The organism is Bradyrhizobium sp. S3.3.6 (genome assembly GCF_040546905.1).
In the GTDB taxonomy this organism is placed as follows: domain Bacteria; phylum Pseudomonadota; class Alphaproteobacteria; order Rhizobiales; family Xanthobacteraceae; genus Bradyrhizobium; species Bradyrhizobium cytisi.
This window is the reverse complement of record NZ_JBEPOT010000020.1, coordinates 1-57671: the sequence shown is the minus strand read 5'-3', so window position 1 is coordinate 57671 and position 57671 is coordinate 1. Positions and strand designations below refer to the sequence as shown.

At 64.3% G+C, this 57671-nt stretch carries 46 protein-coding genes (1 of these 46 running past the window's edge); 17 read left to right on the top strand and 29 right to left on the bottom strand.

From position 1 onward, the window contains the following. The 4 genes from ABID59_RS35875 to ABID59_RS35860 form a co-directional block, all read right to left on the bottom strand. Positions 1 to 1416, bottom strand: the 5' portion of a protein-coding gene (locus ABID59_RS35875; protein WP_354086479.1) for a S9 family peptidase. It extends 690 nt beyond the left edge of the window; only the first 1416 of its 2106 coding nucleotides appear in the window; its start codon is at positions 1414 to 1416; its stop codon lies beyond the left edge, outside the window. A gap of 242 nt (positions 1417 to 1658) precedes the next feature. Then, positions 1659 to 2846 carry a pyridoxal-phosphate-dependent aminotransferase family protein gene (locus ABID59_RS35870; RefSeq protein WP_354086478.1) on the bottom strand — a complete coding sequence of 396 codons (1188 nt, stop codon included), beginning with the start codon at positions 2844 to 2846 and terminating at the stop codon, positions 1659 to 1661. A 106-nt stretch (positions 2847 to 2952) separates the two neighbouring features. Beyond that, positions 2953 to 3678 carry a thermonuclease family protein gene (locus ABID59_RS35865; protein ID WP_354036279.1) on the bottom strand — a complete coding sequence of 242 codons (726 nt, stop codon included), beginning with the start codon at positions 3676 to 3678 and terminating at the stop codon, positions 2953 to 2955. Between the two features lie 274 nt (positions 3679 to 3952). Beyond that, entirely contained in the window at positions 3953 to 5680 is a 1728-nt protein-coding gene (locus ABID59_RS35860) for a hypothetical protein (protein ID WP_354086477.1), read from the bottom strand. A gap of 410 nt (positions 5681 to 6090) precedes the next feature. Between ABID59_RS35860 and ABID59_RS35855 the strand changes: the two genes are divergently transcribed. Continuing rightward, on the top strand, positions 6091 to 6942 hold the full coding sequence (locus tag ABID59_RS35855; RefSeq protein WP_148755890.1) for a caspase family protein: 852 nt from the start codon (positions 6091 to 6093) through the stop codon (positions 6940 to 6942). Positions 6943 to 7100: 158 nt separating this feature from the next. Here the strand turns inward: ABID59_RS35855 and ABID59_RS35850 are convergent, their stop codons facing one another. The 3 genes from ABID59_RS35850 to ABID59_RS35840 form a co-directional block, all read right to left on the bottom strand. Further along, positions 7101 to 7991, bottom strand: coding sequence for an efflux RND transporter periplasmic adaptor subunit (locus ABID59_RS35850; RefSeq protein ID WP_354086476.1), 891 nt, complete (start codon positions 7989 to 7991; stop codon positions 7101 to 7103). 311 nt (positions 7992 to 8302) lie between these two features. Beyond that, positions 8303 to 9430, bottom strand: coding sequence for a lactonase family protein (locus tag ABID59_RS35845; protein ID WP_354086475.1), 1128 nt, complete (start codon positions 9428 to 9430; stop codon positions 8303 to 8305). Positions 9431 to 9600: 170 nt separating this feature from the next. Beyond that, a complete protein-coding gene (locus ABID59_RS35840; protein WP_187435412.1) occupies positions 9601 to 9771 on the bottom strand; it encodes a hypothetical protein in 171 nt (56 codons plus the stop codon). 244 nt (positions 9772 to 10015) lie between these two features. Here ABID59_RS35840 and ABID59_RS35835 point away from each other — a divergent pair, with 244 nt between their 5' ends. Beyond that, the gene (locus ABID59_RS35835; protein ID WP_283812804.1) at positions 10016 to 10138 is read left to right on the top strand and encodes a hypothetical protein; all 123 of its coding nucleotides are present in this window, start codon (positions 10016 to 10018) and stop codon (positions 10136 to 10138) included. Between the two features lie 155 nt (positions 10139 to 10293). Then, entirely contained in the window at positions 10294 to 12393 is a 2100-nt protein-coding gene (locus ABID59_RS35830; RefSeq protein WP_354086474.1) for a methyl-accepting chemotaxis protein, read from the top strand. 148 nt (positions 12394 to 12541) lie between these two features. On the opposite strand, the gene ABID59_RS35825 is transcribed toward ABID59_RS35830, so the two are convergent. The 5 genes from ABID59_RS35825 to ABID59_RS35805 all read right to left on the bottom strand — a co-directional run bounded on the left by ABID59_RS35825 (position 12542) and on the right by ABID59_RS35805 (position 18683). Beyond that, a complete protein-coding gene (locus ABID59_RS35825) occupies positions 12542 to 14239 on the bottom strand; it encodes a GMC family oxidoreductase (protein WP_354086473.1) in 1698 nt (565 codons plus the stop codon). 98 nt (positions 14240 to 14337) lie between these two features. Continuing rightward, on the bottom strand, positions 14338 to 14598 hold the full coding sequence (locus ABID59_RS35820) for a hypothetical protein (RefSeq protein WP_187435411.1): 261 nt from the start codon (positions 14596 to 14598) through the stop codon (positions 14338 to 14340). A gap of 48 nt (positions 14599 to 14646) precedes the next feature. Beyond that, positions 14647 to 15000: a hypothetical protein gene (locus ABID59_RS35815; protein WP_502916853.1), complete on the bottom strand. Its 354-nt coding sequence runs from the start codon at positions 14998 to 15000 to the stop codon at positions 14647 to 14649. A gap of 199 nt (positions 15001 to 15199) precedes the next feature. Beyond that, complete coding sequence (locus tag ABID59_RS35810; protein ID WP_354086471.1) at positions 15200 to 17863, bottom strand: bifunctional diguanylate cyclase/phosphodiesterase; 2664 nt, start codon at positions 17861 to 17863, stop codon at positions 15200 to 15202. A 241-nt stretch (positions 17864 to 18104) separates the two neighbouring features. Beyond that, positions 18105 to 18683, bottom strand: coding sequence for a hypothetical protein (locus tag ABID59_RS35805; RefSeq protein ID WP_502916852.1), 579 nt, complete (start codon positions 18681 to 18683; stop codon positions 18105 to 18107). A 163-nt stretch (positions 18684 to 18846) separates the two neighbouring features. Between ABID59_RS35805 and ABID59_RS35800 the strand changes: the two genes are divergently transcribed. From ABID59_RS35800 to ABID59_RS35785, 4 genes are all read left to right on the top strand, one after another. Then, positions 18847 to 19869: a LysM peptidoglycan-binding domain-containing protein gene (locus ABID59_RS35800; RefSeq protein WP_354086470.1), complete on the top strand. Its 1023-nt coding sequence runs from the start codon at positions 18847 to 18849 to the stop codon at positions 19867 to 19869. 215 nt (positions 19870 to 20084) lie between these two features. Beyond that, positions 20085 to 21440, top strand: coding sequence for a Spy/CpxP family protein refolding chaperone (locus ABID59_RS35795; RefSeq protein ID WP_354086469.1), 1356 nt, complete (start codon positions 20085 to 20087; stop codon positions 21438 to 21440). Between the two features lie 317 nt (positions 21441 to 21757). Beyond that, entirely contained in the window at positions 21758 to 22795 is a 1038-nt protein-coding gene (locus tag ABID59_RS35790; RefSeq protein ID WP_354086468.1) for a cytochrome-c peroxidase, read from the top strand. A gap of 423 nt (positions 22796 to 23218) precedes the next feature. After that, positions 23219 to 24280 (top strand): hypothetical protein, encoded by a 1062-nt coding sequence (locus ABID59_RS35785; RefSeq protein ID WP_354086467.1) that lies wholly within the window; start codon positions 23219 to 23221, stop codon positions 24278 to 24280. Between the two features lie 5 nt (positions 24281 to 24285). Here the strand turns inward: ABID59_RS35785 and ABID59_RS35780 are convergent, their stop codons facing one another. Beyond that, a complete protein-coding gene (locus tag ABID59_RS35780) occupies positions 24286 to 24642 on the bottom strand; it encodes a methylamine utilization protein (RefSeq protein ID WP_148755876.1) in 357 nt (118 codons plus the stop codon). Between the two features lie 209 nt (positions 24643 to 24851). Here ABID59_RS35780 and ABID59_RS35775 point away from each other — a divergent pair, with 209 nt between their 5' ends. Continuing rightward, positions 24852 to 27773: an EAL domain-containing protein gene (locus tag ABID59_RS35775; RefSeq protein WP_354086466.1), complete on the top strand. Its 2922-nt coding sequence runs from the start codon at positions 24852 to 24854 to the stop codon at positions 27771 to 27773. A gap of 302 nt (positions 27774 to 28075) precedes the next feature. On the opposite strand, the gene ABID59_RS35770 is transcribed toward ABID59_RS35775, so the two are convergent. The 3 genes from ABID59_RS35770 to ABID59_RS35760 form a co-directional block, all read right to left on the bottom strand. Beyond that, entirely contained in the window at positions 28076 to 28384 is a 309-nt protein-coding gene (locus ABID59_RS35770) for a HigA family addiction module antitoxin (RefSeq protein ID WP_354086465.1), read from the bottom strand. A 404-nt stretch (positions 28385 to 28788) separates the two neighbouring features. Further along, on the bottom strand, positions 28789 to 31236 hold the full coding sequence (locus tag ABID59_RS35765) for an adenylate/guanylate cyclase domain-containing protein (protein ID WP_354086464.1): 2448 nt from the start codon (positions 31234 to 31236) through the stop codon (positions 28789 to 28791). Positions 31237 to 31368: 132 nt separating this feature from the next. Then, positions 31369 to 33414, bottom strand: coding sequence for an AsmA family protein (locus tag ABID59_RS35760; protein ID WP_354086463.1), 2046 nt, complete (start codon positions 33412 to 33414; stop codon positions 31369 to 31371). 223 nt (positions 33415 to 33637) lie between these two features. Between ABID59_RS35760 and ABID59_RS35755 the strand changes: the two genes are divergently transcribed. After that, the gene (locus ABID59_RS35755; RefSeq protein WP_148755872.1) at positions 33638 to 34312 is read left to right on the top strand and encodes a Crp/Fnr family transcriptional regulator; all 675 of its coding nucleotides are present in this window, start codon (positions 33638 to 33640) and stop codon (positions 34310 to 34312) included. A 9-nt stretch (positions 34313 to 34321) separates the two neighbouring features. Here the strand turns inward: ABID59_RS35755 and ABID59_RS35750 are convergent, their stop codons facing one another. The 6 genes from ABID59_RS35750 to ABID59_RS35725 form a co-directional block, all read right to left on the bottom strand. Continuing rightward, entirely contained in the window at positions 34322 to 34558 is a 237-nt protein-coding gene (locus ABID59_RS35750) for a DUF4926 domain-containing protein (RefSeq protein ID WP_354036298.1), read from the bottom strand. Positions 34559 to 34611: 53 nt separating this feature from the next. Then, positions 34612 to 34896, bottom strand: a complete 285-nt coding sequence (locus ABID59_RS35745; protein WP_354036260.1) for a DUF6883 domain-containing protein — start codon at positions 34894 to 34896, stop codon at positions 34612 to 34614. Between the two features lie 28 nt (positions 34897 to 34924). Then, a complete protein-coding gene (locus ABID59_RS35740) occupies positions 34925 to 38089 on the bottom strand; it encodes an efflux RND transporter permease subunit (RefSeq protein ID WP_148755870.1) in 3165 nt (1054 codons plus the stop codon). Next, positions 38089 to 39018 (bottom strand): efflux RND transporter periplasmic adaptor subunit, encoded by a 930-nt coding sequence (locus tag ABID59_RS35735; RefSeq protein WP_354036258.1) that lies wholly within the window; start codon positions 39016 to 39018, stop codon positions 38089 to 38091. The genes ABID59_RS35740 and ABID59_RS35735 overlap by 1 nt, the downstream gene beginning before the upstream one ends. Positions 39019 to 39161: 143 nt before the next feature. Beyond that, on the bottom strand, positions 39162 to 39833 hold the full coding sequence (locus tag ABID59_RS35730; RefSeq protein ID WP_187435409.1) for an OmpA family protein: 672 nt from the start codon (positions 39831 to 39833) through the stop codon (positions 39162 to 39164). A gap of 144 nt (positions 39834 to 39977) precedes the next feature. Beyond that, entirely contained in the window at positions 39978 to 41501 is a 1524-nt protein-coding gene (locus ABID59_RS35725; protein WP_354086461.1) for a caspase family protein, read from the bottom strand. Between the two features lie 363 nt (positions 41502 to 41864). On the opposite strand from ABID59_RS35725, the gene ABID59_RS35720 reads away from it, so the two are divergent. After that, positions 41865 to 42671 carry an N-acyl homoserine lactonase family protein gene (locus ABID59_RS35720; protein WP_354086460.1) on the top strand — a complete coding sequence of 269 codons (807 nt, stop codon included), beginning with the start codon at positions 41865 to 41867 and terminating at the stop codon, positions 42669 to 42671. Here ABID59_RS35720 and ABID59_RS35715 read toward each other — a convergent pair whose 3' ends face one another. Then, positions 42672 to 43226, bottom strand: coding sequence for a MarR family winged helix-turn-helix transcriptional regulator (locus ABID59_RS35715; RefSeq protein ID WP_354086459.1), 555 nt, complete (start codon positions 43224 to 43226; stop codon positions 42672 to 42674). A gap of 110 nt (positions 43227 to 43336) precedes the next feature. Here ABID59_RS35715 and ABID59_RS35710 point away from each other — a divergent pair, with 110 nt between their 5' ends. The 5 genes from ABID59_RS35710 to fahA all read left to right on the top strand — a co-directional run bounded on the left by ABID59_RS35710 (position 43337) and on the right by fahA (position 48909). Beyond that, positions 43337 to 44953, top strand: a complete 1617-nt coding sequence (locus tag ABID59_RS35710; RefSeq protein WP_354086458.1) for an FAD-dependent oxidoreductase — start codon at positions 43337 to 43339, stop codon at positions 44951 to 44953. A 7-nt stretch (positions 44954 to 44960) separates the two neighbouring features. After that, complete coding sequence (locus tag ABID59_RS35705) at positions 44961 to 45185, top strand: DUF2783 domain-containing protein (protein ID WP_008137646.1); 225 nt, start codon at positions 44961 to 44963, stop codon at positions 45183 to 45185. A gap of 22 nt (positions 45186 to 45207) precedes the next feature. After that, positions 45208 to 46164 carry an MBL fold metallo-hydrolase gene (locus ABID59_RS35700; RefSeq protein WP_148755862.1) on the top strand — a complete coding sequence of 319 codons (957 nt, stop codon included), beginning with the start codon at positions 45208 to 45210 and terminating at the stop codon, positions 46162 to 46164. A gap of 2 nt (positions 46165 to 46166) precedes the next feature. After that, complete coding sequence (gene hmgA / locus ABID59_RS35695; RefSeq protein WP_187435408.1) at positions 46167 to 47513, top strand: homogentisate 1,2-dioxygenase; 1347 nt, start codon at positions 46167 to 46169, stop codon at positions 47511 to 47513. Positions 47514 to 47637: 124 nt separating this feature from the next. Then, positions 47638 to 48909 carry a fumarylacetoacetase gene (fahA, locus tag ABID59_RS35690; protein WP_354086489.1) on the top strand — a complete coding sequence of 424 codons (1272 nt, stop codon included), beginning with the start codon at positions 47638 to 47640 and terminating at the stop codon, positions 48907 to 48909. Between the two features lie 149 nt (positions 48910 to 49058). On the opposite strand, the gene ABID59_RS35685 is transcribed toward fahA, so the two are convergent. Next, a complete protein-coding gene (locus ABID59_RS35685; RefSeq protein WP_027563549.1) occupies positions 49059 to 49370 on the bottom strand; it encodes a DUF1272 domain-containing protein in 312 nt (103 codons plus the stop codon). Between the two features lie 74 nt (positions 49371 to 49444). Further along, entirely contained in the window at positions 49445 to 49924 is a 480-nt protein-coding gene (locus ABID59_RS35680; protein WP_354086457.1) for an Lrp/AsnC family transcriptional regulator, read from the bottom strand. A 121-nt stretch (positions 49925 to 50045) separates the two neighbouring features. Between ABID59_RS35680 and hppD the strand changes: the two genes are divergently transcribed. Continuing rightward, the gene (hppD, locus tag ABID59_RS35675; RefSeq protein ID WP_354086456.1) at positions 50046 to 51164 is read left to right on the top strand and encodes a 4-hydroxyphenylpyruvate dioxygenase; all 1119 of its coding nucleotides are present in this window, start codon (positions 50046 to 50048) and stop codon (positions 51162 to 51164) included. 130 nt (positions 51165 to 51294) lie between these two features. Here the strand turns inward: hppD and ABID59_RS35670 are convergent, their stop codons facing one another. From ABID59_RS35670 to ABID59_RS35655, 4 genes are all read right to left on the bottom strand, one after another. Next, positions 51295 to 52407, bottom strand: a complete 1113-nt coding sequence (locus ABID59_RS35670) for a CaiB/BaiF CoA transferase family protein (RefSeq protein WP_354086455.1) — start codon at positions 52405 to 52407, stop codon at positions 51295 to 51297. A gap of 196 nt (positions 52408 to 52603) precedes the next feature. Beyond that, positions 52604 to 53404, bottom strand: coding sequence for an FAD binding domain-containing protein (locus ABID59_RS35665; RefSeq protein WP_148755855.1), 801 nt, complete (start codon positions 53402 to 53404; stop codon positions 52604 to 52606). A 15-nt stretch (positions 53405 to 53419) separates the two neighbouring features. Then, entirely contained in the window at positions 53420 to 55762 is a 2343-nt protein-coding gene (locus ABID59_RS35660) for a xanthine dehydrogenase family protein molybdopterin-binding subunit (RefSeq protein WP_354086454.1), read from the bottom strand. Between the two features lie 84 nt (positions 55763 to 55846). Further along, a complete protein-coding gene (locus tag ABID59_RS35655) occupies positions 55847 to 56332 on the bottom strand; it encodes a (2Fe-2S)-binding protein (RefSeq protein ID WP_354036244.1) in 486 nt (161 codons plus the stop codon). Positions 56333 to 56571: 239 nt separating this feature from the next. Here ABID59_RS35655 and ABID59_RS35650 point away from each other — a divergent pair. Further along, the coding region (locus tag ABID59_RS35650) for a HAMP domain-containing protein (protein WP_354086453.1) at positions 56572 to 57671 on the top strand (1100 nt) is incomplete at its 3' end.

Here is a 57671-nt window from a genome sequence, read left to right as displayed (position 1 = left end):
GTAGGAGCCGTAGCCATAGAGCAGCAGCGGCGCCGCGCCGTCGAGCTTGAGCCCGCGGCGATAGAGGATCGAGACCGGCACCTCGGCGCCGTCCTGCGCCTTTGCCATGATGCGGGTGGTGACGTAGTCGCTCGCAACGTGCCCGGACGGAATTTCCTGGCGCTTGCGCAAGGTGCGCGTGCGCTTGGCCATGTCGTAGTCGTAGACCTCCGACGGCGTCGTCATCGACGAATAGGCAAAACGCAAATTTGTCGTGTCGAATTCGTAGGAGCCCATCGTGTCGAGCGAATAGGCGGCCTCGTCGAACGCGATGGCGTGCTCCTCCGTCGTCTTGAGGTCGCGGATCACGATCGCGGGCAGCGCGTTGGCGCGCTCCAGCCGCACCAGATGGCCGGCATAGAGATCGAGATCGATGATGTAGATGCCGGGACGATAGGGGATCAGGTCGCGCCAGTTGTTCCGCTCGGGCGAGGCGAGCGGTGCCGTGACGATCTTGAAGTCGATGGCGTCGTCGGCATTGGTGAGGATGAAGAGCTCGTCGCCGCGATCGGCGAGCGAATATTGCACGCCGTCTTGGCGCGCTGCGACAAGGCGCGGCGGCGCTTCCGGATGGGTGAGATCGATCAGCCGCTGCTCGCTCGTCTCGTGGTCGCCACCGGCGATCACGCAGAAGCGGCCGCTGGTGCTCTCATGCAGATGGGTGAACCAGCCGGAATCCTGTTCCTCATAGACCAGCGTGTCGTCCGCCTGCCTGGTGCCGAGCCTGTGCCGCCACACCTGCATCGGGCGGTGATTGTCGTCGAGCTTCACATAGAAGAAGGACTTCGCGTCCTTGCTCCAGACGACGCCGCCGTCGGTCTCCTCGATGACGTCGTCGAGGTCCTTGGCCGTAGCCCAGTCGCGGACGCGGATCGTAAAATATTCCGAGCCTTTGGTGTCGGCGCTCCAGGCCTGCAGCTTGTGATCGTCCGAGTGGCGGCTGCCGCCGAACTTGAAGTATTTGTGGTCTTTTGCCAGCGCATCGCCGTCGAGCACGATATCGCCCTCGCCGCCCTCGCGCGGCATGCGGCCGAACAGCTCGTGCTGGCCGCCCTCGCGGAATTTGCGGAAATACGCGAACGGTCCGTCCGGCGACGGCACGCTGGAATCGTCTTCCTTGATGCGGGCGCGCATCTCGCGCACCAGCGTCTTTTGCAAGCTCGCGGTGTGGCCGAGCAGGCTCTCGGTGTAGCCGTTCTCTTCATCCAGATATTTGCGGATGTCGGGATCGAGCACCTTGGGCTCGCGCAGCACCTCCTGCCATTTCGCGTCCTTCAGCCAGGCATAGTCGTCGGTCACGGTGATGCCGTGGTGGGTGAAGGAATGCGGCCGGCGCGGAGCAACCGGAGCTGTGCTGATTTTGCTGGTTTTGGGCAAATCGATCCTCGATATAGGGGCGTGTCTGGCCTCTATATCAGATCGAATGTGGGGGATTTAAAGAAGGCCGCTTGCACCGGCGGTCGGCTCCCTCGCCCCGCTTGCGGGGAGAGGGTGGGGTGAGGGGGAGTCTCCGCGAGGGAGGTGAGAGTTGAGTTCGCGGAGAGTCCCCCTCACCCGGAATGCGCGCGGAAGCGCGCCCATTCCGGCCTCTCCCCGCACGCGGGGAGAGGCGAAGAAGCCTACGCTGCCACCTGCTCGCCGAGATACGCCACCGCCGCCTCGAGCCCGCCTTTGCCGTGCGGGATCTTCAGCGCGTTGAGGCCGACCTCGATGACCCCGAGCGTGCCGAGCAGCATCGGCGCGTTAACATGGCCCATATGGGCGATGCGGAAAGCTTGTCCCGAGAGATCGCCGATGCCGGTGCCGAGCACGACGCCGCACTTCTCCTTGCAATAGCGCTGCAGCACCGCGGGATCGTGGCCGGTGGTCATGGTCACCGTGGTCACGGTGTTGGAGCGCTCATGCGGTTCGGCGACGTTGAAGCCGAGCACCTGGCCCTCAGTCCATGCGCCGACCGCCCGCCGCGCGGCTTCGCCGAGCAGGGCGTGGCGGCGGAACGCGTTCTCCAGGCCTTCCTCGTGAATAAGGTCGATCGCCTGGCGCAGCGCGAACAACAGATGCACCGGCGCGGTGCCGGCATATTTGCGATAGTTCTCGGTGCCCTCGCGCTCGCTCCAGCTCCAATAGGGCGTTGCCATGTTCGCCTTCTTGTGGGCTTCCAGCGCACGCGCGTTCGCGGAGACGAAGCCGAGGCCGGGCGGCGTCATCAGGCCCTTCTGCGAGCCGGACATCGCGACGTCGACGCCCCATTTGTCCATCTCGAACGGCATGCAGCCGAGCGAGGCGACGGTGTCGACCATGTACAGCGCGGGATGGCCGGCCGCCTTGATCGCCTTGCCGATCGCCTCGATGTCGTTCTGCACGCCTGAGGCCGTATCGATCTGGACGACGACGACGGCCTTGATCTTGTGCTCGGTGTCGCGGCGCAGCCGCTCCTCGACCTCGTGTGGCCGCACCGCACGGCGCCAGTCGCCCTTGAGCACCTCGACCTCGGCGCCCATCAGCGCGGCCGCATTGCCCCAGCCGATCGCAAACCGTCCGCTCTCCAGCACCAGCACCTTGTCGCCGCGCGACAGCACGTTGCTGAGCGCGGCTTCCCAGGCGCCGTGGCCGTTGGCGATGTAGATGTAGGACTTGCCCTTGGTCGCGAACAGATTCGAGATGTCGCGGAGCAGGCTTTCAGTCAGGTCGAGCATCTCCCTGGAGTAGATGTCGATCGCCGGACGATGCATCGCCTGCAGCACCGCGTCAGGCATCGTGGTGGGCCCGGGGATGGCCAGAAATTCCCGGCCCGCGCGAACGGTCATTGCTATCTTCCTTGTGTCGTGAAGACTGTCTGGTGGGTCGCTGATTCACTCTTCTACGCGGCGGCGCAGCCTGAGAAAAGCACGTAAAATGCAGGTCTGAGGTGGGTTATCGCTTCGTCTCGCGGCAGCCGGCGGCCTCGGCCTCCTCGACCGAGCAGAACCAGCGTGTGCCCTTGCTGATCTTCATCTTGATCTGGGTGTACCAGCGGCTGTTCGGGGTGTGATAGATGCACTCGCCGGCGGTGTTGACGTTGCCCTTGATGGTGCAGTCCGGCGAGGGCGCGACCGGCCCCGAGGCCGAGGCGAGCAGCACCGCATGGGCGCCTTCGGGCGGCTTGGTGGCGCCCAAAATCGTCGTCTTCTTGTTGCGCACGCGCCAGTCCCAGGGGGCGATGAAGGCGCCCTGCCACATCCCGGCTTTTGCCTCACGTGCGGCAGCCTCGTCCGCGTCGTAATCGTGGGAGACGCGGGCGTAGGACAGGGCCCAGCCGCTGCGCACCAGCCATTTCTGGATGTCCTCGCCGCCGACCTCGCAGCGCGCCACGGTGCGGCCGCGCCGGTCGATCGAGCGGGCATGGCAGACCCAGCTCTTGCCCTCGGTGTATTTGGCGAGCTCGTCGCGCGCTGCCGCGCCGCAAGTCCAGCGCTCGGATTTGTTGTTGAGGCAAAGCTGGTCGGCCGACGGCGCGTCGATGCCGCCAAGCCGGATCCGCGTGCTGCCGATCAGGACGGAATCGCCATCACGGACCTTGGCGGTGCCGGTGACGTCAGCCGCCTGCGCCAGCGACGGCACAGCGAGCAGAGACAGCGCAATCAGGACTTTTCGCAACATGTCGGTCCGAAGGTTCGGGAAAATCTCGATAAGCCCCGCAATTGTGGTCGGCTTTGGGCCGCCCGGCCAGCACATGCCTAACGGAGAGGCTTTCAACTTCCCGTCATTGAACGAATGGCGCTCGTGTCCCGGACGCGGTGCGACGTGCAACGCCGCTCCGCTGAGCCGGGACCCAGAAAATCGCGGGGGAGCGTACCGGTGGCATGGGCCCCGGCTCTGCAGCGCACCGCCGAAGAGGCGCTGCGCTGCGTCCGGGGCACGGATGGAGTGCGTGTTACCCCCGCGCCATCGCCCGCCTCGCCACCGCCAGGCCCATCAACACAAACGCCGACGTCACCTCGGGGCCGCCGACCAAAATCCGCGTCGGGGTCTTCATCTTGTTCCATTCATAGGCGCGGAACGGGCCGCGGCGGCCGCCTTCGCCGATGGCATTGACGATCACGTTCAGAGCCGGCGCGAACGCGCGCGGGTCGGCGCCGAGATGGCCGAGCGCGATCAGCGCCAGTGCCGCGTCGAACACGTTCATCTCGGCCGCCATCAGCTCGCCCTTGACGTAGGAAAGCACGCGATGGCGGATGAAATCGAAATCGCCGTCGGGATCGATCGCAGCCTGGGCTGCCAGCGGCAGCGCCAGGAAGGCCGCATAGCAGCGGCCGAAATAGGCGCTGTAGAGCTCCGGCAGATAATAGATGTGCGAGCGTGGATTGGCGAAGGCACCGCTCGCCGCCAGCCGCTTCTGGAAGCCGATGATGCGATGCACGGTCGCGAGCCGCGCCGGTGTCTCCAGAATCCTCCAGCGCGCCAGGTTGCGAAAGCTCACCTCGAGAATGTCGAGATTGAGCGTCGGATCGAGATCGTTGCCGTAAGGACGCTCGCCCTTGAGGTTGTCGATCCAGGTCGCAACGCCGCCTTCGTAGTCGATATTGTCGTTGAGCGGCACCGTCACGCGCGGCTCGTTGACACCGGCATGCACCTGATAGCCCGCGTAGAAATCCAGCAGCGGCTGGTCGATGATCGGATCGGTGCAGCCGGCCTGCGTCGCCGCCGAAATCGAGCACGCCGTGGTGTCGCAATCCGGCACATAGACGCCGAAGCCAAGGTCCTGCTTGATCTGGGCGAAATAGCGCGAAAAGCGCGGATGCGGCGCCGGTGCCAGCGCCGTGATGACGTTGAAGCGCTGGCCGCCGCTGCCCTCGACCTGCTCGCGGCTGATGTTGACGCAGAAATCGACCATGTCGGCGATGGCGCGCTCGGCTGCAGTCTTGTCGGCCGGCGAGGCGAGCCCCGTTTCGACATAGCCGAGCAGCGCCTCGATGAAGAACGCATCGTAATAGGCCGAGCGGTGGCGGATCTGCACCGGCTCCCACATCGGCTCGGCGATTCCTCGCCAGGGTGGATTGACCACGGCGCGCGCGGGCGAGCGCGCGATGAAGACGCGGGCGAGGTTGAACAGCAGCGATGAATTCTTGTAGCCACGCGCGTTCAGCCCGCTGAGCGCCATGATCAGCTCGCGGCCGCGAAAATCGGGATCGCCGATCAGGTTGAAGGCGGCATAGGTCGGCAGGAAACCGTTGTTGCGGTACGAGCCGAGCAGATGCTGCGCGCAGTCGCGGATCACGCCGTCGATCTGCGATTGTGCCGGCATCGCGCCGACGAAATTGACCGGCGGCGGTTTTGGATGGTCGAGCGCGATGGTGTCGACGAGATCGGCGATGGGCTGGCCGACCGCCGCCCAGTCGGGTTCGGCATCGTCGCGGGCGCGGGCCAAAGCCTCGCGCAGCCGGGTCAGCTTGGCCTCGTCACGCAGATCGCTCAGGCCGGCGCGGCGCAGCAGCACCCGCAGCGCCGGGTTGCCGAGCGCGGTCTTGTAAAATTTCGCCAGATGCGGATCGCCGCTGGCTTGGCCCGACAAGACGGGATCGCAGACGTCATAAAGGGAGGGGCCGTCTTTCCGCGCCGTCAGCACCCGGCACGCGGCACCTGCAAAATAATGAAAGCTCATGAAATACCTGGTCGCGGGGGACTTTCACGGGAGCCAGATCGATGACCCGTCCCCCACAAGTCTTTGAAAAGCTACCCGGATTCGCGGGAAATACAAATGTGACTGACGTCACGGAAAAGCCCGGCACGGGAGCTGCATAATCAATCCCCGGAAGGCTACGGGGAGCCAAAAATGGAGAAACCTTGGTTGGGTAATTAACCAATATATTCAATGGCTTATATCAAATTTTGGGCGATCTATTGCCGGGGCAGTGATATCCGGTTAAGGGTTTGTTTGGTGCGGCGCCGCAAATTGCGCGCAATTCGGGGGCACTCCCCCGGCCAATCCCTCAAACCTAAAGACGCTATCGCGCTACTCAATCCGTGTGCGCGCGCATGGACGGTCTTTGGCACTGACAGGAATGAACCGAGATGAATGTAAGGCAGCTCGACATTTCCCGACGCACGATTGCGGTGGCCGCGGCCCTTATCGGCACGGTGTCGCTGGCGATCGGCGCTCATGCTGCGCTGAACATGCGTTCGCTCGATGCCGCCAAGGCCGTCTCGACCGACCAGGTCACGGGCTCGCTGGGCCAGACCTCGCGTCTCGCGCTCGTCATCGGCAATGGTCATTATCCCGACGCGACCGCGCCGCTGACGCAGTCGATCAACGACGCGCGCGCGCTGTCCTCGTCGCTGCGCAAGAACGGTTTTGACGTCGACATGGTGGAGGACGCGAGCAAGGACGACATGGTCCGCGCCGTCAACCGCCTCAAGTCCCGCATCAGGCACGACACCGTCGTCATGCTGTTCTTCGGCGGCTACGGCGTGCAGGCCGGCCGCGAGAGCTACATGCTGCCGGTCGATGCCGTGATCTGGAAGGAGAGCGACGTCCGCCGCCAGGGCGTCTCGATCGAGGGCGTGCTCAACATGATGAAGGAGCAGGGCGCCAAGGCCAAGCTCGTCGTCGTCGATGCGTCCCGCCGCAATCCCTATGAGCGCCGCTTCCGCTCCTATTCGCATGGCCTCGCGCCGATCGGCACGCCCGACAATGCGCTGATCCTCTCCTCGGCCTCGCCCGGCAAGGTCGTCGACGACGGCAAGGGCGAGCACAGCACGCTGGTCAGCGAGCTCCTCAACAATCTCAATGCGCAAGGTAGCAGCGCCGAAAGCGTCTTCAACAAGACCCGCGTCGCCATCTCCCGCGCCTCCGAAGGCGACCAGGTCCCGACGGTCTCGTCCTCGCTGCTCGAGGACGTGCAGTTCAACGAAGCCGGCGGCTAGTTTCTAGCGGCGAACGTAGCTTCGCAGGGTGGGCAAAGGCGCAAAGCGCCGTGCGCAAATCTGCCTCTCCATCGTCCTTGCGAGCGCAGCGAAGCAATCCAGAATCTCTCCGCGGATTGCTTCGTCGCAAGAGCTCCTCGCAATGACGACCGTGGCTGCTACTTCGCCGCGTCCGCGCTCGCCATCACCGGGCGCACGGGATCGCCTTCGCGCAGCAGCGCGCCGGCGCGGGCGACGACGATATCGCCTTCGGTGAGGCCGTCGCGGACCTCGATATTGCCGCCCGACATCAAGCCGGTCTCGACGCGCTTGGTCTCGACGCGATTGCGGCGGATCACCTGCACCACGGTGCCGGCGGATGAATATTGCACCGACGTCAGCGGCACCGCGACGTTGCAGCTCTGCCCGGTCTTGATCAGCGCGCGACCGCTCGCATTGAGCAGCAGCCGCTTCTGCGAGGAGATGCCGATATAGACCATGCCTTGCTGGATGTTCGGCTCGACGGTCGGTCCGATGCGGCGCACCTTGCCCTCGATATCGCCGGCGCCGGCAATGCGCACGGTCGTTGGCTGATTGACCGCGAGCTTCCTGACATCGTTGGTCGCAACCAGGCCGACGAGATCATATTCGCTGCGCGCCACGATGGTGAACAGCGCCTCGCCCTTCGCCGAGGCGGGATTGCCGATCTGCGCGGTCGAGGTGGCGATGACGCCGGCGACCGGGGCGGTGACCTGCAGCGTGCCGCCTTCGGGCAGCGCCAGCCGTGCCAGCACCTGGCCGGCCGTCGTGGTCTCGCCGGCTTCGGCCAGCACCTCGGTCACCTTGAGCCCGGGACGCTCGGGCCGCACCGAGGTCTCCTCGCGCGCGATGATCGAGCCGGTGGCCTCGACGATGTCGGAGAAGCAGGACTTTGCCGCCTTCAGCACCGTGACCGCCGGCCCCTTGGGCGCGTCGTCATCGGCAGCGAGCACGGGCTGGGCGGAGACCAGCGCCAGTCCGGCGAGGGCAGCGAAGGTCCGGGAAAAGGAACGCGCAGGCAATGAACGCATCGGTCATTCCGGTTGGCCGCAAGGCTTTATCGATAGGGCCTCGATCGATAGCAGAAGCGGCAGCGGCGGGCCATGGGTTGACCGGATGAGAAATGCCGCAGCGCAGGCGGCAGGAAGCCGCCCGTTGATTTAGTCGCTGCGAAAGCAAAGAGGTTCGCCGGTGGTCGCGCATCCCGGACTCGTCATGGCCGGGCTTGTCCCGGCCATCCACGTCTTGGCCACGTGGAACGAAGAACGTGGATGCCCGGGACAAGCCCGGGCATGACGGCCTCTTGTAGAAGCTACCGTAGGAGAGGAGGGGCAGCGCCACCTCACTTCAGCGTCAAAAACTCCACCCAGTTCGGCTTCTTGCCGGTGGCGTAGGATTTCAGCTTGCTGAGTGCGCCGCTGGTCTGGTCGATGGCGTAGACCGTCATACCGTCGGACAGTTCGCCGACCGCGGCGAGGTAGCGGCCGGTCGGATCGATGTTGAAGCCGCGCGGCTGCTTCTCGGTCGGCACGCTGCCGATCGCGGTCAGCTTGCCGCTGGTGGCATCGACCTTGTAGGCGGTGAGCGTGTTGGTGGTGCGCTCGGAAGCGTAGAGGAAGCGGCCGTCGGGGGTGATGTGGATGTCGGCGGCCCAGGGTTTTCCGTTGAAGCCCTCGGGGAGCGCCGTCGTGCGCTGGATCTCGCTCCACGCGCCGCTCCTGGCTTCATAGCTGTATGCTGCAACGTCGCCGTTCAGCTCGTGGATGAGATAGACGAACTTGCCGTTGGGATGAAACACGAAGTGCCGCGGCCCGGATTTCTCCGGCGTCTTGATCGCCGGCGGATCGCTCGGCGTCAGCGTGCCCGCGGCGGCATCGAACGCAAAGCTCAACACCTGATCGGAGCCGAGATTGGTCGCGAACACAAAACGGTTGTCGGGCGAGGGCAGCAAGGCGTGTGCGTTCAGCCCGGTCGGGATCACCTGCTTCGGCTCGCCGACGACGCCGTTGGCTTGAAGCGGATTTAGCGCGACCTTGTTGCCGCCATAGGAGGCGCTGAACAGCACCTTGCCGCCGCGGTCGGTGGCAATGTTGGCCATGCTGTCGGCGAGCGGCCCGTTGCCGATATGGCTGAGCTGGCCGGTCTTGGGATCGATCGCAAAGCTCTCCGCGAGGAAGGGCTGCGAGCGGACGCCGGCGATCAGCACGCGGTGGTCGGGCGTGATCGCGAGCGGGGTCGAGGATCCCGGTTTTTCGACGCCGGTGAAGGCGGCCGTCTGCACCGGCGTCATCTCGCCGTTCTCGGCGATCTTGAACACGCTGATGTCGTTGCTGTCGGCATTGCCGACATAGGCGAAGGTTTCGGCCATGCCGGCACGGACTCCGGAAACGAGGGCAAGAGCGCTGACAAGAGCGGTGAAGAGCGTGGTGGCGATCGCCGCGCGGGATGCGGGGCGTGTCGGTTTGATCATGGGCCGTCCTCCTAAGCCGGTATGGCTTGTCGTTTTGCGGCAGAGGATAGCGGCTGGGGTTCCGTTGCACCAAATTCCAATTGGGATTGATCGATGCCGAAATGGTATCGGTTGCAAGGCGCTTTCGAGAGACAAGGCGTTTTCGAGCGAAGTGGGATGCTGGTTCGTGTCTACCGCACCGACGCCGTCAGGTCGCGTGAGGGCAGATGCGGGCCGGCCGGATGGTCGGGTGGCCCGAGCACGGTCCACACGGCAACGGCCACCAGGGCCGAGGTCAGGATGGTCCAGGCGACGAGTTGCTTGCGCATCAGGCCAAATCCGTCCGTCGAAGGTTCGGCCATCGTGCACTGCAAACGGCGACGACCCTATGAACTCGTTCACAGGGGCCTTCGGTATGGCGATGTCGTGGCAAAGCGCCACACCGGTTAAACCGATCGCAAGGTCTCGCTGACAAACTCAGGAGAGGTTGCGCTTCGCCTGCTCAAGTCGCAGGCATCCCCGCCGCATGATCGCGTGGGAACGGCGGCCGCGCCCCGCCGTTACCCCGGTCTCGCCGGTGGAGGACACTGAAACGGAGGCTGGCACGTGTTTTGGATTTATTGGGACACCGCCTGGTCGCTTATCATCAGCGGCATCATGTTCACCACCATCGTCACGCATCCGGACGCCGAGCTCGTCGAAGTGCACGCCGCAAAGCGACGAATGTGAGCTTTTACGGGACCTGAGGTCGCCGCCTCCAACAGGGGCAAATTGAGCCTGGCTCGCGCCTGGCCAGCGGGGTGGGCGCATCTGGTGAACCAAATCTTAGGAGCAGGCCGGTATTTTTCTGCATCTTTTTCAGATTCAGAGACCCGGCGCTCCCCATGGCATTGTTCGGCAATCCCTCCATTCGTTCGGTTCTCGGCGCCATCATCGGCGTCCTCGGCCTATTCCTGGTCGGGCAGCTCTCGACCGGGCTGCTTGGCGCCATCGCGCGCAACAGCGCGGCGCAGAAGGTCGAGCGCTTCGCCAGCACCGACCAGCAGCTGTTCGCGACCCTGCTCGGCTTCCGGCTCGAGCGCGGAACGTTCCTGTCGGGTCTGGTCGCGGACGCCCCGGCCAATGCCAATGCCGATGACCGCATCGCCACCAACCGGGGATTGTCGGAAACGGCCTACAAGAACGTGCTCGAGCGTCTCGCGGGGGTGAGCGATTCTCGCCTGGCCGCGGCCACGAGCAAGCTGGTCGCGATCCATGATGCGCTCGTGCCGTTGCGAACCAAGGCGGAAGGCGCCATCCATCAGCCGAAGGCCACGCGTGACGACAGGGTCGGCGACGAGTTCCGCAAAACAGCGCAAGATTATCTCGATGCCATTCTGGCGCTGACGGCCGAGCTCGAGAACGCGCTCAAGCTCACCGATCCCGTGGTCGATCATCTCCTGGGAATCAAGCAGTCGGCCTGGTCGGCGCGTGCAAACGGTGGCTCCGTCGCAATCCGTCTTGAAGCTGCGGCTGCGGCCGGCAAGCCCTGGAGTGCCGCCGACATGGTCGGCGCTGCCGAGGATACCGGCCGCTCCAAGCAGGCCTGGAGCCAGGTGCTGGAAGTCGCCGCGCGCCCTGACGCGCCGGCAAGCCTCACCGACGTGATCGCGCGCTCGAAGCAGGGCGAGGCTGCCGCCATGACCGAGCGCCAGCAGGGCTTCATCAAGGCGCTGAGCAACAACCAGACCATCGACATCAAGGTCGAGGATCTGTCCAAGCTCAATACCGCGATTCTCAACTATAGCGTCGAGGCCGGCCAGGCCGCGCTTGCCGAAATGGTCGCCCGCGCCCGTCAACAGATGACATCGGCGACATGGAGCCTCGCGCTCAATAGCGGGATGATGCTGGTTGCGCTCGCCATTACGGCTTTCGGCTTCATCCTGGTGAACCGCCGCGTCAGCGCGCCAATCCGCACGCTGACGCAGGCGATGCGCTCGCTTGCCGAGCGTGACTATGCGATCGCGCTCGCGGGCATCGAGCGCGGCGACGAGATCGGAGAAATGTCGCGTGCGGTGTCGGTGTTCAGGGAGAACATGATCGCCGGCGATCGCCTCGCCCAGGAGCAATCGACGGAGCAGGGCCGGAAAGAGCGGCGCCAGCTTGCGGTCGACGGCCTGATCGAGCAGTTCGAGAAGACCGTCACGGAATCGCTGCACACGCTGGCCTCTGCCTCCGGCGAGCTCAACGCCACCGCGCAGTCGATGTCGTCGACCGCCGAGCAGGGCTCGTCCCAGGCGGCCTCGGTCGCGAGCCTGTCGGGCGATGCCTCCTCCAACGTTCAGACGGTCGCGGCTGCGACGGAAGAACTGTCGGCCTCGATCAGCGAGATCAGCCGTCAGGTCGCGGAATCCTCCAGCATTGCCGGTGCCGCCGCCAGCGAAGCCGATCGCACCAATACCGAGGTGCAGGCGCTGGCCGATGCCGCCCAGCGCATCGGCGACGTCGTCGCGCTGATCACCGGCATTGCCGAGCAGACCAACCTGCTTGCGCTCAACGCCACCATCGAGGCGGCGCGCGCGGGCGACGCCGGCCGTGGCTTTGCGGTGGTCGCATCCGAGGTGAAGAACCTCGCCACGCAGACCGCGAAGGCGACCGAGGAGATCACGGGTCAGGTCGCCGCGATCCAGGGCGCGACCAAGTCGTCGGTGACCGCGATCCAGTCGATCGGCACCACCATCCAGCGCGTCAACGAGATCGCGGCTGCGATCGCGGCCGCCGTCGAGGAGCAGGGCGCCGCAACGCGCGAGATCGCCCGCAATGTGCAGCAGGCCTCGCAGGGCACCAACGAGGTCTCGCGCCACATCTCCGGCGTGTCGCAAGCCGCCGGGCAGACCGGTGCCGCCGCAGGCGAAGTGCTGGATTCGGCCAAGATGCTGGCGCGCCTGTCGGACGATCTCAAGCGCGACGTCGACCGCTTCGTCGGCGATCTCCGGGCGGCGTAAAGTCTACGCTCCGGTTTCGTGCCCCGGACGCTGCGCAGCACGAAGTGATGCGCTGCAGAGCCGGGGCCCATGCCGAGGCATTCTGGGTCCGGTTCAGCAACGCACCGTTGCACGGCGCGCTGCATCCGGGACACGAGAGCCCAGCCCATCACTGCATCATCGCGGCTGCGATCTTCTCCGCCGACATCAGCACCGGAAAATTGGTGTTGGCGCACGGCACCACCGGGAAGATCGAGGCGTCGACAACGCGCAGGCCCTGGATGCCTTTGACCCGGCCTTGGGCATCGACCACTGCCATGGGATCGTCGGCCCGTCCCATGCGGCACGAGCAGGAGGCGTGCCAGACGCCGATGGTGGCCTTGCGCACGAAGGCTTCGAGCGTCTCGTCGTCGTTGATCACGTCATCGAAGGTAAAGCCTTCGACCACGAAATTGTCGATCAGATAGTGGCGCAGCGCCGCGGGTCCATCCATCAGGGTCGCGGCGATCCCGGTCAAAATCCTGTTCCTGGTGTTGACCACTCCGATCTTGCGGACCTTGTCGGTATAGGCGGCCGGAAACGGCTTGTCGGTTACCGCCTTCACGGCGTCGCTCATTTGAATGGCCGCCATCTTGCGGAAGCCACTCATCAGGCGCTCGAGGTCGCGCCGGTCGGACAGCAGATTGAACTCGACGATCGGCTCGGCGGCGGAATCGCGCGAGGCAAGCTTGACCTGTCCAGTCTCGGAATAGGTCTTGTTGACGAAGGTCAGCGCCGAGCCGATCTGCGCGCCGACCGCGTGCCAGGCCGACTTGCTGAGCAGGACCACGAACATGTCGCCCTTCGGCACGCCCGGCAGCCCCGACGAATAACGCAGGCCGAGCTGCATGTGACGCCTGGTATGCTCGTTCATGCGGGCGCCGCGGCGGACGAAGGAAGACAGCGAGATCGAGGGATGATCCATCAGGCGCTGGCCGACGCCTGCGAGCCCCATCAGGACCGGAATGCCCATATCCTTGAGGTGACCCACCGGGCCGATGCCGGCGCGCAACAGATGCGCCGGCGAATGGATCGCGCCGCTGGAGAGAATGATCTCGCGTCCTCGGAATTCCTGCTCGCGTCCGTCGACGACAGCCTTCACGCCGACGCATTGCGTGCCTTCAAACAGCAGCTCGTTCACCTGCGTGTTGGTGGAGATCGTCAGGTTCGTACGCTTGCGGGTGTCGCGATCGAGATAGCCCATTGCGGCCGAGACGCGTTGCTCGGCCTGGTTGGAATGCGTCACCGGGAAATAGCCGTCGACGAACTCGCCGTTCTGGTCGGGCAGATATTGATGGCCGGCCTGCTCGAAGGCGTCGGCGAATGCCTGCGAATGCCGGGTCCAGTGCTCGCGCGGAATTCGGCGCACGGGAATTCGGCCGTCCTTGCCGTGATACGGTCCATCGAAATCGAGGTCGCGCTCGACCTTCTTGAAGAACGGCAGCACGTCGGCCCATGTCCAGCCCGAGGCCCCCCGCGCGTCCCATTCGTCGTAATCGGTCGGTGCGCCGCGATTGGCCATCTGACCGTTGATCGAGGAGCCGCCGCCGAGCACACGCGCCTGCTCGTATTTGCGCAAGGGCGGGCGCGCTTCGTTCGGATTGTTGTGGCTGACGACCTGGGTCGTGACCTTCAATTCCGTCCAGTGGAAGCGCGGATCGAAATAGGCGGTGCCGGGATAGCTGTCCCTGATTTCGGCCGGCTCGCTGCCGGGAGGCGTGTCCTGTCCGACTTCGCACAGCAGGACCTTGTTGGCGCTCCTGGCGGAGAGCCGGTGGGCCAGCACGGACCCCGCCGAGCCGCCGCCCACGATAATGTAGTCGTACACGATTGGCGTTTCCTCTTGTTCTTGTCCCAAGAGGGTAGCGTGGATTTATCGCGAGGTCACGCCTGCGCCGGTCGGTCTGTGAGCGACGTCGGTGCGGTCTATTGCAGAACCTTCGGCATCACGACGACGACATCGACCTGTCGCTTCAGCACACGCGATGCGACAGTGGCGATATAGATCGAATAGCCGTCCTCGATGTCGGACGCGATCTCCTCGTCTTTGGCGAAGGCGTAGAGCATCGTGCCGTCGAGCTTGTCGAAACGGATGCCTGCAAACAGGCGATCGAACGTCTCGGCGCCGACGGCGCCCGCCGTCAGTGCCTGTATAGCCTGGTCCTGGACGAGTGTGAGCTTCATCATGCCGATGAGATATGAAACGGTTGCGCGAATGCAAGGTGGCTTGCGGCCTCACGTCATGCTTCCCGGCATGAAGCAGCGGATCAAGGCGCGACCGTTGACGTAGTAGGGCCAGACGATGGTGCGGCCGATGCGGTTCGGCTCGGTGATCACGGTGTCGTCAGGCACCTGGATCCACTCACCCTGGATCCTGACCCGGTAATGTCCGTTGCTCGTGTCCCAATCGACGTCGTCGAGCGCCGTGCCATCGGCGTCCGCGCAGCAGGGCCCGCCGCCCCTGCTGTGCAAGCTCTCGAACCAGCCCTTGAGCGGAGAGTTCGCGTAGCGCCCGTCATCGCGCGCGTCCGCGGGCGCGCCGATCAGGGCGATCGCCGCAGCAAGAAGAACCATTCGCAAAACCAACATTGCCATGTCGCCTCGCTCGATCTGCGCACCTGCGCAAAGCGCGAGACGCAAGCGTCCGCGATGCGCGCGATGCGATTGGCCGACCGCCCGCCGGCCGGGGCTTCCGGCCGTCTCAGCAAGGCCATAACCGCGAGCCGGCGCGTTTGATCCTATTTTCGGGGAGGCCGCGGACAGATCAATGCAGGCGAAGCAGCCGAGGTCAGGCCGCGGCCGCCTGCTTCGACAGCAATTGCTTCAGCTTCGCCGCCGGCACCGCCGGGCTGAACAGCCAGCCCTGCATCTGGCTGCAGCCGAGCTGCCGCAGCACCTCGCGCTGGGCTTCGGTCTCGACGCCTTCCGCGGTCGTCGCCATGTGGCGCGCGGCGGCCATTTGCACCACGGCCTGCACGATCGGCGCGGAATCCTCGGGCTCGCCGATGTCGCTGATGAAGCTGCGATCGATCTTGATCTTGTCGAACGGGAAGCGGTGCAGATAGCTCAGCGACGAATAGCCGGTGCCGAAATCGTCGAGCGCGATGCGCACCCCGAGCTCGCGGAGCTGCTGGAGGACCGTGAGCGCTTCCTCGTCGTCGCGGATCAGCACGGTTTCGGTGATCTCGAGCTCGAGGCGCCCCGGCGCAAGGCCTGACTCGGCGAGCGCTGCGGCAACCTTCAGCGCCAGCGTCCTGGATCGGAATTGCACCGGCGAGACGTTGACAGCGATGTGGATGTCGCCGGGCCAGGATGCAGCCTCGTTGCAGGCCTGGCTCAAGACCCATTCGCCGATCTCGCTGATCAGGCCGGTGTCTTCCGCGACCGGAATGAAGTCGGCGGGCGAGACCATGCCGCGCTCGGGATGGCGCCAGCGCAGCAGCGCCTCGCAGCCGGTGACGACATTGGCGGAGAGATCGACCAGCGGCTGGTAGTGCACCTCGAACTCGCCGCGCCCGAGCGCCTGGCGCAGATCGAGCTCGAGCTGGCGGCGCAGCCTGGCCTTGGCGTCGTATTCGGGCACGAAGATGCGGAAGGTGCCGCGGCCTTCGCTTTTCGCTGCATACATTGCGAGATCGGCGCGCTTGAGCAAATCGTCGAGATTGTCGCCGTGGTCGGGGGCGATCGCGACGCCGATGCTGGCATCGGTCGCGATCTCCTGGCCCTTGCAATCCACCGGCATGCGCAGCGACGCCAGGATCTGTTCGGCGAGCGCGGTCAGCCCGGCCTGGTCGCAGCTCCCGGCCCTGATGATAGCGAACTCGTCGCCGCCGAGGCGTGCCACGAGATCGTTGCCGCTGGCGCAGGCGCGCAGGCGGTTGGCGACCTGGCGCAGCAATTCGTCGCCGACCTCGTGGCCGAGCGAATCGTTGACGCCCTTGAACTCGTCGACGTCGATATAGAGGATTGCAAACGGCTTGCCTTGGGCAAGCTCCGCCACCCGCCGTTCCAGATGGCCACGCATCAGCACGCGGTTGGGCAGGTCGGTCAGCGCGTCGTAATGCGCCATATGGGCGATGCGCTCGTCGGCGCGGATGCGCTCGGTGACGTCGTCATGCGTGGCGAGCCAGCCGCCGGCCGCACCCGGCTGGTTCTTGATCTCGATCAGGCGGCCGTCGGAGGTCTCGACGATGGTGCTCTGGATGCGTCCGACGCTGTTCAGGATCTCGTCGCAATAGGAATCGACGTCGCCGTCGAACGAGCCGCTGTCGGCGCGATGCTGGATCACGTCGCGGAAATGGGCGCTGGGCTTCACCAATGCGGTCGAGAGCCGATACATCTCGATGTAGCGGCGGTTGCAGACGATGAGCCGCTCGTCCTGGTCGAACATGAGCAGGCCCTGCGTCATCGTGTTCATCGCGGTGTCGAGCCGCTGCTTCTCCAGCGAGACGCGCCTCGTCACCTGGCGGAAGATCAGGAACAGCGTGAGCACGAGCAGGCCGATCGACAACACGGCGACAGTGACGAAGAACTTGGTTTGCGTGTGCCAGGTGGCGAGCGTCGCATCCAGCGATTTGGTGGCGACCACGACCAGCGGCTCGCCGGTCAGCATGCGCGAGGCGACGATCCGGTCCTTGCCGTCGATCGGGCTGGCGAGCTCCGTGGTGACGAAGCTGCGCTCGAACACGGCCATCTGCTCCGGCGAGCCGGTGCGGTAGTTCTGCCCGATCATGGCGTCGACATGCGGAACGCGCGCCAGCAGCTGGCCGTTCTGGTGGTGCATCGCGATCGAGGATTCCTCGCCGAGGCCGGTCGAGGCGAAGAAGGATTCAAGCTGCTCCGGCGCAATCGCCCGCGATACCAGGCCGAAGAATTCACCGTGGGGGCCCGACACCCGCCGCGCGAACACGATCGCCGGGCCCTTGCCGAGCCGGCCGGGCACGACCTCGATCTCTTCCTGCGAAGCCGGATCGTTCTTGAGCCGGTTGAAATAGCGGCGATCGGACACCGAGATGTCGGCGACCGGCCAGCGCTTCGACGAGTTGATCAGCACGCCGTTGGCATCGAACACATTGGCGCCGGCGACGTCGGACCAGCCGCTGGCCTTGGTGCGCAGCACCTCGTGCACGGCGAGCGTCGCCATCTCGCTGCGGAACATGTCGGCGGATTCGATGCCATGGCTCTCGAGTTCCGCGATGATGCTCTTCTGCAGCACCGCAAAGTCCTCGAACTCGCGGTCGAAATGGCGGGCGAGCAGACGGACGGAGCTTTCCAGGCTGTCGCGGCCGCCCTCGATGGCGTTCTGCCGGAACCGGTCGACGGTGAGCCCAGTGCCGATGGCCATCGCCGCCATCAGCACGAAGCCGCCGACGATCAGCCACGTCAGCGGCGCGCCTCGCCATTGGCGAAGCAGCGCGCGCAGTCGCGCGGTCCATCGAATTGATGCGCCCATCCAGCCCTCCCGTGGGATGCAGGATGCCGCAAAACCTCCAAGACCCCGTTACCAGCGAAGGTTAGTGAGACGTGAATCGGAGCGGAATCAGGGGGTTGGTTCCGTTCGCGCAAGGGACCATAACGCCCTCACCGCTTGATCTCCCAGTGCAGCGCTTCCGCATTGCCTTTGGCGAACATCGCCGGCACGTCGAACTTGCCGGTCTTGAGGTCATAGCGGCATTTCCAGTCGGCCAGTCCCTTCACGGCGACGTCTTCGGATGCTTGTCCATCTCGCCCGACAGCGAGATCAGGAGGTAGCGGTTGTTGGACCAGTCGACGCCGAGCCAGCGATAGGCATCCTCGGTGCCTTTCACGAGATTGGCCGAGATGTGGTAGTCGAGCTTCATGTTCCCGGTGTCGGGCCGGCTGTGAAAATAGTTCCAGGCCAGATCGCTGAGCGATGTCTTGGTGGCGCCGACGAAGGCGCCGTTCTCGACATGGTAGAGAAACAGATCCTGCTCGCCCGAGCCGGTCTTCTGCATCCGCACCAGCCATTGCGAGTCGCTGCTGAAGCGGAAGCCGGCGCCATAGCCCTGCTCGGGCTTCAGCTCGGTCATCTGCTCGCCGCGCCGCGCCCAGACCTGCCATTTGACGTCGAAATCCCCGCCGTCCTTCATGTACTGCTCGATCCCTGTGGCGCCGTCGGGCGAGGTGAAGGCGAGATCGGCATTGTCTGTGAGGACGAACCCCGGCGGCGGGCCGGAGGCGGCGAGCGCGGACGCGGCGGCGAGCGTCAGGGCAAGCGCCAGGAATGATGCGAAGCGGCAAAATCCGTTCACGGGAAAAATCCTCAAAAAATATGCCGCAGTGCGGCTTCGCCCATTTGACGCCGACGGGGCTACCTCGGTTCATCCCATTGACCGTCTTGCTGCCGCAGCCAAATCGGCGCACTTTGCCGGAGCCGATTTGCGACCCAAGATTTCGATTAAGGTTTGAGGACTGATGATCACCGCATCCAAGGCCTTCATTGCATTCTGTCTGCTCGCGGTGGCCGGCACCGTCTTGGTGATCGGCCCGACCGAGCTGCGCCGTCTGCTGCCGGGCGGGGCGGGCACCGAGCTCGCGGTCGTCGCCAAGCCTGAGGTCAAGCCTGAGGCCAAGATTGAGCCGAAGACTGAGCCGAAGACTGAGCTGAACTCCGAACAACCGAAACTCGCCGCGGTTGCACCGCCCGCGCCGTCCGCCTCGCCGGCACCGCCCGGCACCGCGAAGGCGGGGGCGCTGGCCGAGACCGAGAAGCAGGTCGCGGCGCTGGCCGATATCGCGCCGGCCAAGCCGCAGCCACCAGTTGCGGATGCCGGTCCCCGTTTCGACGTCGCGCGCGTCGACGATCAAGGCGAGGCCGCGGTGATCGCGGGCCGGGCCGCGCCGGGTTCGAAGGTCGAGCTGATGCGTGACGGCCAGCCGCTCGACAGCGTGGTGGCCGATGCGTCGGGCCAGTTCGTGATGACCCCGCCAAAGCTTCCCGCCGGCAGCTACGAGCTGACGCTGCGCGCCAGGGCGCCCGACGGCTCCGTCATGCAGTCCAGCCGCACCATGCCGGTGACGATCGCCGAAGCCGCGCCGCCGCCCGCGCGCGTCGCAGCGGCAGCGAAGCCGGCTGAAAACGACAAATCGGACATCGTCGCGTCCCTGCCGGCGCCGCGCCTGGCCTCGGCTTTGGACCGGTCCGCGGCTCGGCCGCGCATGATGGGCACGCCCAAGCCAAAGGCGATGGCGAGGATGCCGGCGGCCGGTACCACGGTCGCGTCCGCCTCGCCCGCGGACGTCCTCAACACTGCAACGGCGGAAGCCGGCGGCAGCCGGGTGGTCTCCCGCGGCGACAGCCTCTGGGCGCTGAGCCGTCTCGCTTACGGCGACGGCGCGCGCTACGCGGTGATCTTCAACGCCAACCGCGCAAAGATCCACAATCCCAATCTGATCTACCCCGGCCAGACCGTCGTGGTTCCGCAAAGGGCGCAGTGAGGCGGCTTCTCCTTCTCCCTCGCCCCGTTCTTACGGGGAGAGGGCGGGATGAGGGGCTCTCTCCACGGGCGGAATCGTCGAGAGACCTGTACCCCCTCACCCGGATGACATCTGCGATGTCATCTTACCTCTCCCCGCAAGCGGGGCGAGGTAAGACGACCGCGACGCTTTGCCCGTCTCGCCGCGGAACATTTGGTTCCCCGGCGAGTTTCTCGATGCGACGCGATCTGGGCTTGGCGCTGGAGGAGGGCCAAGAAGTGATCATTTCGGTGGTCGGCTTGGTGGTCAGGTCGAGATTCCGCCTGCGTTTGGCGCTGGCCGGCGCGGTCCTCGCGATTCTGACAGTGCTGTTGCCAAATCAAGCCCAGGCGCAGTTCGCACTCCGCGGCGGGCCGCTCGGTATCGCGCGCTTCGCCGTCGGCCACGTCATCGGCCTGTCGCGGCTGCGCCACGCCCGCATGGCGGTGCGCGGCAGCCGCTATCGCTCCGCTGCGCTGAGGTCGCAGGATCCGCGCCAGATTCCAAACGGAGCCGAGCGCGGTCAGCCCGCCAATCCCTACATCATGCGCGCGGCGCTCACGGCGCAGGCCGCGCTGTCGGGCTGGCACGGCGGCCGCCGTCCGCAGGGCTGGTGGCGCCATCCCGACGGCAGCTACGGCTGGGTCGGTCCCGTGTTCTGGCCGTTCGCGCATGACGATCTCACCAATGCGGTAATCTTCGGCGATGCCACCAGCCTGTCGCTCTATGGCTATGGCGATATCTATGCCGCGATCTTCGCGCCCTATGCGGCTCCGGAGCTCGCCGCCTACACCGCGCCGCAAGGACGTCGTGCGCGACGAGTGCCGCCGGTGGAGGCGGTCTGCGACGCCAGCGACACTGGCGGCTTGCCCGTCGACCGTATCGCAGCCGCGGTGCAGCCGAACGAGATGCAGCGCACCGCGCTCGACGATCTCGGCGCCGCCTGGGCCTCCGCGCGCGACACCATCCGCGCCTCGTGCCCGGCGCAGGCGCCGATGACCGCGCCGGAGCGTCTCGGCGTGATGCAGGCCCGGCTTGATGCCATGATCAAGGCCACGGACGCGCTCGCGGCGCCGCTCGCCAAATTCGTCGATCTCCTCGATGACAGCCAGAAAGCAAAGCTCGAGAAGCTCACCAACGAACGCCGCGCGGCGGTTGCATCCGCCCAGCACAAGGACGCGCAAGCCGCCGCAGCCTGCGATCCGAACAACGATCCCCGCTACGAAGTGCAGGCGCAGCGTCAATACGAGCAGCTCGTGCAGCAGCAATGGCCCGCCGCCGACATCGCATCCACGCTGAAGCTCGACGACACCGGACGCGCCCGCCTCGACGTGCTCCAGGACACCACGCTGCGCACCATGGAGACGCTTAGTCTCTGTCCGACAAAGGCTGCATCAACACCACAGGCCCGCCTCGCCGCCGTGAAGACGCGGCTCGAGAGGATGCAGCAGGCGGTGGGCGGCGTCGGCGATGCGCTCGATGATTTCGAGTTCGACCTGAGCGACGAGCAGAAGGCCGCGTTTGAGGCGATCGGGCCGAAGCGGGGGATGTGAGTGTTGCGAGACGTCCGTCTGCGCGGCATCATCCAACACCTACGCGAAACAGATCCTCATCCTTGCGGAGCCCGCAATAAGCGGGCCGCATGCGGCGCCAACTAACAGCCTCCCGACCTAACTGCGTCCTGGGTGCGCCATTGCCTATTGGCAGTCGCGCGGACTGACCGGACCATGATCATATTACCTGTTGAGCGCCTATGCGGTCATCGTCTTCGATCCACTGTCGGCGCGTTCGTTCGGATCTGCCGTCATCCATTAAAGCTTCGTTGACTAACACTTCATATACAGATCCGGTATTTCCGTCCGAGGAGCCGATGAAGGTCTGGGTCAGCCTGGCTTTACTTGCGGCGCTTTTGCCGCTGGGCCAGCGTTTTGCCTTGATGTCCGCCGAGAAACCAGGCGAGGCTACGGAGATCCGTGCCAGCTACCGTCGGCCCGCAACCATTCTTTTTCCGGATGACAATCCCTACTCCGCGGCGAAAGCGGGTCTTGGGCAGATGTTGTTCTTCGACCCACTGCTATCGAGATCCCGTACCGTTTCCTGTGCGACTTGCCACAACCCGTCACTTTCGTGGGGTGATGGCCTCGCGCATGCGATCGGGGAGGACCCGAGGGGTCTGCCGTTGCGTTCGCCCACTCTGATCGATGTGGCGTTCAGTGAACCGTTGGGCTGGGACGGGAAATTCAGGGATATCGAGGCCGTGACGTTTGGTCCGATCACTGGCCGGGCGAATATGAATCTGACGGAATCGGAGCTGATCGAGCGTCTCTCCACCGCACCGGCCTATGGTGATGCATTCGCAAACGCGTTCGGAGATCGTGCAATCACGCGGCCCAGGATCGAAGCCGCCCTGGCGACCTTTGAACGCACCATTGTCGCTGGCGAGTCGCCGTTCGATAGGTGGATCACGGGCGATGACGCCGCGATCAGCGCGCCGGCGAAACGCGGCTTCGAGATTTTCAACGGCAAAGCACGATGCTCAAACTGCCACAGCGGGCCGTCTTTTACAGATGGATCGTTCCAGGATATCGGCACTGCAACAGGTGATAATATTGGGCGCGGCCGACTGTTTCCGACATCGCAAAAGCTGCGATACGCGTTCAAGACGCCGACCTTGCGCGATGTCACGCGCCGCGCGCCCTACATGCACGATGGCTCTGTGGCAACGCTCGAACAGGTGATCGAGCTCTATAACAAGGGTGGGATCGATCGACCTAGCCGATCGCCTTCGATCCGGCCACTGTTCCTTACGGCGGACGAAAAGAGCGATCTGATCGCCTTTCTTCAAACCCTTACCGCCTCGTCCCCGGCAGTGCCTTTCCCCGAGGTGCCCGGACAACGAGCTCCCTGATCGGGCCGGCCGAGAAGGCACTCAATGAAGGTGCGGCAATGCCGACCCCAACAGGCCAAAACCGAAGATAAGAAGGGCGCCTGTCCAGGCCTCCGGGGTTTCGGCTCGCACTGCGTACCGCTTTGCGCCGCGGGCCAGGACCGAGCCCACCGCCACACCTGCCGCACTTAACGCTCCGAACATGGACTGCTCCAATCATCCGCTTGTCCGCCGTTTAGTACGCCCCCTGGGTTGAAGGCCCGTCCTCAAGATCCGTAAAGTTTGAAGGGATTTGCGGTGGGTTGGCCGTTCAAATAAGCCCCGGTGCCGCCCCCATTAACCACCAAACAACCAGCGGATGCGACAGGCGCCACAAACCTTAAAATTTATGCTAGGGTGAATAGATCGTTAAGGATGTGCGTTTAAGACGGGCGGTTTTTTGAAATGTTCAGGTCTCTGGGACGAGATGCCGTTTCGGCCTCCCGAGCAATCTACCTGTTTGCCACGTCAATCGCCGGATTCTGCGTCTGGATCCTGGGGACGGAAGAGGCAGCCGCCCATGTCAAATGGTTTTGCGCCTACGACGCTGCCGGCCAGCCGCGCGGCCTTGAGAACGTTCTGTGCCAGGATTTTGAGCTCCTCCTGGGCGTTGCCTTGCTCTGGTTCTTTTCCGGCTGTGTGGTGGAGCGGACATCTTTGGGTGAGCTGATGGCCCGCTCGCTGAACCGCTTCACGGAGACGCTGGAGCTGCATACCGAGCTCATGATGCGCGCAGTCTGCGGGTTTTTCTTCGTCTCGCTCTGGGCGGTCGGAGGTATCATCCTGACCCCCGAACTGAAAACGACGTCCGCGCTGGTCGGGCCTTTGCAACTTGCCATCGCCGCCGGCCTGCTGTCGCGTCGCACGATGCCGCTATCTGCGGCCGGGATCGCGGTGTTGTTCGCGCTCGCGGTACGGGACTACGGCACCTTTCATTTGGCCGATTATCCGATCTTTCTCGGGTTTGCGGCCTACCTCGCCCTCACCGGGCTGCAAAAGGACCTCTTCGGCGTTTCGCCGCTCGACGTGGTGCGCTATGCGACCGCCGTCACGTTGATGTGGGCGTCGATCGAGAAGTGGGCCTATCCGGAATGGAGTTTTCCGCTCCTGATCGAGCATCCCGGCATCACGCTTGGGTTCGAAAGCGAGTTCTACATGCGGGCCGCGGGAATGGTCGAGTTCACCCTCGCTTTTGCCTTGGCTTGGACACCGCTAGTCCGGCGCATTGCGGCGGCCATGTTGCTCGGCATGTTTATCAGCGCATGCTTCGAATTCGGCAAGCTTGATGTCATCGGGCACTCGGCGATCATCGTCGTCCTGGTCGCGATCGTTTGCGATACCCGGCAGGCCGCGTCAGACTATCGCTCGCCGTGGCTCGCCCCGGCGGGATTATGCGCGGCGCTGACGGTCACGCTGTTCGCCTATTATGTTGGCCACGCCGCGGCCTTCAACACGACGATTCTCTAGGGTCTTTACTTGGTGACGTGCACGCCAAGCTTCATCTTGGGATGAATGCCGCACAGCACGGTGTAGTCACCAGGCACGGAAAAAACGACGTCGAACTGGCTGCCCGGCTGCTGATCCCCGGTATCGAAATCAAAGCTGTCCGCGCTCAAATAGGCGTGGTGGAGGAGCTCGCCGTCGTCGTTAACGAACCGTAAAGTCTCGCCGCGCTTGATGATGATCTCTCTCGGCCTAAACTCCCGATCCTTTTGCGAGATCGTGTAAGGGGCCGCGCCCAAAGCGGCTCCCGCGAAGAGACCCCCTACAATTGCGGCCGTGATCTGAAAACCGAGCCCGCCTGCGCGCAAAGGCAAAAACCTCGCCATTATTTCAACCCCGCTGAAACTTCAACTTTACCAAGAATCCGTCCGGGCTCGAATCTTTCGAGCCGCGTGAGTACCCCCATACTTATCACAGGTTGATCTTAACGATTTCCGCATCCCTTGCAGTCATTGCTAGGGAAATTTTAGGCGGAGCCGCTGCTGCCTCCGCGCGATATGTTTGCGATTAGGTGTTTACAGCGAAAGACACTGTGATGGGTCCTTTCGTCGGCAGCGTTGCGCGTCAACCGAACGCGGTTATCGAGACCTTTCGGTCGATAATCGCTCGGGTGTCGCGGCTTGTCGCGCGCGGTTCGATTCGAACCGGAATCTTGATCTTCTGTCTTGCAATGAGCGCGATTGCGGCAGCTTTGGGAGGGTATGCCACACTCGGTATCCGGCACGCCGGTGACTTGGTTGCGAAAACCTTCGACGAGTCATTGATGTCGATCAACTACGCGCGGGCGGCTGGCGCCGATTTCGCCGGAATGCGCGTGGCATCTGCACAACGGCTGCTCACAAAAGACCTAGCGGTCCAGGCGCGGCTCGATGCCGAAATCGAGGAGCTGGCCAAGTCGCTTTCGGAAGACGTCACCATCGCGGCCGAGCGGTCACAGTCCGCGCGCGCCGCACAAGCAGCCGCCAAGGTCCAGGAGGCGGCAAATGCCTGGATCGCGCTTCGTCGAGGTCAATTTCAGGAAGCGAGCGGTCATGAGGTCAATGGTGTTGATCAGTATTCGAGCACTGTGAATCAGCAGATCGAATTGCTGGTGAACTATACTGCCGGCGATGGCTTTCTATTTCGTCAGCGAGCGCTTGCTGCGATCAAGCGGGATATACAACTCAACGTCGCAGGACTGACCGTCGCCCTTCTTCTGTCCGGTCTTTTTTCCTGGCTGTTGGCACGGCGGATCATTGGTCCCGTCGCCATCGCATCCAAAGCGGCCCAGAGCATCGCCGATGGCGATTTGAACACGGGCATTCCGGAAGGCAGCGGCGACGAGTTGGGTACGCTGTTAACCGCCATGGGCCGAATGCGGGACAATATCAGGGCGATGGTCGAGCGGGAGGTGGCGCAGCGGCGTTCGGCGCAGGCGCGGCTTTCCGATGCGCTCGAGCACTCCCGCGAGGGCGTCGTCCTCCTCGACCAAAGCGGCCAGATCGCGTTGGCCAATTCCAGAGCGAGCGAGTTCATTCGCTGCTCTCCGCAGCTGGTCCATCCGTTGCGGACGGCCCGTGCGCCCGGCACCCGGCGCTCAACGGAACTGATGCTGCAAGAGGACGCTAACGAGGTCGAAGGGGTGGAGAGCGAGGCCCAACTCCCGGATGGAAGATGGCTGCGGGTCAGCCGCAGCCCGACCCAGGAGGGCGGCGTCATCCTCGTCTTCAGCGACATTACCGGTTTGAGACAGCAGAAAGCCGAGCTGCACGCGACCAATCTGAGATTGGATGCGGCGCTCTCGCACATGTCGCAAGGCCTCTGTCTCTATGACGGAGAAGGACGGCTGCAGGTCGTCAACCGGCGCTTCTGCGAGATCTTCGATATTTCGCCGGAGCTCGTGCTTCCAGGGATGACATTCGAGGATGTCCTCCGCCTGAGTGTTGCCGCCGGCAATCATGGCAGCCAGACGGTGGCTGACCTTCGCGGGGAAAGCGAGGAGTTGTTGGCGCGCGGGAAACACGGCTCCTACCTTCAGCAGCTCAGCGGCAACCGCGTTGTCTCGATCGCCTATCGCTCCACATCCGACGGCGGCTGGCTCATCAGCTGTGAAGATGTGACCGAACAACAAAGGGCGCAATCTCAGATCGCGTTCATGGCGCGGCATGACGCTCTGACGGGATTGCCAAACCGGTCCTTGTTCGCCGAGCGGATCGAACAAGCTGTTGCAGAGGCGGGCCGAGGTGCGGGGTTTGCCGTGTTCTGTATTGATTTGGATAATTTCAAACAGGTCAATGACACCTTGGGACATCCGGTGGGTGATGCGCTGCTTTGCGCGGTTGCGGCCCGATTAAGTGCGTGCGTCCGAGAGGGTGATACGGTTGCGCGGCTGGGGGGCGACGAGTTTGCGCTCATCCAATCTGAAGTCCGAAACGCTGACGATGCTGCGCACCTCGCCCGGTGTGTCGTCGAGCATGTCGGAGCGCCTTATGAGCTGAACGGACATCGGGTCATCGTCGGCTGCAGCGCCGGAATTTCCCTGGCACCGGGTGACGGCACGACGCGCGAGAAACTGCTGAAAAATGCGGACATGGCGTTGTACCGGTCCAAAATGGACGGCAGGGGAACATGGCGGTTTTTCGAGCCGGCAATGGACACGAGTCTTCAAACCCGAAGAGCGCTCGAAATCGACCTGCGCGAAGCCATGGACAAGGACGAATTCGATTTGTTCTATCAGCCCATCTATGATTTGCGCATGGACCGGATCAGCGGCTTTGAGGCATTGTTGCGCTGGCGACATCCGGAGAGGGGAATGGTGCCGCCGGACCAGTTCATCCCTGTCGCCGAAGAGATTGGCCTCATTACTCCGCTTGGGGAATGGGTGCTCAATCGTGCCTGCGCCCAGGCGGCGAGTTGGCCGAACGAGCTCAAGATTGCGGTCAATGTTTCGGCCACTCAGTTTCGTGACCCACGGCTCGCGGCCGTCATCGCGAAAGCACTCGATACTTCGGCGCTGGCGCCACATCGACTTGAGCTCGAAATCACTGAATCGGTTCTCCTTGGCAACAGCGCCGAAACCATTGCGACGCTGCATGAGCTGAAGGCGCGTGGGCTGCGCATCGCTTTGGATGATTTTGGTACCGGCTACTCTTCGCTCAGCTATCTGCGCAGTTTCCCCTTTGACAAACTCAAGATCGACCAATCGTTCGTCCGCGACGTGACGGCCACAAAGGGATCGAAATTGATTGTCCGGGCGATCACCAGCCTCGGGAAGAGCCTCGGCATGACGACGACGGCGGAGGGCGTTGAGACAATTGAGCAGTTGAACCAGATGAAGGCCGAAGGATGCAACGAGGCGCAGGGATACTTGTTCAGCCGTCCGGTCCCGGCGACAGAACTCGCATCGACGATCCTAAGCTTGAGAAACGGCCTCAAGAGTCTCAAGAGAAGTGACTGGGCCAATCTGAGAGCCAGTTAAGGTTCATCTCGCTTGCTCAGTGAAATCGACGTGCTCGGTCTTGGTGGGGCGACACAGGTGCGCTGTTGCGCCATCCTGAGCATTCTGTTCGGGTGCCGAGCGATGGCTCGACCCACAGCTTTCCTGTCGATTAGCGGGCGTCTCGAAGGATGGCAGCAAGGAAGCTGCCAGCCGCATCACAATACAATACGCTGGCCCGCCTCCCCCTGTCCTGCACAGTTCCGGTCATCCCACCAAAGCCGCGCTTCGCTTCCCCCTCCGCATCTGCTAATGCAACCTCCGGCCCGTGCGCGGGTGCGGCGTCACGCCGCCGACGTCAGCGGTCGCGCCCGTTCGATCCGCTTGCGGTCGCGGGCCGAATGCATCGCCTCCCACAAATCGGTTCGCCGCTGCACGTTCAGCCAGAAGTCCGGGCTATTGCCGAACACGCGGGCGAGAATCAGTGCCGTGGCCGCGGTGACGTTGCGACGGTCGTTGCAGAGTTCGTTGACGTGCTTGCGCTGTACGCCCATGGCGTCGGCCAGCGCGCCCTGCGTTAGGCCCATCGGCTTCATGAATTCCTCGGTGAGGATCTCGCCGACCGAGGCCGGCTTGCGCTTCGTCATCAGCATGGGTCACCTGCAACGTCGCGTCATCGATCAACTGGATCATGCGAAACAGCCGTGCCTTCAGGTCGGGGCCGGAGCATCTGTTCGACGAGGCCAAGGTCGTCCGTCTCGTCAGCACGATTCGCGAGATCAACGACAGCGCAGTTGCTTGAGGGGGACGGCCGTGACTCGACGGGCAAGCAGATCAGAGCTTGGTGATGTCACGCGCAAACGCCCGATGATGCCATCATGCCGGTGTTTTGCCCGACGTGTCAAAGAGAATTTCGCCAAATCCGCAAATTGCGTGAAATTCGCCATGCGGCTCAGAGCCATGGCTACTGTGCATGGGGTTGTTCTCGACTTTTTGCGTTCGCGCGGAGCCAACTTGTAAGGACCTCTTACAAGTTCAGCAGGCGGTCAGCGCGAATTCATCCTCTCCGCCGCGCGGCCGACGCATCCACCACCGTCGCCTCCTCTTCACGCCAGGACAAAATCTCCATCGCCAGCACCGGGTGGTTAAAACCCTTGAGCTGGAGATCGTCGAGCGCGCGGGCTTCGACGGATTGTTCGACCATGCCGTAGACGCGGCGGCTCACCACGATCTGGTTGGCGAGGGCCTCGCCGCAGAGGCGGGAGGCGAGGTTGGTGACGCTGCCGATCGCGGCATATTCCAGCCGCTGCTCGAAGCCGACCTGGCCGAGCGTGGCGTAGCCGAGCGCGATGCCGATGCCGAAGCCGAGGCTGTGGCCGCGGTTGCGCCAGCGCTCGGTCAGCGGACCGATGGTGTCGCGCATCTCCACCGCCATCTTCACGGCGCGTGTGGTGTGGTCCTCGAACTGGATCGGCGCGTTGAACAGGATCATCACGCCGTCGCCGGCATATTTGTCGAGCGTGCCCTCGTATTTGAAGATCAGCTTGCCGAGTGCGGCGTGATATTCGCGCAGCACGTTCATCGCCTCTTCCGGCTCGGTCGCTTCCGTGAACGCGGTGAAGCCGCGCAGGTCGCAGAACACCACGGTCACCTCGCGGCGCTGGCTGGTGAGCAGCCCCTCGGGGCTGTCCGAGGAGGCGATCAGCTGCGCCACCTGCGGCGCCAGGAAGCGCTCGAGCTTGCGGATGCGCTCGATCTCACCGAGCTGGGTCGCGACGCGTTCTTCGAGCGACTTGTTCCAGTTCTTGAGCTTCTCGGTCTGCTCGCGCAGCTTGTCGGCCTGGGCGCGCACGGTCTCGTGCGCCGTCTCCAGCGCGTGGCTCTTGTGGTCGACCTCGGTGAACAGGCGCGCATTGCGCATCGCCAGCACCGCCTGGTTGGCGAAGGTGCGCATCAAGCCAGTGAGGCTGCCTTCGAACGCGCCGCTGCCGCGGCGCAGCACCACGAGCGAGCCGAGCGTGCCCTGCTGGTCGATCAGAGGCACCACGAGCACCGAATGGAAGCCGGCATTGACCGCGACGTCGCGCAACGGCTGCTGGGCCGCGTGATCGAGATCGGCAATCGCGATCGGCTCGCCGCGCGCGGCGGCCTCGCTCAAGATGTTCTCGCCTTCCTCGATCGTGACGTGGTCGCCTTCGGCCGATTTGTCGATGCCGTCGGCCTCGACCAGGTTGAAGCGATGCTGTTCGGCATCATAGCCGTAGATCAGCACCGCATCGGCATGGCTGATCTCGAGCGCGCGGGCGGCGATGGTCGGCAGCACGGCGTTGAGGTCGAGCGAGGATGCGACGGCGCGTCCGACCTCCTCCAGCACCTTCAGCTCGTTGATCGACTGCGCGAGGTCGCGGGTGCGCTCTTCGACTTTTGTTTCGAGGTCGGTGTAGGTCTCCTGGAGCTGGCCGGCCATGCGGTTGAACTGGCCGGCGAGCTCTTCCAGCTCGTCGGAGGTGTGGACGTCGATGCGGTGGCTGAAATCGCCCTCGCCGAGCTTGTGTGCGCCGTCGCGCAGCGCCGTGATCGGAATGATCATGCGGCGCGCCAGCAGCGTGCCGGCGAGGATCGCGACCAGCAGGCCCATGCCGATCAGCAGCGCGATGCGGACGAGCTGGTCGCGGATCGGCGTCAGCGCCTGCGCGGTCGGCTGCTCGAACAGCACGCTCCAGCCGAGCTTCGGCACGGTGCTCGCCGCTGATAACACCGAATGGCCGTTGAAGTCGGTGCCCGACGTGTCGGGCGCGCGGCCGGGCGCGATCGCAGCCGCGACCTGCGGCAGCTTCGATAGATCCTTGCCGACATCAGGCCCCTTCGACGAGGCCGCCAGCACGCGGCCGCGGGCGTCGACCACATAGGCGAACGCGGCCTTGCCGACCTGGGCGTCGGTGAGGTAATCGGCGAGGAAGCCGAGATCGATCTCGGCCACCGTGACGCCGGCATTGAAGCCGGAATGCGCCACCGAGATCGACATCGTCGGCTTCTGATCGACGAAGTTGGGGGCCGAGTAGCTCACCCCGCGCGCCACCGCATCGGTGAAGCGCATGTCGCGGACGAGGTCCGCATTGCCGTTTGTCGTGGTCGACTGGCGCGAGACGCGCAGCACCTCGCGGCCGTCGCCGTTGAGCTGGAACAGCTGGGAGATGACGGCGACCTGCTGCAGCAGCTGGGCGTAGTCGGCGCGGCGCTTCTCCAGAGTGTCCCGGCTCGCCGTCGTCACCCAGCTGATCTGGCGCTCGAGCTCGGACACCGATTGCTCGATGCGCCTTGCGGCGGCCTGGGCCTTGTCCTCGAGCCCGTCGGTCAGCGAGGTCTTGATGGCGCGATAGGAGATCCAGGTCTCCATCGCGCCGTTGACGGCGAGCACGAACACGACGAGGCCGACGAGGGAGACGACATATTTGATGAACAGGCCCTCGCGCAGAAACCAGGTCTTGTTGTTCGCTCCCGCCATCCGGATCCTCTCGCGCCGCGACCGACGCCGGCGCTATGGGCCGTACGGCCCCCACGGCCCTTCTACCACAATTTGGGCTTTGGGACCGGCAAGGGGGCGGTCAAGGGGCGGTCAAGGGCGGGTGTGGCGCAATCACCGATTAAACAGCTGCCGCATCACGTCGTTCATCGGCTGGCTGTCCTGCTGCGCCTCAGGCGGATCCTGGGTCGGAGGGGCTGGCGAAGCCTGGGGTGCCGGTGTGGCCGGTGTGCCGGGCAGGCTGCGGCTTCGGCCGGTACCGTTGCCGGCGCCGCTCGAGAGCCCCTGCTGGATCAGATTGCCGATCGCCTCGCCGAGCTGGCCGCCGAGCAGATTGTTCTGCCCCTGTCCTTGTTCTTGCTGTTGCGTTGGCGGGTTGGCATTGCCGGCCGTATTGCCGCCACCCGGCGCAGCGGCGCCGCCGAGGCCAAAACTGTTCAGGATGTTGCCGAGCCCGGCGCCATCGGGTCCGAACAGGCCCTTGCCCATCTCGCGCAGCTTCGCGTAAGCGGCATCCGGATTGTCGAGCACGCCCGCCATGTCAGGATAGATCCGCGGCTGCGACCACGCGCCGGTGATCATCACGGGAATGCCGAAGCCGATGGGATCGGAGGCGCGGCCCTGGCCTTCGGTCGTCATCACCAGTTTCGGCTCGACGCGAAAGCCCATCATCTTGGTGTCGAGCGCAATGGTGCCGGTGCCGGTGACGCGCACCAGTGGCCCGATCAGGTTGAGGTCGGTCGTCACCGCCTGGCCCTTGTCGATGCGGAACGAGGCAGAGAGCTGCGACAGGTCGGTGCTCTGTGCCTCACTGTCCTGCCAGCCCGAGAGCGTGCCCGACGTCAGCGAACGGATCATCTGCGCGACATTGATGCCGCGGATGGCGCCGTCCTGGAAACTGACGAAGGCCGTGCCCTGCATGTTCGCCATCAGCGCGCGCTGGCTGGTGCCGGCGCTGCGCAAAGCGAGCTTGGCTTGCATCTTGCCGTCGATCCGGTCGAACTCGGCGAGGCCCTGCAGCAGCGGCAGCGCGCGCACGCCGACGAGGTCGGAATGCATCGCAAAACTCGGCGCGCCGCTGGTCGCATCGAGGATTACCTCGCCCGAAACCTGGCCGCCATAGGCGCCGAGATTGGCGGTGCCGAGCTTCAAGATGCCGCCGGCGAGCTTTGCATCGAGCGCCAGGGGCGCAAGATGGGCGTCGCCGATGACGGCTTCGTTGGCCGAGATCCTGATCTGCGCGTCGACATAGTTGAGCCCGGACACGTCGATCGGCGCATCGCTCCAGGGCTGCCCGGCCGCGCCATCAGGCGATTTCGACAGCGGGATCGCCAGCCGCTGGAAGTCGAGATCGACCTTCACCAGCGGCTTGCTGGCGATGTCGACCGAGGCCCAGCCGTTGAAGGCGCCATCGCCGAACGTGCCGTTGACGCCGTTGAACATCACGATCGCGCCGTTGAGCCGCAGCTCGGCATGGCCGGCGAGCTGGGACTTCAGCACGTCAGGCATATCGATGGCGAAATCCACCGGCATGGTCTGCCGCTCGATCGGCGGTGCCGGTGTGGTGGCCTTGATGTCGAACTTGGTCGGGTGCTCGCCGACGCGCGCGGTGCCGGCGACGTTGACCTTGCGGTCGCGGCCCATGACGGCTTCGGCATTGATCGCGCTGATACGGCCGTCGACCCGATCGCGCGCGCGAGAGAATGCGACTTCGCCGTCGACGATCCTGACACGGTCGATGCTCGCGCCGTCCATGTCGAGCGCAAGCGGCTTTTGCGACGCATCGGCGTTCGGCAGGCGCTCGCGCAGCAGCGGCTGGTACAGCACCGGATGGGTGACGACGATCTCGCTGATGTCACGGCGACCCGACCACACGCTTGTGAGCGACATGTCGGCCTGCACGCTGTCGATCGTCACGCGCGTGATGCCGCTGCGGTCCTTGGGGTCCTGGAGCGTGAGGTCGTTCAGCGTGATGTTCAGCGTCGGCCACAGGCTGATCCTGGTGGTGCCGTCGATCGACAGGCGATAGCCGCTCGCGTGCTCGACGCGCGAGGCAATCGTCGCGGTCAGGAAGCCCGAGGGGATCCCGATCACCAGCAGGAGTGCGATCACGATGACGATTGCGGCCAACGCTGCGCCGGCGAATTTCACTACTCTCATGTCGACTTTCCAACGACGGACGAGTGGCGCCGAAACCGGCAGTTTGCCCGCCCTTTCCGCCTGAGTTTATCCCGGGACGGGAAGCCGCTCCAAGCGGCTAAAAATAATCGGGAGGTGCTGCAAAGTTATGTGACTTATGACACACTTGCCCAACGCGGTTTTACGCGATTCTGACGCCGATGCTTCCAAGCGATTTGCCAAAGAAATTCACAAGGACGTTGAAATGAGCAAGCAGGCCGAATTTGCGGTCATTCTGAAAATGAATGCCATGTTCGCCGATCTCGGGACGGACGAACTCCAGCGGTTGTCCCATCTCTGCCACACTCAGCATCTGGCGAATGGCGAGGTGCTGTTCCAGAAGGGCGACCCCGGTGACGCGCTGTTCGGGGTGCGCCGCGGCCAGGTCCGCATCGAGACCGGCGCCTCCGACGGCAGCCGGCTGACGCTGAATTTCATGGGCCCGGGCGACCTGTTCGGCGAGGTCGCGGTGCTCGACGGCCAGAGCCGCACCGCGGACGCGGCCGCCGGCGAGGTGAGCGAATTGTTCGTGCTGCGGCGCGAAGACTTCCTCGCCTTCCTCGAGCGCGAGCCGAAGGTCGCGATCAAGATCATCGCGCTGTTGTGCCAGCGCATCCGCTGGCAGAGCGAGCGAATGGAGGAATCCATGTTGCAGCCGCTGCCGGTGCGGCTGGCGCGGCGGCTCTGCGCGCTCGCCGCGGATTTCGGTTCCGAGGTGCACATCTCGCAGGAGCAGCTCGGCGTCTTCGTCGGCGCCGCCCGCGAGAGCGTCAACCGCCAGCTTCAGGCTTGGCGCAAGGAAGCGATCCTGGACCTCCAGCGCGGCCGCATCCTGCTGCGGAACATGACCAAGCTGACGGCGATCGCGCGGAACGAGTAGGGAGCGCAGCTAGGCTGCTTCCGGCACATAATGTAAAGTTAGAAGCTCTGATCGCTGGCAAGGAGCGACCGCGTATGGTCGTCCATCATCGCCGCTGAATTCGACGAGCACCGTCTCGTTGTCGAGCTCTTCGACGATTGTGCCGACGTTTCCTCGCGCCAACCGGTTCTCCGGGAGGTTAGTCAGCAATGCAACGACGTCCAGCACCGTCGGCGTTCGATTTTTCCTACCGCTTACTGCGGTCATCATAGCACCCAACAGGTGACGAATGTCGGCCGGTCGTCACCGGCCCGTATGATCTAAGCCGTTCTTACCACAGCCTGCTTCCGATGTCGCCTGAGTAGCACGTCCATGCGCCAGTGACTGCCCCAACGATCTGTCGCAATCTGGGACGCATCGCCCGAAAGTGCAGCATCAAGCAGCGCATCGCGAAGCCAGGGTGCATCTTCCTGTTGGAGACCGAGCGCGTCGCTGAAAACCCTCGCTTTATGTCGGCCGCGCGGATGCAAGGGATTTAGGCAGTAACCGTCGATCTTCCGAATGTCGATAGTAGCGTTCTTGCCATTCGGAATGCGCAACGTCATGGCAACTTCATCTCGCTCCCGTTCAATCTCACTCCGCCGCAGGATGCACGACGCCCTTCGGTGCCGATGCCGCCTCTCCGGGCGCCGCGCCGGAGGGCGGGACCGCATGATGATCGACGGTCTCCGCGTCCTCGCTGTGCACGATCAGCCGCTTGCCGAAGCGCCAGATCAGGGCGCCGAGATCGTCCATCACCATGAACATCGCGGGCACGAACACCAGCGACAGGATGGTGGAGAAGATCAGGCCGCCGATCACCGCGAGCGCCATCGGTGAGCGGAACTCGCCGCCGGCGCCGACCGCGAGCGCGCTCGGCATCATGCCGGCGGCCATCGCGATCGTGGTCATCACGATCGGGCGGGCGCGCTTCATGCCGGCGTCGATCATCGCCTCGTCGCGCGGCTTGCCGTCGCGGATCGCCTCGATCGCGAACTCCACCAGCATGATCGCGTTCTTGGTGACGATGCCCATCAGCATCAGGATGCCGATCCACACCGGCGTGGTGAGCTGCTTGCCGGTGACGAGCAGTGCCGCAATCGCGCCGCCGATCGAGAGCGGTAGCGAGAACAGGATGGTGATCGGCTGCAGGAAGGTGCCGAACAGCAGCACCAGCACCGCATAGACCATCATCAGGCCGGCCGTGATCGCGGTGGCAAAGCCGTCGGACAGCTCGTTGAGGCTTTCGGCGTCGCCGGAGGGTGAGACCTTCACGCCCTTCGGGAGGCTCTTCATGACAGGCAGGTCGTAGATCTTCTTGGTGGCATCGCCGAGCGCCGCTGAGCCGACGAGGTCGGCGGCGACGGTGGCCTGTCGCTCGCGGTCGTAGCGGTTGATGCTGGTCGGACCCTGGTCGAGCTTGACGTCGGCGATGACCGAGAGCGGAACGCCACCCTTCTCGCCGTGCTCGCCGAGCGGCACGCGCAGCTGCTCCAATGTCTTGAGATTGCCGCGCGCGGCGTCCTCGAGCTGCACCCGGATCGGGACCAGGCGGTCGCCGACGTCGAACTTGGCAAGCGCCGGGCCGACGTCGCCAATGGTCGCGACACGGATGGTCTGCGACAGGCTTTCGGTCGAGACGCCGAGCCGTGCGGCGAGATCGGCGCGCGGCTCGATACGCAGTTCGGGACGCTCCAGCGAGGTCTCCGAGATCACGTTGGCGATGGTCGGAATCCGCTTCATTTGCGTCGCGAGCTCGCTGGCGACGTTGTTGACGATGTTGGCATCGACGCCGGTCACGACCAGCGAGATTGCGCGCAGGCCGTTCTCGTCCAGGAACCAGAAACGGATATCGGGAACGTTCTCCAGCTCCTGGCTGATCGAGAATTCAAGCTCGCGCTGGGTGATGTTGCGGTCGTTCTTGGGCGTGTAATTGATGATCAGCGCAGCGCGCCGGACTTCCTGGGTGCCCGGCGGGACGCGCCCGCCGTCGACGAAGATGCTCTTCACCTCGGCCCGCTTGCGCAGGCGTGCGACGATGTCCTCGGTGACCTTTTCGGTGTAGGCGAGCTGCGTGCCCGGCGGCAGTTCGAGGGCGAGCAGCGAGCGGGCGCTGTCCTGCGCCGGCAGGAAGCCCTGCGGCAGCAGCGTGATGCTCCAGATCGAGGCCGCGAAGATGCCGAAGCCGATCAGCACCGTGATGAAATAGTGCTTCACCGACCACGATACGAGGCCGTGATAGGTCCGCAGGATGCGGCCGGGCGGCGGCTCTTCATGATTGCCATGCTTGAGGAAGTAGGCCGCCAGCATGGGCGTCACGAAGCGCGCCGCGAGCAGCGAGAAGAACACCTGTACCGAGACCGTGATGCCGAACTGCTTGAAGAACTGTCCGGCGATGCCCGACATGAAGCTCGCGGGCGCGAAGATCGCGATGATGGTCAGCGAGATCGCGATCACGGCGAGGCCGATCTCGTCGGCGGCTTCCAGTGCTGCTCGATAGGGCGATTTGCCCATGTTCATGTGCCGTACGATGTTCTCGATCTCGACGATGGCATCGTCGACCAGAATACCTGTCGATAGCGTGATGGCGAGGAAGCTGACGAGGTTGAGGGAGAAGCCGAGGATGTCCATCGCCCAGAACGCTGGGAAGATCGACAGCGGCAGCGAGACCGCGGCAATGATGGTGGCGCGCAGGTCGCGCAGGAACAACAGCACGATGACCACGGCGAGGATGGCGCCCTCGAACAGGGTCGAGATCGCCGCCTCGTAGTTGCCGTTGGTGTATTCGACGGAGGTGTCGATCAACTTGAGGTCGACATCGGGATAGGCCGCCTTGAGCGCGTCAATGCGCTTCTGCACGGCTTCGGCGACCTTCACGTCGCTAGCACCCTTGGAACGCTTGATGCCGAGCGCGACCACCGGCTCGCCGTTGAAGCGGGCGAAGGTGCGGCGGTCGGCGATGGTGTCGGTGACGGTGCCGAGATCGTCCAGCCGGACCTCGCCGCCGCCGAACAGCGGGACCATGGTGCCGGCAAGGTCGCTGAGCGTCTTGGCGCCGGCCAGGGTCCGGATCGCCTGGTCGTTCTTGCCGATTTCGGCGCGGCCGCCGGCGACGTCGACATTGGTACCGCGCAGGCTCTGGCTGACATTGACGGCGGTCAGCCCCATCGCCTGCAGGCGATCGGGATCGAGCGAGACCAGGATCTCGCGCTCGACGCCGCCGATGCGCTCGACCTGGGCGACGCCGCGCACGCCTTGTAGCGCGCGCTTGACCACGTCGTCGACGAAATAGGAGAGCTGCTCGGGCGTCTTGCCGGGCGAGATCGCGGCATAGGTGACGATCGGCAGGCCGATCACGTCGACGCGCTGGATCAGCGGCTCGGTGACGTTCTGCGGCAGGTTCGAGCGCACGCGCGTCACCGCGTCCTTGACGTCATTGAGTGCGCGGTCGGTATTGGTCTCAAGCGCGAACTGGATGGTGGTGACCGACACGCCGTCGGTGATCGAGGAGGTGATGTGCCGCACGCCCTCGACGCCGGAGACGGCGTCTTCAACCGTCTTGGTGACCTGGGATTCGAGCTCCGCGGGCGCGGCGCCGAACTGCGCCACCGCGACCGAGATCACGGGAATGTCGGCAGAGGGCAGTCGCGTGATCGCGAGCTTGGTGAAGGACGTCCAGCCGAGGATCAGCAGGATGATCGAGAAGACCACCGACGGCAGCGGATTGCGGATCGACCATGCCGAGATATTGAGAGCCATCAGCGTACCCGCGTGCGATCGAGTTCATCGGCGAACATGGTCTTGATCTGGTCGCCGTCATGGAGCGAAGAGCCGGCATCGGCCACGACGATTTCGCCGACGTCGACCCCTTCAAGGATTTCGGTTTGGCTGTCGGATGTTAGCCCGACGCGCACCCGGCGTGTCTCGATGGTGTTGCCTTTGACCACCTGCACGGTGAGATGGTCGATCGCCGTCTTGGGAACCGCGACGCCGCAGCTTCGCTTGGCGTCGATCGAGGCACGGGCAAACACGCCGACCTTCAGCGACGGATTGTTGGTGACGCTGATGCGGACGCGGCCGAGCTGCGTGGCGCGGTCGATCTCGGGGGCAACCAGCCGGACCCGGCCGATCAGATCGGCGGCGTCGTCCCGGCTGATCCGCACCGTCGCACCGGGGCTGAGTTTTGGCATGTGCACGGCCGGAACCTGTGCATCCAGCTCGATCTCGTTGTTCACGGCGATGCGGAACATCGGTCCCGCCTGAGGCGAGGCCGGCGCGCCGACAATGGTCCGCACTTCCGTGATGAGACCTGGCGCGGGCGCCTTCAGCGAGATCGGACCCTGCGGGCCCGGCCTTTGCGGCTGGCCCGGGATCTGCGGCGGCGCTGTCAGGCGTGCCAGCTCCTGGTTGTCGGTGACGACAGCGCCTTCAGTGACGAAGAGGTCGGTGACCTTCGATCCTTCCTGGTCGGCCATGACCACGGCCTCGCGCCTCGGCACGAAGAAGCCGGTGACGCGTACCAGATCGGAGAAGCAGGCATTGGTCGACTTCGTCACGATGACGAGCGCCTCGCCCGGCGTCTCCTTCGCCTCGGGGCGATGCCGATGCTCGAACCAGTAATAGCCGACGCCGAGCGCAACGATAAACGCCACGGTTCCCGCAGGCTTGATATATTCGGAGATGTTCATCGCCGGATCATCCTGGCCTGGCTCGGGGTTGCTGGGAACGTTTCCCTTAAACGAAGCGGCGTCCCGCAGGGCTGCGGGACGCGCGCCGGGAGCAAGACGTTACACCACATCACGACTTGTCACTTCAACGGATTACGTCGTGGTCACTTCGATGCGGTAGTCTTGTTTTCCATGTTCACGACCTGCACGCGGCGGTTCACCTCGGCCATCGGCTGGCTCGGGTCCTTCAGCTTGCTCTTGCCGTAGCCGACGGTGACGAGGTCGGCTGCTGCGATGCTGTACTTCTCGACAAGGTAGCGCTTGATCGAATCCGCGCGGCGTTCCGACAGCTCCTGATTGTAGCCCTCGCCGCCGGCGGCGTCGGTGTGGCCGGCGACCACGAAGGTCGAGCCCTTCAGGTCGGGGCTGGTCAGCGCGCGGCCCAGCGCCTGCACCGAAGGCAGCGACTTGGTGCTGATGTCGGCCGAGTTGTAGTCGAAGGTGATTTCGAGATCGATATTCGGCTTGTCCTTGGCGGCGGAGGCGATTTCCTCACGCTCGGTCGATGACAGCGAGCGCGTGGCGCGGCCGCGGACGGACTGGATCAGCTTGGTTTCCGCCGGGTTCGGCGCCGGATCGGCCTGCGGGGCAATCGAGAGGCCGCGGGTCAGGGGCTTCTTCGGCGGCGGCGCCAGCGCGCGGACGATCTCGTCCTCGGTAACGTTCTTGCTGTTGCCGTCGTCGCCGGCGAAGGCGGGCGGGAGTGTCAGCGACAGCGCGGCGCCGATGGTAATGACGGAGAGGATTGCGGTCAGTCCCTTTGCAGCCAATCTCATTGCCAGTCCCTCCAGCGCGAGCCCGCGCGGTTCCAAAATTCCTGCAAATGGCCCCCACGGCAAGGCCGCCTGCGGCGTCCGTTCGGTTAGTCTTTGCCGGGCCGCCACGGGTTCGAGGCGCCGCTGGCCTCAAATCAAAAAATATCAACGCACTCCGTAACTTGCGAATTCCTGCACGATGTTCGGATCCATCGCCTTGGCATTGGCGAGGTCGAGCGCGCCTTCCTGGGCCGAGCCGTTGCGCTGCTTGGCGATCCCCCGTCCAAAGAGTGAGGAGGTCAGCCGCGGGTTGATCTTCAGTGCGGCGTCGAAATCGGCGATGGCATTCTTCACCGCTCCGGATTTGAGGTTCACCAGCCCCCGGCTGTCCAGCGCATCGACGAAATTCGGCCGTAGCCGCAGCGCCTCGTTGCAATCCTTCAGCGCGGCCTGGAGGTCGCCGACCACGGCACGGGTCCAGCAGCGGTTGTTCAGCGCCTCGACGTCCTTCGCATTGATCCGGAGCGTGTCGTCAAAATCCCTGATGGCGAGGCTGTAGGCCCCTTTGCTGGCATAGACCTGGCCGCGCCGGTACAGCGCATTCACGTCGTCCGGATTGGTGGCGATCTTGGCCGTCAGGCCCTTGATGGTGGGATCCTCAGCCAGCACGGCCGCGCTCGGCCCGCCATCCGCGTTCGGCGCCGGAGCTGGCTCGGCCGGTTTGACCGGCGCTTGCGGCGGAGGCAGCGCGGCCTCAACCTGCGGCTTCGGTGCCGGCGGCGGTGACGGAGATGCAGGCGGCGCCGGCGGATTGTTCGCAGCCACAGGTGGTGCTGGCGGGGCGGGCGGAGCCGGAGGCGGGTTGTTGGCGACCGCAGCCGGCGGCGGTGCGGGAGGCGCCGGTGGCGGGGTCGCCGCTGTCGGGCGCGATCCCGCGGCCCCCGGAATGAACGAGAAATCCTCGGCGAGCGAGGACGAGATCCACGGCACCTGCTCGCCGCGCGAGGCGCGGGTAACGCCCATCTTGGTACGGTTCAGCGTCTCCTCCGCCATCAGGTCGGGGACGCGGATTTCCTTGAGCAGTTCCTGAACAAAGAGACTGTGGTCGCCTCCGGCGTCCGACACCACGGACGCCAGCGCCGCCGAATACATCACCAGCGTGCCGTTCGGCGCGATGACCGGGGTCAGACCCGCCGAAAAGCTGCGGAACCGCCGTTCGAACGGGTTGCGCCTGCTGGCATCGATCAGCGCGATCTTGACGCCGGCGCCACGGGTGTTGAGCTCGCCCAGGATCGCTTCGATGCTGAAACCGTCGCGACGGACGTCGGACTCGGTCCAGATCTGTGCGTCGACCGGGATCATGTAGCTCTGGCGTGCCGACTGGATGCCGAACCCGCTGTAGAAGATCAGCGCCACCGAGCCCGGCTTGATCTTGCCATAGAGCTTGTCGAAGGCGCGGCGCATGCCATCGCCGGTCAGGTTTTCGCCGACCTCGACCGAAAAGCCGTCGCGCTTGAGCTCGTCGGCGACATCGCGGCTGTCGTTGATCGGCTCCTTCAGCGGAGTGTCCGCGTCCGGATATTTGGCATTGCCGATGACCAGCGCGTAGCGGTCGCCGGCCGCGTGCGACGGGGCGGTCGGGATGAGCGAGACAAGCAATGGCAGAAGAAAAAGCAGGCGAATTTTCATAATCAGCGCGGTCCAGCCAAAAAGGCGCCGTTACCAGCTTGCGCCGCGGCGACCTTAACTTACGCAATGTGCATTATCAAACCGGGGAGTCGGGGCGTCAACCGCTTGGAGATTCGGCACTATCGCGACAATTGACCGCGATGTACGGGCCGGCGGCGAAGGGAATAAGTCGGCGGTCACGGCTCTACTCGACGCATTCTCGTTCAGGGTTCCTGCTGTCACGTTAGGCCGGTACTCGCGACCAAAATGTGATTGGTCTCACATTGCGCCCTGCGTCCGCCGCAGACGTTTGACCTTTGCTGCGGGCAATGGCTTGGTGCGCGGCAGGTCCATTCAGAAAAAGCAAAAGCCAGGATCAAAGTCATGGGAAACGCCTACGAGATCTATGCTCTGCGTTATGCGACCATGTCGCCGCGCACCCCCAGCATGAATTTTCTGGCGCCCGACCCGCATGACAGCGCCGCGCAGGATCTCGACTACTTCGTTTGGCTGATCCGAGGGCAGGGCCGCGATATTCTGGTCGATACCGGCTTCAATGCCGAGGAGGCGACCTCGCGCGCGCGCAAGCTGACGCTCAATCCGGTCGATGCGCTGGAGCGTTTTGGCGTCTCCGCGTCGGGCATTCGCGACATTATCGTGACGCATCTGCATTACGATCACGCCGGCAATCTCGACCGCTTCCCGAACGCGCGCTTCCATCTCCAGGAGCGCGAGATGGCTTACGCCACCGGCCGCTGCATGTGCAACGGACTGCTGCGACATCCATTCTCGGTCGAGCACGTCACCCAGATGGTGCGCCATGTCTATCGCGAGCGCGTCCATTTCTATTCCGGCGACGGCGAGGTCGCGCCTGGTGTCACCGTGCACCGTGTCGGCGGCCATTCCGACGGCTTGCAGGTGGTCAAGGCCGAGACCGCGCGCGGTCCGGTGGTGCTGGCGTCCGACGCTGCGCATTACTACGCCAATCTGCAGCGCCGTAGCCCGTTCCCGATCGTCTACAATGTCGGCGACATGGCCGTGGGCTGGGAGACGATCGAACGTCTCGCCGGCCATCCCGACCGCTATATTCCCGGCCACGATCCGATCGTGACTGAGATCTATCCGCGAGCGAGCGACAAGGTCGACGCCTGGGCGCTGCATTTGCCGCCGACGCGGTCGTTTGCGAAGTGATTAATACGCCTGCTTGGCGTCGGCCTCTTCGCTGGTCTGGATCAGGTCGAGGCTATCCTCGATCTTGCCGAGCAGCGTGGAGAGCTGCTTGCGTTCCTGTGCGGAGAGGCAGGCGAGGATCTCGTCTTCCCGCAGCAGCAATTGCGGGAACAGCTCCTCGTAAAGCGCGCGGCCCTTCTTCGTCAGCTGCAGGCGGAATTCGCGGCGGTCGGCTTCGTTCTCGACCCGCTCGATCAGGTCGTCATGCAGCAGCGCCGTCACCGCGCGGCTGATGGTGGATTTGTGCGTGCGGGTGCATTGGGAGATGTACTGCGCGCTACAGGCATCGTTGCGGAAGCCGAGCGTGGCCATCACGCGCCAGGCCGGAATGTCGAGGCCGTGACGTTCCTGATATTCGACCGCGAGCGCGGAACTGACCTCCGCTGCCAGCCGGTTGAGGCGGAACGGCACGAATCTGAACAGATCGAGACGCGACTTGGGTCGCGCCTTGGGCCGCGATGAAGCCTCGTCGGTTTGCCGTGTCTTCAACGCGATGTCGCTGGATGTCCTCGCCAAGAAGAGCGCTCCGAATTCCAGTTGACGGCCGGCCGGCTCCGGTCCAAAATAGTTGCACGTGAGACTATCTAGCAGATCAGTCCTCTCCTGACCAGAGCCGAGGTTAGTGTATGGCAGGCGCCAATACGCATCAGGCCAAAACCCAGTTCGGCTATCGCCGCCACTCCGACCAGGACCGCCCCGGCCAAAATCCGGCCGAGCATCCGGTCGTGGTCGTCGGCGCAGGGCCCGTCGGGCTGTCGCTGGCGATCGATCTCGCCCAGCGCGGCCAGCGCGTCGTCCTTCTGGATGATGCCGACCGCATCGGCGAGGGCTCGCGCGCGATCTGCTTCTCGAAGCGCTCGCTGGAATATTGGGACCGGCTCGGCGTTGCCGACCGCATGGTCGACAAGGGCGTCGTGTGGAGCGTCGGCCGCATCTTTCACGGCGAGTCTCAGCTCTATCAGTTCAACCTGCTGCCCGAGGACGGCCACAAGCGGCCGGCCTTCATCAATCTCCAGCAATATTACGCCGAGGCCTATCTGGTCGATCGCATCGGCGATCTGCCAGGGATCGACCTGCGCTGGCGCAACAAGGTGACGGCGGTCGAGCAACGCAACGATTCCGTTGCGCTGACGATCGAGACGCCCGAAGGCGCCTATCGCCTGCATGGGCAATATGTCGTCGCCTGCGACGGTGCGCGGTCCTCGCTGCGGCAGATGGTCGGCGCCGAGTTCGCCGGACAGGTGTTCGAGGATCAGTTCCTGATCGCCGACGTCAAGATGACGGCGGAGTTTCCGACGGAGCGCTGGTTCTGGTTCGATCCGCCGTTTCATGCCGGACGTTCGGCGTTGCTGCACCGGCAGCCCGACGATGTCTGGCGCATCGATCTCCAGCTCAGCCGTGATGCCGATCCCGTCGTCGAGAAGAAGCCTGAGAACGTGCGGCCACGGCTCGCGCGGATGCTCGGCCACGACAAGTTCGAGTTCGAGTGGATCTCGCTCTACAAATTCCAGTGCCGACGCATGGATCGCTTCATCCACGGCCGCGTGATTTTTGCGGGCGATTCCGCACACCAGGTCTCGCCCTTCGGCGCGCGTGGGGCGAACTCGGGACTCGAGGACGCCGAAAACCTGTCCTGGAAGCTCGACCGCGTGCTGCGCGGCACCTCGCCCGCAAGCCTGCTCGAAAGCTACCATGTCGAGCGCAGCGGGGCTGCCGACGAGAATATCCGCGAATCCACCCGCTCGACCGATTTCATGGCGCCGAACTCGCATCAGGAAGCCCGGCTGCGCCAGGCGGTGCTGTCGCTCGCCAAGGAAACCGAGTTCGGCAAGCGCATGGTCAATGGCGGCCGGCTGTCGGTGCCATGCAGCTATGACTCGCCGCTGTCGTCACCCGATGCCGACGCGTGGGATGCTGGCCCGCGGCCCGGCTGTTCCATGCTCGACGCCCCTGTGGCGGGCCAAGCCTATCTGACCGATGCGTTCCGCCAGGATGGAACTGATTTCACTTTGCTGTCGTTCAGCAATGGCGCAGCGATTGATGCACCCGATGGCGTGAAGGATATTCTTATCGGCGGCGAGAGCGGACTTGCCGATCCCTCGGGCCTCGTCGCCAAGCGCTATGATGCCGAGCCGGGCTCCGCTTATCTGCTCAGGCCCGACGGCTACGTCGCAGCGCGCTTCCGCCATCCGACGCGTGAGGCGATCACGGCCGCGCTATCGCGAGCAGCAGGTCTGAATTGAGGTTGATATGCCGCTTTCCACCAGCTCCAATTTTGCGCGGCCCGACGATGCCTTTCGCGCCATCGTCGAGGCTCATCGCGGCCTCACCGACGAGCAGAGCGCGGATTTCGACGCGGCGCTGGTGCTGATCCTCGCCAACCATATCGGCGATATCGACGTGCTGCGGGAAGCGCTCGTGCTGGCGAAACGCCGCATGATCGACGGCCAGCAGCAACAACAGCAGCAACAGTAACCCAAGACTTGAGGATGAACTGATGGCGAAGAATTTCGCATCCACCGGCGATCTCTCCGAGAAGAAGATCACCTTCTCCGAGATCGGCGCCGATCTCTACGCGTTCACCGCCGAAGGCGATCCGAACACGGCGATCATCGTCGGCGACGACGGCTGCCTCGTGTTCGACGCGCAGTCGACGCCCGCAATGGCCAACAAGGTGATCGAGCGTGTGCGCACCGTCACCGACAAGCCGATCAAATATGTCGTGCTGTCGCATTATCACGCCGTGCGCGTGCTCGGCGCCTCCGCCTACAAGGCGCAGGGAATCGTCGCCTCGCAGGAGACTTATCGTCTGATCGAGGAACGTGGTCAGCAGGATTGGGATTCCGAGTATGGCCGTTTTCCCCGCCTGTTCCAGGATGCCCAAAGCATTCCCGGCCTGACCTGGCCGACGCTGACCTTCGAAGGCGAGATGTCGATCTATCTCGGCAAGCGCGAGGTGCGGCTGATGCAGCTCGGTGCCGGCCACACCTCCGGCGACATCGTCGCCTGGGTGCCGGATGCCGAGGTGATGTTCTCCGGCGATCTCATCGAATATCACTCGGCCTGCTATTGCGGTGATGCGCATCTGCGCGAATGGCCGCTGACGCTGAACGAGATCCGCAATTTCAATCCCAAGGCGATCGCGCCGGGCCGCGGCGATGCGCTCAAGGGCACAGCCACCGTGCGCGAGGCCATCGCCATGACACGCGACTTCGTCACCTCGCTCTATGGCGCGGCCGAAGTCTCGGTCGCCAAGGGGCGCACGCTGAAGGAATCGATGGCCGCGACGCGCGAAGTGATGGACCCGAAATTTCACAGTTTTGCCATCTACGAGCACTGCCTGCCATTCAATGTGTCGCGCGCCTATGACGAAGCATCGGGAATCGACGACCCCGTGATCTGGACCGACAAGCGAGACCAGGAAATGTGGGCGGCCCTGCAAGGAGGAGGATAGTCATGAACGTCAATACCTCACCCGATCAGATCATCCGCAGCTCGGCGCAGGTGACGCCGGGCTACATGTCCGGATTCGGCAACAGTTTTGAGACCGAAGCGCTGCCTGGCGCGCTGCCGATCGGGCGCAACTCGCCGCAGCGTTGCGCCTACGGCCTCTATGCCGAACAGCTCTCGGGCTCGCCCTTCACCGCGCCGCGCGGCACCAACGAGCGCTCCTGGCTCTATCGCATCCGCCCCTCGGTGAAGCACTCCGGCCGCTTCGAGAAGGCCGATGCCGGTCTGTGGCGCTCGGCGCCGTGCCACGAGAACGATTTGCCGATCGCGCAACTGCGCTGGGATCCGGCGCCGCTGCCGAAGGAGGACATGACCTTCCTCCAGGGCGTGCAGACCATGACGACCGCCGGTGACGTCAATACGCAGGCCGGCATGGCCGCGCATGTCTATCTCATCACCAAGTCGATGGTGGACCAGCATTTCTACAATGCCGACGGCGAGTTGATGTTCGTGCTCCAGCAGGGCAATCTTCGCGTCGTCACGGAATTCGGCCGCATCGACGCTGAGCCCGGCGAGATCGTCGTGATCCCGCGCGGCGTGAAATTCCGTGTCGAGATTCCAAATGGTCCGGCGCGCGGCTATCTCTGCGAAAACTATGGCGGCGCCTTCACGCTGCCGGAGCGCGGGCCGATCGGCGCCAACTGTCTTGCGAACGCGCGGGACTTCCTGACGCCGGTCGCGCACTATGAGGACATGGACAGGCCGACAGAGCTGTTCGTGAAATGGGGCGGCTCGCTGTTCAAGACGCAGCTCGCCCATTCGCCGATCGACGTCGTCGCCTGGCACGGCAATTACGCGCCCTACAAATACGATCTGCGCACCTTCTCGCCGGTCGGCGCGATTGGTTTCGACCACCCCGATCCCTCGATCTTCACGGTGCTGACGTCGCCCTCGGAGACCGCGGGCACCGCGAATATCGACTTCGTCATCTTCCCCGAGCGCTGGCTGGTCGCAGAAAACACCTTCCGTCCGCCCTGGTATCACATGAACATCATGAGCGAGTTCATGGGTCTGATCTACGGCGTCTACGACGCCAAGCCGCAGGGCTTCGTCCCAGGCGGCATCAGCCTGCACAATTGCATGCTACCGCACGGCCCCGATCGCGACGCCTTCGAGCACGCCAGCAATGGCGAGCTGGAGCCGGTCAAGCTCACGGGCACCATGGCCTTCATGTTCGAGACCCGCTACCCGCAGCGCGTGACAGCGCATGCCGCGAATGCGTCGACGCTGCAGGACGATTACGCGGATTGCTGGAAGGGCCTGGAGAAGCGGTTCGATCCGAACCGGCCGTGACCGTCCAACTATGTCGCCGTCATGCCCGGGCTTGTCCCGGGCATCCACGTCTTGATGCGCAGAGGAAAGATCGTGGATGGCCGGGACAAGCCCGGCCATGACGGTCTCAAGTCCGGAGATCCATGTGCCCCACCCCAACGATCCCAGCCTCCGTTCCTTCATCGAGGTCGACCCCGCCTCCGACTTCCCGATCCAGAACCTGCCCTATGGCGTGTTCTCGACCGCGCGTAATCCGACGCCGCGCGGTGGCGTTGCGATCGGCAACTATGTGCTCGATCTCTGGGAGCTCGAGCAGGACTCGCGGCTCGATGTCGGTCCGCTCGGCGTGTTCTCCGGCCCTTCGCTCAATCCCTTCATGGCGCTCGGGCCAAAAGTCTGGACCGGGACGCGGGCGCGCATCAGCGAGCTGCTGCGCCACGATCATCCGGAGCTGCGCGACAATGAGGAGCTGCGCAAGCAGGCGCTGGTGCCGATGCGCGAGGTGATACTGCATCTGCCGTTCGCGGTCTCCGGCTATACCGACTTCTATTCGTCGAAAGAGCACGCCACCAATGTCGGCGTGATGTTCCGCGGCAAGGATAATGCGCTGCAGCCGAACTGGCTGCACATGCCGATCGGCTATAACGGCCGCGCGTCCACCGTCGTGGTCTCGGGCACCAAGGTGAAGCGGCCGCGCGGGCAGTTGAAGCCGCCGAATGCGGAAGTGCCGAGTTTTGGCCCGTGCAAGCGGCTCGATTTCGAGCTGGAGATGGGCGTCGTGGTCGGCCAGCCCTCAGCCATGGGCGGTATGCTCACCGAGCAACAGGCCGAAGAGATGATCTTCGGCTTCGTGCTGCTCAACGACTGGAGCGCGCGCGACATCCAGCAATGGGAATATGTGCCGCTCGGCCCGTTCCTGGCGAAAGCGTTCGCGACCTCGATCAGCCCGTGGGTGGTGACGCGCGAAGCACTGGAGCCGTTCCGCCTGAAGGGGCCGACGCAGGAGCCGGAGCCGCTCGATTATCTCAAGCAGGCAAAGCCGCAGAATTACGATCTGGAGCTCGACGTCTCCTTGCATGGCGCCGGCGCCAATGCGCCTGCCGGCATCAGCCGGACCAACTTCAAGTATATGTACTGGTCCTCGGTGCAGCAGCTGATGCATCACGCCTCCTCTGGCTGCGCGATGAATGTCGGCGATCTCCTCGGCAGCGGCACCATTTCCGGCCCTGAGAAGAACCAGCGCGGCAGCTTGCTGGAGATCAGCTGGAACGGCACCGAGCCAGTGGAATTGCCCGGCGGCGTCAAACGCTCGTTCCTGGAAGACGGCGACAGCCTGGTGATGCGCGGTTGGTGCCAGGGCAACGGCTATCGTGTGGGTTTTGGTGAGGTCGAGGGGACGATTCTGCCGGCGGAGTGAATTCCGTTATCGCGACAAACTCCGTCATTGCGAGCGCAGCGAAGCAATCCAGAATCTCTCCGCAGCGGCAGTCTGGATTGCTTCGTCGCATCAGCGCAAAATTGCTTCGCAATTTTGTCGCGAGCTCCTCGCAATGACGTGGAGAGAGCTCACCGCTTCTCCGGCGCCACGTCCTTGACCCTTGCGCAATGCGCGGCGACGTCCTCCACGCTGTACTTCAAATGCACCCGCTTGTCGGACGGAGCCTGCTTGCTCGTGCATACGCCCGGGCGCCACTCCTGCGTCGGCCTGATCGGGCGCGGGGCAAAGCCGCCGCCGCAGTTCGGGCAGACGTTGGAGAGCTTTGTCTCCACGCAATCCGCACAGAACGTGCATTCATAGGAGCAGATCCGCGCATCCGTTGCATCAGGCGGCAGGTCGCGATCGCAATATTCGCAGTTCGGTCGAAGCTGGAGCGCCATGGGTCAATCTCCGAGAGCTGGCCGGGATCATCGCAGATCGCGCGCGCGGCGCGAATGGCGTAGTTCCCTCGATTTCAGCCAGCCTTCAAATCTTTCAGCGGCAGCTTGGAGCTTTCCTTCAGCCGGTCCAGCACGATCGAGGAGCGCACATGCGCCACGCTCTGGTGCGGCATCAGCACGTCGTTGACGAGGTTGGAGAGCCCCTTGAGATCGCGCAGCACGGCTTTCAGCACATAGTCGGCGTCGCCCGTGAGCGAATAGGCCTCCTGGATCTCGTCGATGCGGTTGACCAGCGCCCGGAAGCGTTTTGAATTGTCCGGCGAGTGGGTCGCAAGTCCCACCTGGATGAAGGCGATCACGCCGAAGCCTAGCGCCTCGCTGGAGAGGTCGGCGTGATAGCCGGCGATAATCTTCTCTTCCTCCAGCCGCATTCGCCGGCGCGAGCATTGCGAAGCCGAGAGGCCGGCTTGCTCGGCAAGCTCCTGGTTGGTGAGGCGGCCGTCATCCTGGAGTGCGTCCAGGATCTTGAGGTCGAAGGCATCCAGCGGAATCATGCGTCATTTGTCCATTTTGTGCACGGATCGTGCGTACGATAGCCAAAACGCGTTCAATTTGCACGCTCATTGCGCGTCCCGTGAAGGATAGTTCATCCCAGCAGCAGATTGGGAGAGCAGCATGGGTCCGTTTCCGCACGATGCACCGCCGGCCACGATCACCGCCGACAATCCGATGGGCACCGACGGCTTCGAGTTCGTCGAATATGCGCATCCCAATCCGCAAGAACTGCATGACCTGTTCAAGCTGATGGGCTATGCGCCCGTCGCGCGGCACAAGACCAAGACAATCACGATCTATCGCCAGGGCGACATCAACTATCTCGTCAACGAGGAGCCCGGCACCCACGGTTACGAGTTCGTCGCCGCACACGGCCCCTGCGCGCCGTCGATGGCGTTCCGCGTGGTCGATGCGAAGGTCGCGTATGACCGGGCGATTGCGCTCGGTGCGGAGCCAGCCGATGTGCCGTCCGCGCAGAAGACGCTCAACGTGCCCGCGATCAAGGGCATCGGCGGCAGCCTGCTCTATTTCGTCGACCGCTACGGTGCCAACGGCTCGGCCTATGATGCCGAGTTCGAGTGGCTGGGCGCACGCGATCCGCGGCCGGTCGGTGCGAGCCTGTTCTATCTCGATCACCTCACCCACAACGTCCATCGCGGCCGTATGGATGTCTGGACCGGCTTCTATGAAAAGTTGTTCAACTTCCGTCAGATCCGCTTCTTCGACATCGAGGGCCGCGCCTCGGGCCTGTTCTCGCGCGCGCTGACCAGCCCGGACGGCAAGATCCGGATTCCGATCAACGAGGACGCCGGCGACTCCGGCCAGATCGAGGAGTATCTGAAAATCTATCGCGGCGAAGGCATCCAGCACATCGCTTGCGGCTGCCGCGACATCTACCGCACCATCGAAGGCCTGCGCGAAGCAGGCCTGCCGTTCATGCCGGCGCCGCCCGAGACCTATTTCGAGCGCATCGATGCGCGCCTGCCCAAGCATGGCGAGGACGTCGCACGCTTGCAGAAGAACGGCATTCTCATCGACGGCGAGGGCGTGGTCAACGGTGGCCAGACCAAGGTGCTGCTGCAGATCTTCTCGGCCAATGCGATCGGCCCGATCTTCTTCGAGTTCATCGAGCGCAAGGGCGACGACGGCTTTGGCGAGGGCAATTTCAAGGCCCTGTTCGAGTCGATCGAGGAGGATCAGATCCGGCGCGGGGTGCTGAAGGTGGAGGATGCGGCGTAAGCCGTCAGCCGCGCTGCTGTAGGGTGGGCAAAGCGTGAGCGTGCCCACCACCTCTACCGGATTCGTGGAGAGATGGTGGGCACGGCGCAAGAGCGCCTTTGCCCACCCTACAGGATCGTGCGACGGGGGGTTACTTCGCCGCTTTCCACGCCTGCATCACCACCGCGATCTCCGCACCCTCCGGCTCGCGCACCACGGACGGCGTGCGCGAGAAGCGCGGCGCCGGTGCGGGCTGCTTCACGCCGTGGCGTTCGACGAACACGTTTCGCGCGACCATGTGCGGATGCTGCGTCGCCTCCGACATGGTTAGCACCGGCGCGAAGCAGATGTCGGTGCCTTCCATGAGCCTGCACCAGTCCTCGCGCGTCTTGCTCTTGAACACGGCCTTCAGCTTCTCCTTCAGCGCGGGCCAGGCCTTGGGATCCATCTGCGCGTCGAAATCGGCATCTAGCAGGCCTGCGTGCTCGCGCAGCAGCGCGTAGAACTGCGGCTCGATCGAGCCGATCGAAACGAAATGGCCGCAGGCGCATTCATAGACGCCGTAAAAGTGGGCGCCGCCGTCGAGGAAGTTCCGGTTGCGACCTTCGGTCCAGCGGCCGAGCGTTTTCATGTCGAAGAAGAACGACATCAGCGATGCCGCGCCGTCGCACATCGCGGCGTCGACCACCTGGCCCTTGCCGGACCTCGAGGCTTCCAGCAGTGCGGCGAGCACGCCGACGACCAGATAGAGCGCCCCGCCGCCGAAATCGCCGACCAGGTTGAGCGGCGGCACCGGCGCTTCCTCAGGTCCGATCGCGGCGAGCGCACCGGTAATCGAGATGTAGTTGATGTCGTGGCCGGCGGCATTCGCAAGCGGGCCTTCCTGACCCCAACCGGTCATGCGGCCATAGACGAGTTTGGGATTGCGCGCGAGCACGATATCGGGGCCGAGCCCCAGCCGTTCCATCACGCCGGGACGAAAACCTTCGACCAGCGCGTCGGCGCTGGCGAGCAGGTCGAGCACCTGTGCGATCGACTCCTTGTCCTTGAGGTCGAGCTCGATCACCTTGCGACCGCGGCCCGCCACCGACTTCAGGCTCTTCTTGGCGCCGACGCGGTCGAGCGTGACGACATCGGCGCCCATGTCGGCCAGCATCATGCAGGCGAACGGGCCGGGTCCGATGCCGGCGAATTCGACGACGCGGAAGCCCGCGAGCGGGCCTGAGGTGCGGACGGATGTGTTCTGGGCTGGTTTGTCGAGCACGTTGTTGTTTCCTCGGGTCGCGGGCGGATGCCGGTGGGTCGGCAGCCGCGCCGGACGTTCCTCTCTGGGGCGAGTTAATTGGCTGATTAACTTTTCTCGCCTTCACGCCAGCGAGGCAAGCGCTTTTCACGCATGGGCGCATCATAAAAGCGGCGCGCATTGCTGCGCGCCGCAGAAGATTTGTGTTGAGGCGCTATCAGCCAGCGGCAGTTACGGCGCGCTGCGCCATCACTTTGATGAGGTTGGCGCGGTACTCTGCACTGCCGTGAATGTCGGCCAGCAGATTGCTCGCCGAAATGTTCACGCCATCGATTGCTGTCGGCGACCAGTTCGCCTTCAGCGCTGCCTCGATTGCAGGCACCCGCATCACGCCGCTCTGCGAAGCGCCGGTCGCGGCGGCGCGGATCTCGCCCGACTTCATTTGCGCGACGAAGACTGCGGTCAGCGCAAAGCGCGAGGCTGGATGCGGGAATTTCGCATAACCGGCTTTCGCAGGAACCGGGAACGAGACGGCGGTGATAATCTCGCCGTCTTCAAGGGCTGTCGTGAACAGGCCCTTGAAATAGTCGTCCGCCGCAATCGAGCGCTTGTTGGTCTTGATCGTTGCGCCGAGTGCCAGCGTCGCGGCCGGATAATCCGCGGCCGGATCGTTGTTGGCGAGCGAGCCACCGATCGTGCCGCGGTAGCGCACGGCGGGGTCGCCGATCAGCGAGGCGAGATAGGCGAGCGCGGGTATCGCTTTCTTCACAGCATCGCTGGTCGCGACCTCGTAATGCGGCGTGGCGGCCTTGACGCTCAGCGTGTCGCCGGAGGCCTCGATGCCGATCAGCTCCTTGATCCTGCCGAGATCGATCACGTCGGAGGGGCTGGCGAGCCGCTGCTTCATCACCGGCAGCAGCGTCTGGCCGCCTGCGAGAAATTTCGCCTCACTGCCCTTGGCGAAGAGAGCGGCGGCCTCGTCGACCGAGGAGGCGCGATGATAAGTGGTCTGATACATCTTTGATGCTCCCTCTTAAGCCGCGTGGATCGTGCGCCACACCCGGTCCGGGGTTGCGGGCATTTCCAGGTTGTTCTTGCCGATCGCATCCGTGATCGCATTGATCACGGCCGCAGAGGCGCCGATCGCGCCGGCTTCACCGCAACCCTTGATGCCCAGGGGATTGCCCGGGCACAGCGTCGTGGTGTGGGAGAGATTGAACGAGGGCAGATCGTCGGCGCGCGGCATGGAATAATCCATGAACGAGGCCGTGACCGGCTGGCCGTTGGCATCGTAGATGGCGTGCTCGAGCAGCGCTTGTCCGATGCCCTGGGCAAGGCCGCCATGGACCTGGCCCTCGACGATCATCGGGTTGATCAGCCGGCCGAAATCGTCGGCCGCGACGAAGTTGACGAAGGAGGTCTTGCCCGTGCCGGGATCGACCTCGAGCTCGCAGATGTAAGCGCCGGCCGGGAAGGTGAAGTTGGTCGGGTCGTAGAAGGCGCTTTCCTTCAGGCCCGGCTCCATCCCGTCAGGCAGATTGTGTGCGGTGTAGGCCGCGAGCGCAACCATCGGCAGCGCAATCGCCTTGTCGGTACCGGTCACCTTGAACTCGCCGTTCTCGATGACGATGTCGGCTTCCGACGCTTCGAGCGCATGCGCTGCGATCTTCTTGGCCTTGGATTCCATCTTCTCCATCGCCTTCAGGATCGCAGTGAGACCGACAGCCGCCGACCGCGAGCCGTAGGTGCCCATGCCGAACTGCACCTTGTCGGTGTCGCCATGGACGATCGAGACCTGGCTGATGGGAACACCCAAGCGCTCTGCGACGGGCTGGCAGAACGTGGTTTCGTGCCCCTGTCCGTGGCTATGCGAGCCCGTGAGGATCTCGATGGTGCCGACCGGGTTGACGCGCACTTCGGCCGATTCCCAGAGACCGACGCCGGCGCCCAGGCTGCCGACAGCCTTCGACGGTGCAATGCCGCAGGCCTCGATGTAGCAGGAGACGCCGATGCCGCGCAGCTTGCCTTGCGACTTGGCTTGCGCCTTGCGGGCGGCGAAGCCGGCATAGTCGATCGCCTTCATCGCGGCGTCGAGCGAGGCATTAAAGTCGCCGGTGTCATAGGCCATGATCACAGGCGTCTGGTGCGGGAACTGGGTGATGAAGTTGGTGCGGCGCAACTGGGCCGGATCGACCTTGAGCTGCCGCGCCGCCGTCTCCATGAGACGTTCGATCAGGTAGCTCGCCTCGGGGCGGCCTGCGCCGCGATAGGCATCGACCGGCGTGGTGTTGGTGTAGACCCCGACCACCTCGGCATGGATCGCCGGGATGTTGTACTGGCCCGACAGCAGCGTCGCGTAGAGATAGGTCGGCACCGACGACGAGAACAGCGACATATACGCGCCGAAATTGGCGTAGGTCTTCACCTTCAAGCCGATGATCTTGTTGTTGGCGTCGAGCGCCATCTCGGCATGGGTGACATGGTCGCGGCCATGCGCGTCGGTGAGGAAGGCTTCGGTGCGGTCGCCGGTCCATTTCACGGGACGGCCGACCTTCTTCGAGGCCCACAACGCCACCATCTCTTCCGGGTAGATGAAGATTTTCGAGCCGAAGCCGCCGCCGACGTCGGGGGCGATCACGCGCAGCTTGTGCTCGGGGGCAATGTTGTAGAACGCCGACAGCACGAGGCGAGCGACGTGCGGGTTCTGCGAGGTCGTATAGAGAGTGAAGTGCTCTTCCGCCGCATCGTAATCGGCGATCGCCGCGCGCGGCTCCATCGCGTTCGGGGCGAGGCGGTTGTTGGTGACGTCGAGCTTGACGACGTTGGCGGCCTTGGCGAAGGCGGCATCCGTCGCGCCCTCGTCGCCGATCACCCAGTCATAGACCTGGTTGCCGGGAGCCTCAGGGTGAAGCTGCGGTGCGCCGGACTTGATCGCGGCCTGGATGTCGGCGACGGCCGGCAGCTCTTCATAATCCACGACCACGGCCTCGGCCGCGTCGCGCGCCAGATTCTTCGTGTCGGCGATGACGACCGCCACGGCCTGTCCGACGAAGCGCACCGTCTCCGGCGCCATCGCCGGCCATGCCCCCATCTTCATCGGGCTGCCGTCCTTGGAGGTGATGGCCCAGCCGCAGATGAGGTTGCCGACCTTGTCGTCGACCAGCTCCTGTCCGGTGAGGACCGCGACCACGCCCGGCATCTTCAGCGCGGCGGAAGAGTCGATGTTCTTCACCTTGGCGTGTGCGTGCGGGCTGCGGATGAAATGGGCATGGGTCATGCCCAGCAATTTGATGTCGTCGACGTACCGGCCCTTGCCGGTAATGAAACGCTTGTCTTCCTTGCGCACGACGCGCGCGCCGATGCCTTCAACACCCATGTCTGGTCCTCCCGACCGGAATTATCTTGACTGCGCTTTCCCTCGAAAGCCGCAGCGGTGGTTCTTTTTTCGAGGCGGGCCGCTCTACTCGGCCGCCTGCGAGACCTTCATGCGCCCGGCTGCATCCAGCACGGCTTTGACGATGTTGTGGTAACCGGTGCAGCGGCAGATATTGCCTTCGAGCTCGTGCCGGACGGTGGGCTCGTCGAGCTGGCCACCATGGCGGTGCACGATGTCGATCGCCGACATGATCATGCCCGGGGTGCAATAGCCGCACTGCAGGCCGTGGTTGTCGCGGAAGGCGGCCTGCATCGGGTGCAGCTCGTCGCCCTTGGCGATGCCTTCGATGGTGGTGACATTGGCGCCGTCGGCCTGGCCCGCCAGCATGGTGCAGGACTTCACCGCCTTGCCGTCCATGTGCACGACGCAGGCGCCGCACTGGCTGGTGTCGCAGCCGACATGGGTTCCGGTGAGGTTGAGATGGTCGCGCAGGAGCTGGACCAGCAGCGTGCGGTCCTCGACGTCGACAGCAACGGCCTTGCCGTTCACCGTCAGTTTGACTGTAGACACGGAACATACCTCCCGGGATTGATTTTGATTGTTTCTAATTAGAGACCGCGGCCCCCAGGCTTGGCAACTAGGATTTTGATCGCCCCGGTCCGTCCGGTCGGCCTTTGGCCGATAGGCCTTTGATTGCGCCAACGTGACGAATTTACCGGCCTTTATCGATTCTGCCCTAGTTTTGCGCATCCGGGTCTTGGGGGCGGGGCGCCTCCGGACGATGGCTGAATAGAAAATGGGGGTTGGGAATGTCCGGGCGTACCGCGTCGCCATCCAAGCGCAGCATATTTCCGACCCTCCGGTTCCGCGCCAAGATCATCCTCGGCTTTGCCGCGGTGCTGGTGATCTCCGCCGGCAGCATGGCCTTTGCCTATTTCGGCTTCGAACGGGTCTCGTCCGGCGTCGGGTCCTATCGCAGCAGCGTCTCGGAGGCCGATCTCGCCCGCAATATCGACCGCGAGCTGCTCGGCTACCGTTCGGCCGTCAAATATTTCGTCGTCACCGGCAAGGAGGATGATGCCAAGGCGGCGCTCGACGCCGAGGCCAGCCTGAGGAGTGCCATCGACCAGGCCGTCAAGAGCGCCAAGACGCCGGCGCGGCAGGACAGTCTCGACAAGCTCGCCAAGGAGTTCTCGAATTTCTCCGCCACCTTCGCCAAGGTCCTCCAGGCCAAGCGCGACAGCACGCTGCTGGTGCAGAACCAGCTCTCGCGCCAAGCCAATCTGCTGAAGTACAAGCTCGACGATATCGGCAACAATGCCTCCGATTCCGAGGCGCAGGCGATCGAGTTCGGCACCAAGCAGGTCAACGCCCAGTTTCAGACCGCAAGCGCGGCGGCGACCAATTTCGTGCTGACGTCCGACCAGGCGATCGCGACCAGTGCGCTGGCCCGCTTGAAATTCGTCGAGAACTCGCTCGGCGCGGTCTATTCCATGGACGACAAGATCGTCGCCGGCCTGAAGGACGCCAAGACCATTCTTGTCGCCTATCGCGAAGCGCTTGAGAAGCTGATCGCCAACGCCAGGATGGTCGACGAGCTCGTCACCGAGATGAGCGGCTCGGCGGGCGCGATCCTTCGGGGCGCCTCTGCCATGAAGGCGGATCTGGTCGCCGAACAGCAGCGGCTGGATTCGGAATCGGAAGCGACCATCGGGAAGACCGAGCAACTGGTGCTGATGCTGGCCATCGGCGGCACGCTGCTCGGCGCGGTCCTCGCCTTCCTGCTCGGCACCGGCATCTCGCGGCCGATGATCGCGATGTGCAAGGCGATGCGCGAGCTTGCTTCTGGCAATTTCGACGTCGTGCTGCCGGGCCTCGGCCGCAAGGACGAGATCGGCGAGATGGCCGG

Excerpts from the sequence above, each read along its gene's own strand:
- ABID59_RS35870 (WP_354086478.1), bottom strand. The coding sequence starts at position 2,846 with ATGACCGTTCGCGCGGGCCGGGAATTTCTGGCCATCCCCGGGCCCACC.
- ABID59_RS35865 (WP_354036279.1), bottom strand. The coding sequence starts at position 3,678 with ATGTTGCGAAAAGTCCTGATTGCGCTGTCTCTGCTCGCTGTGCCGTCG.
- ABID59_RS35860 (WP_354086477.1), bottom strand. The coding sequence starts at position 5,680 with ATGAGCTTTCATTATTTTGCAGGTGCCGCGTGCCGGGTGCTGACGGCG.
- ABID59_RS35855 (WP_148755890.1), top strand. The coding sequence starts at position 6,091 with ATGAATGTAAGGCAGCTCGACATTTCCCGACGCACGATTGCGGTGGCC.
- ABID59_RS35850 (WP_354086476.1), bottom strand. The coding sequence starts at position 7,991 with ATGCGTTCATTGCCTGCGCGTTCCTTTTCCCGGACCTTCGCTGCCCTC.
- ABID59_RS35845 (WP_354086475.1), bottom strand. The coding sequence starts at position 9,430 with ATGATCAAACCGACACGCCCCGCATCCCGCGCGGCGATCGCCACCACG.
- ABID59_RS35840 (WP_187435412.1), bottom strand. The coding sequence starts at position 9,771 with ATGGCCGAACCTTCGACGGACGGATTTGGCCTGATGCGCAAGCAACTC.
- ABID59_RS35830 (WP_354086474.1), top strand. The coding sequence starts at position 10,294 with ATGGCATTGTTCGGCAATCCCTCCATTCGTTCGGTTCTCGGCGCCATC.
- ABID59_RS35820 (WP_187435411.1), bottom strand. The coding sequence starts at position 14,598 with ATGATGAAGCTCACACTCGTCCAGGACCAGGCTATACAGGCACTGACG.
- ABID59_RS35815 (WP_502916853.1), bottom strand. The coding sequence starts at position 15,000 with ATGTTGGTTTTGCGAATGGTTCTTCTTGCTGCGGCGATCGCCCTGATC.
- ABID59_RS35810 (WP_354086471.1), bottom strand. The coding sequence starts at position 17,863 with ATGGGCGCATCAATTCGATGGACCGCGCGACTGCGCGCGCTGCTTCGC.
- ABID59_RS35800 (WP_354086470.1), top strand. The coding sequence starts at position 18,847 with ATGATCACCGCATCCAAGGCCTTCATTGCATTCTGTCTGCTCGCGGTG.
- ABID59_RS35795 (WP_354086469.1), top strand. The coding sequence starts at position 20,085 with ATGCGACGCGATCTGGGCTTGGCGCTGGAGGAGGGCCAAGAAGTGATC.
- ABID59_RS35790 (WP_354086468.1), top strand. The coding sequence starts at position 21,758 with ATGAAGGTCTGGGTCAGCCTGGCTTTACTTGCGGCGCTTTTGCCGCTG.
- ABID59_RS35785 (WP_354086467.1), top strand. The coding sequence starts at position 23,219 with ATGTTCAGGTCTCTGGGACGAGATGCCGTTTCGGCCTCCCGAGCAATC.
- ABID59_RS35780 (WP_148755876.1), bottom strand. The coding sequence starts at position 24,642 with ATGGCGAGGTTTTTGCCTTTGCGCGCAGGCGGGCTCGGTTTTCAGATC.
- ABID59_RS35775 (WP_354086466.1), top strand. The coding sequence starts at position 24,852 with ATGGGTCCTTTCGTCGGCAGCGTTGCGCGTCAACCGAACGCGGTTATC.
- ABID59_RS35770 (WP_354086465.1), bottom strand. The coding sequence starts at position 28,384 with ATGCTGATGACGAAGCGCAAGCCGGCCTCGGTCGGCGAGATCCTCACC.
- ABID59_RS35765 (WP_354086464.1), bottom strand. The coding sequence starts at position 31,236 with ATGGCGGGAGCGAACAACAAGACCTGGTTTCTGCGCGAGGGCCTGTTC.
- ABID59_RS35760 (WP_354086463.1), bottom strand. The coding sequence starts at position 33,414 with ATGAGAGTAGTGAAATTCGCCGGCGCAGCGTTGGCCGCAATCGTCATC.
- ABID59_RS35755 (WP_148755872.1), top strand. The coding sequence starts at position 33,638 with ATGAGCAAGCAGGCCGAATTTGCGGTCATTCTGAAAATGAATGCCATG.
- ABID59_RS35750 (WP_354036298.1), bottom strand. The coding sequence starts at position 34,558 with ATGACCGCAGTAAGCGGTAGGAAAAATCGAACGCCGACGGTGCTGGAC.
- ABID59_RS35745 (WP_354036260.1), bottom strand. The coding sequence starts at position 34,896 with ATGACGTTGCGCATTCCGAATGGCAAGAACGCTACTATCGACATTCGG.
- ABID59_RS35740 (WP_148755870.1), bottom strand. The coding sequence starts at position 38,089 with ATGGCTCTCAATATCTCGGCATGGTCGATCCGCAATCCGCTGCCGTCG.
- ABID59_RS35735 (WP_354036258.1), bottom strand. The coding sequence starts at position 39,018 with ATGAACATCTCCGAATATATCAAGCCTGCGGGAACCGTGGCGTTTATC.
- ABID59_RS35730 (WP_187435409.1), bottom strand. The coding sequence starts at position 39,833 with ATGAGATTGGCTGCAAAGGGACTGACCGCAATCCTCTCCGTCATTACC.
- ABID59_RS35725 (WP_354086461.1), bottom strand. The coding sequence starts at position 41,501 with ATGAAAATTCGCCTGCTTTTTCTTCTGCCATTGCTTGTCTCGCTCATC.
- ABID59_RS35720 (WP_354086460.1), top strand. The coding sequence starts at position 41,865 with ATGGGAAACGCCTACGAGATCTATGCTCTGCGTTATGCGACCATGTCG.
- ABID59_RS35710 (WP_354086458.1), top strand. The coding sequence starts at position 43,337 with ATGGCAGGCGCCAATACGCATCAGGCCAAAACCCAGTTCGGCTATCGC.
- ABID59_RS35705 (WP_008137646.1), top strand. The coding sequence starts at position 44,961 with ATGCCGCTTTCCACCAGCTCCAATTTTGCGCGGCCCGACGATGCCTTT.
- ABID59_RS35700 (WP_148755862.1), top strand. The coding sequence starts at position 45,208 with ATGGCGAAGAATTTCGCATCCACCGGCGATCTCTCCGAGAAGAAGATC.
- hmgA (WP_187435408.1), top strand. The coding sequence starts at position 46,167 with ATGAACGTCAATACCTCACCCGATCAGATCATCCGCAGCTCGGCGCAG.
- ABID59_RS35685 (WP_027563549.1), bottom strand. The coding sequence starts at position 49,370 with ATGGCGCTCCAGCTTCGACCGAACTGCGAATATTGCGATCGCGACCTG.
- ABID59_RS35680 (WP_354086457.1), bottom strand. The coding sequence starts at position 49,924 with ATGATTCCGCTGGATGCCTTCGACCTCAAGATCCTGGACGCACTCCAG.
- hppD (WP_354086456.1), top strand. The coding sequence starts at position 50,046 with ATGGGTCCGTTTCCGCACGATGCACCGCCGGCCACGATCACCGCCGAC.
- ABID59_RS35665 (WP_148755855.1), bottom strand. The coding sequence starts at position 53,404 with ATGTATCAGACCACTTATCATCGCGCCTCCTCGGTCGACGAGGCCGCC.
- ABID59_RS35660 (WP_354086454.1), bottom strand. The coding sequence starts at position 55,762 with ATGGGTGTTGAAGGCATCGGCGCGCGCGTCGTGCGCAAGGAAGACAAG.